Genomic DNA, 57,671 nt, shown 5'->3' with positions numbered 1-57,671 from the left:
GCCGGCAAGGCGGAGATCCTCAGCACCTCGGAACCCGGGTGGAGCATGACGTACGAGTGCCGGTGCACCGCGTGCGGCGCGACCTACTCCGTCGAGCAGGGCGACTACCACTACACGTGGTGGCAGTGGAGCAAGCCGCCGAAGAAGAAGCGCGCCCGCCAGCGGTACCGCCTGAGCAGCTAGTCCGTCCCGCGGGCCCCGAGAGCGCGGGCGACGGCGTCGTACGCCTCGTCGGAGAACGCCACGATCCGCGCCAGGCGCACGCCGCTCGGCGTGCTCGCGAGGGTCTCGACGGCGGCGTCCGCCGCATCCTGCAGCGGCCAGCCGTAGATCCCGGCGCTGACGAGCGGGAACGCGACGGTGCCGGCCCGGAGCTCGTCGGCGACCTCGAGGCTGCGGCGGTAGCAGGAGACCAGGAGCGCACGGTCGCGCTGCCCGGCCGCGTGGTTCGGGCCGACCGTGTGGATCACGCGCGACGCCGGGAGGTCGCCCGCCGTCGTCCAGCCGGCGTCCCCGACGGCGAGGCCGCGCGGGAACCGGGCGAGGCAGTCGGCCAGGACGGCCGGGCCGCCGGCGCGGTGGATCGCGCCGTCGACTCCCCCGCCGCCGCGCATGCCCGAGTTCGCGGCGTTCACGACGGCGTCGACCTCCTGCCGGGTGATGTCGCCCCGGATCAGCTCGACCTCGGGCGGCAGGAGCGCCTCGATGACGACGCCGCCCATGTGGGCCTCGTCGATGCGGACGGGGCGGTCGTCGACCCGTGCGCGGTGGTCGGCGGTGGTGGTGTCGCAGGCGGTGCCGTCGTCGGTGTGGCGGGCGACGAAACCACCGCCGAGGTCGATGTTCTCGCCCCCGATCGGGCGGTCGTGGGCGCAGCGGATCCTGTCGCGGCAGTCGTCGCAGACGGCGCGGGGGTAGCGCGGGCCGCCGACGGCGGGGGTGCCGCACAGCGGGCACGGGTGCGCGCGGTGGTCGGTGCCGCGGACGAAGACCTGGTGGCGAGCGACGACGCGGAGGGCGTCGGCCTCGATCGGGGGCTGGTTGGAGGCGTTGGAGGCGTTGGACGCGGCCGAGGCGTACCGGCGCAGCAGGATGAGCAGGTAGTCGGCGCGGGCGCGCTCGTCGTCGCTCTCCAGCGGGCGCGGTTCCAGGTCACCGACGCTGCGAGCGCCGGAGACGAGGGCGGCGACGGCGGCCCGCGTCGTGGCGGGGAGCGTCGCGGGGTCGACGGTGCGGGTGAGTCGTTCGCTGCGCCGTCGGGCGACGCGCCAGAACGCCTCGACCGCCTCGCGCCGCCCCTCGTCCGTACCCGGGTCGACCGACCACGCGCGCCCGCCGGCGACCCCGCAGATCAGCATCACGTGGTCGTAGTGGAACGCGAACCCGCCGCTGGTGGCGTCGTCGTTGAACGCCTCGTGGGTCACCTCGCGGACGGTCGTCGGGTCGACCGCCTTCTCGACGGCGAGGGCGAACGTGGTGGCGCGGGTGACGTCGGGCATGCCTCCACTCTGCCTCGGCCGGGAACGGGCCGTCCCGTCGAGCGGCGCCTGCCGGTCGTCCGCCACCCCGTCCCGTCGGCCGGTGTCGCTGTCCCTTCGGACGGTCTGAGCGCGGGGCGCGCCGGACGGAGTGGCGTCATGCCGCCGACGCCGACGGCCGCGATCGACGTGAGACCGTCCGAAGGGACGGGCACACCGGCCGAAGGGACAGGCCCTCCGCTACAGAGCGCGGTAGCGCGCCGCCTCCGGGTCCCGCGACTCCCCGCCGAGGCGCCCGACGGCGGCGTCCACCGCCGGGATCTGCCCCGCCACGAGCAGCGTCCGGGCGATCTGGGTGCTGACCCAGCCGACCCTGTCCAGCTCCGGGAACGTCCGCACGACGCCGGAGCGGGGCGGCCACTCGACGTCGAACGTGTTGCAGGTGAACGCGTCCAGGTCCCACGGGGCCGCGGTTCCGCCGTCGGGCGTCGCGGGCTCGACACCCAGGAACACCCGCACGACCTTCCGGGACTGCCGGAACTCCCCCAGATCCACCAGCGGCGCCGCAACCGGCCAGACGTACCCGGTCTCCTCCGCGAGCTCGCGACGGGCGGCCGCCTCGGCCGGCTCGTCCGAGGCGTGCTCGCCCTTGGGGATCGACCAGGCGCCGGCGTCCTTGCGCGCCCAGAACGGACCGCCCATGTGGCCGATCAGGAGCAGCGGTCCGGCGACGGCGTCGGGCCGGGCCACGAGGAGCGCGGCGCTGCGGGCGGTGGGCACGGAACCAGTCCACCACCCCCTGACGAACCCCGACGAACGACGCCGCCCCCGGCGGGTCCGATGACCCGCCGGGGGCGGCGCTGTGGTGCAGGCGGTGCAGGTGCTGGAGGTGGGACCGGTCAGCTGACCGACGCCCCCACGTTCGAGAACCCGGCATCGTCGAACCGGTGCAGGAACGCGGCCATCGCGTCACGGTTGATCGGCGTGGTCGGGCGGTAGATCGCCGTCCCGTCGTTGCCGAGCCAGCCGGTCGCGATCTCCTCCGACACCAGCCACGTGACCTCGGAGTAGAACTGCGTCGCCGGGGTCATGTCCGTGAACGGCGAGGTCGTCGGAGCGGTGAACTCCGGCTCCTCGGCCATCCGGTACAGGAACGCCGCCATCGCGTCACGCCCGATCGGCTCGAGCGGACGGTAGGAGTACGTCCCGTCGCCGTTCGCCCAGCCGGTGGAGATCTCCTGATCCGCCAGCCAGGCGATCTCCTTGTAGAACTGGTTGCTCGTGCTCACGTCCGAGAACGGCGAGACCGTCGGCGCGGTGAACTCGGGCGAGTTCGCCTGGCGGTACAGGAACGCCGCCATCGCGTCACGGGCGATCGGGGTCACGGGGCGGAACTCGCGGCCCTCCTCGGTCTCCCAGCCGGTCGAGATCTCGTTGTCGAACAGCCACTGGATGTCCTCGAAGAACTGCGTGCCGAACGGGACGTCCACGAACGGCGCCGGCTGCGGCTCGGCGTCGCCCTGGCTGATGAGCGCGGTGCCGAACACGGCGGGCGCGCTGATCGTCAGGGTGGTGCCGCCCGCGGTCGTCTCCTCGCCCGTCAGGGCGTCGGCGAACGTCAGGCCTGCGAACTCCGCGGGGATGTCGACCGTGACCTCGCGGTCCTCGGTGCCGTTGTTGTAGGCGGTGACGGCCAGGACGCCGTCGTACTCACGCGCGAGGACGATGAGCTCCTCGTCCAGGTAGATCGGGGCGTCGATGCTGCCCCGGCGGAGCACGTCGTTGTCGTGACGCATCGCGATGAGCTCGGTGTAGTCGGCCAGGAGGGACTCGTCCGGGCTGCCGCCCTCGTCCGCCCAGGGGTAGGTGCGGCGGTTCTGGGGGTCCGCGCCGCCGGTGACGCCGACCTCGTCGCCGTAGTAGACCGCCGGGCTGCCCGGGAAGGTCATCTGGAAGAACACCGCCAGGCGCAGGCGCTGCTTGGCGATCTCGATCTCCTCCGGGGTGGACGAGTCGCTGGTGTAGCCGAACTCGTTCAGGGCGCGCACCTCGTCGTGTGTGGAGAGCAGGTTCATCAGCGCGTAGAAGGACTCCTCGGGGTAGGACTCCCGCATGAGCTCGATGTTCTGGTAGATCTCCTGCGCGTCCCCACCGGCGGCGTAGTCGATGACGGAGTTGCGGAAGATGTAGTTCATCGTGGTGTCGAAGGTGTCACCGAGGAAGAACTTCGAGGAGTCGAACCAGGTCTCCGCGATGGTCAGCGCCTCGGGGTCGTTGGCCTTGACGTTCGTGCGCCACTCGCGCCAGAAGTCGTCGCTCACCCACGGGGCCACGTCCATGCGCCACCCGGAGGCGCCGCGGTCCAGCCACGTGTCGGTGATGGAGTCGTCGTCGCGGAAGGAGAGGTCCTTCCAGGCGTCGGACTCGGCGAGCTCCGGCATGGAGTCGCCGCCCCAGCCCTGGTAGGTGTTGCCCTCGAACTCGTACAGGTCCGCCCACGGGGAGTCGGGCTGCACGGTGCCGCCCTCGAACGCGCCGAGGTCGTCGTAGCGCTCGTAGCGGTCGAAGTAGCGGCTGTCGCTGCCGCTGTGGTTGAAGGAGGCGTCCATGATCACGCGGATGCCGCGCTTCTCTGCCTCCTGCGTGAGGAGCTCGTAGTCCTCGTTGGTGCCGAAGGCGTTGTCGATCTGGTCGTAGTCGGCCGTGTCGTACTTGTGGTTAGAGCCGGCCTCGAGGACGGGCGTCATGTAGAGGATCGTGGCGCCGAGCTCCTCCATGTAGTCGAGCTTCTCGGTGACGCCGGCGAGGTCGCCACCGAAGAAGTCGTTGTTCCAGGTGTTGTCGAAGCCGTCGCCGCTGCCCGGGATGGAGGGGCGGTCGTTCCAGTTCTCGTGGAGCTCGACGGGGCCGCCGAGGTAGGTGTCCTCGGCGCTGGGGTTGTTCGTGCTGTCGCCGTCGCGGAACCGCTCGGGGAAGACGTAGTAGTAGACGCCGTCCTTGGCCCACTCGGGAACGCTGAAGCTCGCGTCGTAGACGGTCTGGCGGTAGCGGCGGATCTGGTCGGGCGTGCTCGGCGCGAAGCCGATCTCGCCCTGGCCGAAGGTGCCGCGCTCGGTCGTCCAGTACACCGCGCTGTCGTTGTTCTGGTAGACGTAGTCGCGCCCGGCGATCTCGAGCTCGAAGTAGTACCCGTACACGCTGATCGGGTCGAACGTGTGGGTGGCGCTCCAGCGGTCGGTGCCGTCACCGGCGTCGGAGCGGACCATCGGGGTGCGCACGGTGTCGACGTAGTCGAGCACGTCGGCGTTGCCCTCGAAGACGCGGTCCTCGACCACGAGCGTCGCGCTCGTGACCCCGGGCAGGGCCTCGAGCGAGAAGTCGACGGCGGAGCCCGCCGTCACGGCGCCGAACGGTGCCTTGTCGGCCTCGTCGCGCGAGTCGAAGGAGACGCTGCGGGCGATCGGGTTCGTCACCACGACCGGGACGCCCGGGTTCACGAAGGAGCGCGCGCCGATCGTGAGGCGCGGCGCGCCGCCGTCGCCCGCGAAGTCGAGCTTCGCGGTGTGCTCACCGGTGAAGTCGAAGGTGAGGTCCGCGGTCTGGGGGTTCTGCGCGGCGGAGGTCAGGGCGACGGGCTCGTCCGGCTGGACGACGACGGCGCCGCTCCCCGAGCCGAAGACGCTCGAGGCGGAGGCGGGGTCGCCGACCTTGAAGGAGTGCGTGCCCTCGACGTCGAGGTTCTGGAAGTAGGCGTTGCACGCCCAGAGGAACGGCGCGCTGGAGGCCTGGCCCCCGAGGTCACCGATGACGTTCACCTCGGCGGCACCGAGCGGGCTCGCGGAGCAGGTGTCGAACCGCAGCGTCGGGGCGGTGGCCGACTCGGAGACGTCGAGCGTGGCCAGGTGCTGGCCCGTGAACTCGAAGTTGAGGTTGCTGCCCGCGGCGGCGAGCGTGAAGGGCGTCCCGGCGACGGGCTGGCCGGCGCCGGCGGGGCGGCCGAAGTCGGTGTCGCCGCTCCAGCTGCCGTCGGCGACCTTGAAGTCCAGGCTGCCGGTGGCCTCGAAGAGGAGCTCGAAGCGGTCGCAGTTGTAGACGAAGCGGTAGGAGGGCGAGGTGCCCCAGCCGTTCATCGCGCCGCGCAGGAAGATGTCCCGGGTCCCGTACGGGTTGGGGATGCACTCGTCCGCGGCGGTCGGGGCGACCTCCTCCGCGGCGCGGGCCAGGGCGTCGGGCTCGACGGCGGCCTGGGTGGCGTCGGCCTGGCTGGTGGTGGCGTCGGGCGTACCCGGCGCTGCCGTCGCGGCGGCGGTCATCACTGACACCCCGGTCGCGGCGAGGGTCAGGGCGAGCAGCGCCCCGACCCCACGTCTGTGTCCTGCACGTCTCATCGGTTCTCCTTCGGGCGACGACGGAAGTCGCGCACCCGGGCACCCCAGGATCGTTCGTGGGGAGGTTCGGGTGGGCGGTAAGCAAGCGGCAATGCTTGCGCAAGCGTTTTCACCTTACGCGTGAAGAGTGCGCAAAAACAAGGCCGGGAGCGGGGCGGCGTCGCAGCGGATCCGAGCCGTAGCCTCGCGCGTCTCCGCAACCGCGGAACGACGGCAAACCGAAACCCGTTGCAACTTCTTGCAACGACCGGGCTCCACCGCCTCGCCCGCCCGGCCCACCTCGATCCCGACGCCGGGCCGCGACCCGCCGGGTCCGAGCCTCCAGCCACGTCCGATGGGCACCGTCGACCGCCGTCGACCTAGGCTCGTGACGTGACGACGACGCGCCCTCCGACGCCGCCTCGCCCGGCGTCGGAGACGCCGCCGTCGACGCCGGGCCGCGACACGTTCTGGGACGCCGTCCGCGGGATCTGCATCCTCGCCGTCGTGTGGACGCACACGCGGGTCGGCATCCCTTACGACGGCGGCCCGTACGCCTGGAACGTCGACTACTGGCTGATCCAGCGCCAGCTGATCAACTTCGCCGTCGCGGTGTTCGTGTTCCTGGCCGGCTACTTCGTCTCCGCGTCCAAGGTCACGGGACGGGCCGGTCCCTGGCTGCGGTCGCGCGCCGTGCGGCTCGGTGTCCCGTTCCTGGTCTGGTCGGTGGGCTACACCCTGCTGATGGCGTGGATCGACGGCGACCGGGCCCTCGGCCACCTCGTGCGAGACGTCGCGCTCGGCGCCTCGGCCAAGCACCTGTACTTCATCGTCGCGCTGCTGCAGCTCGTGGCGCTCACGCCGCTCCTGCTGCGGGTGCTCGAGACGCGGTGGCGGTGGCTGCCGTGGGCCGTGACGCCCGCCTACCTGGTGGTGCTGTACGCCCAGACGCTGCCCGACGGCGTCCCGCCACCCTTCGCCAACACCTGGTTCGCCGCATGGTTCGTCTTCTACTGGGCCGGGCTGTGGGCGCGGCGGTACGGCACGCCGCCCGCTCTCGGCGTGCGGGGGGCGGTCCTCGCGACGGCGGTGGCCGTGGTCGCGAGCGTGGTCGAGGCCTACGTCCTCGTTGCCGCGGGGGTCGACGTCGGATTCGCCGCCGGCCAGCTCACCGTCACCTCGACGCTGACCTCGCTCGCGGTGATCGCACTGCTGCTGGCACTGCACGAGCGGCGGCGGTCGCGCGCGTCTCTCGCCGCGCCGGGCAACGACGACGGCGATCGCTGGCTCGGCCTCGACCGCCTCGGCCGCGACTCCTACGGCATCTTCTACGTCCACCTGCTGTGGTTCGTGCTCGCGTGGCAGGTGCTGGGGCTGCCGCCCGCGGACGGGGAGTTCGCGGTGCTGCCGGTGCTGCAGGTGGGCGAGCTCGTGGTGGCGGTGGCGCTCAGCCTCGCGGTGATCGCCGTCGTGCGGCGCGTGATCGGGCGCCGCGCGGCGTCCCGCCTGCTCGGCTTCTGACACGCCCGGCACCCGACGGGTCCGCCCACGACTGAGGGGAGCCGTCCGCCCAGGTGCCCGACCAACTGTCGAACCGATTCGAATGCCGTACCTCACACGCATCGACGTTCGTAGCGGAACTCCGCCATTCGTGAACGCTCTCATCGACTCTCCGCGGGGGCTTGCATCCCCGACGCCGACGCGTTACTTTCGAACCGGTTCGCAAGGAGGCACACCACATGGCCATCACCATCGGCGACGTCGCCAGGGTTGCCGGGGTATCCCGGAGCACGGCGTCGTACGCACTGTCCGGCAAGCGCACGATCTCGGAGTCCGTCCGCACACGCGTCCTGCGTGCCGTGGACGAGCTGGGCTACACGCCGAACGCGGGTGCCCGCGCGCTGGCCACCTCGCAGACGCGGGTCATCGGCCTGCTGGCGCAGTTCCTGCCGGACGAGTTCGCGCCGGCGATGATGCAGTACATCCTCGGGGTCTCCAACACCGCCAGAGAGCTCGGCTACGACATCCTGCTGGTGACGGAGGCCGACGGGACCAACGCCCTGTCGCGCCTGACCGACTCGGGCATGGTCGACGGCGTCGTGCTCCTGAACGTGGCGGAGGACGACGACCGCCTCCCCATCCTGCGCGACTGCGGCAAGCCGGGATCGCTCGTCGGCCTCCCCGCCGACGTCGACGGCGTCGACGTGTTCGACCTCGACTTCGAGGAGGCCGGCCGCGTGATGGTCGAGCACCTCGTCAACCTCGGGCACCGCGAGCTGATCCTGATCTCGCAGCCCGAGCACGTGGTGGAGCGCGGCGGGGCCTACGTGTGGCGCCTGCAGAACGCCGCGGTGGAGGCGGCCGCCTTCGCCGGGATCGAGATCCACACGTACTTCGGTGCAGCCGGTCAGCCCCAGATCGCGCAGCAGCTCGGCGAGATCCTGGACGCCCACCCGATGGCCACGGGACTCCTCCTCAACAACGAGGCCGTGGCGGCCGCACTTCCCTCCACGCTCCACGCCCGCCACCTCGAGGCGCCCCGCGACTACTCGGTCATCGGGCGCTACTCCAGCGAGTTCGCGCGGACCTTCTCGCTGCCGTTCTCGCACGTCGAGAGCGCACCCGACCTGCTCGGGCGGATGGCGGTGCGTCAGCTGGTCCGCCGGATCGAGGGGCGCACGCGCCCGGGCGAGCCGCACGTCGTGCGATTCGTCGCACCCGATCTCGTCGATCTCGGCAGCACCGGCGCCCCGCCGCCGTCGCTCGTCGCGCCGTCGTCCCCGGAGGGTCTCGACACCCCCTGACCCTCTCCCGGCCGATCGGTCACCCCCTCGGTCGTCGCCCCGCACCCCACAGCACCACGTCAGACCCGCGAACCCTCTCGGGTCTCCCACCCGCACCCGCATCCAGCAGACCCCACCACCCACCGACACCCGTCGGACCTGTTCAAGGAGGAACACATGAGGCACATGAACCCCCACCGCCGCAGCCGCTCGGCCGCCGCGGCAGTCGCGTGCGCAGCACTGGTCGTCGTGGCCGCCTGCTCCGGAGGCGGCGACGACTCCGCCGACCCGACGAGCGGGGGCGGCTCGAGCGACTCCTACACCTGGTGGGACCCGTACCCCCAGCACGAGGCCGGCTCGGACTGGGACCAGCGCGTCCAGGCGTGCGGGACCGAGGCGGGCGTCACCATCAACCGCACGGCCTACGACACGACGGCGCTGACCAACCAGGCCCTGCTCTCCGCCCAGGAGGGGACCTCGCCGGACGTCATCCTCATCGACAACCCGGCCGTCTCCACCCTCGCGGAGACCGGGATGCTGACCACCGTGGACGAGTTCGGTCTCGACACGGGCGACATCGACCCCAACCTCCTGGCCGCGGGCGAGCTCGACGGCGACGCGTACGGCATCCCGATCGGCGCCAACACCCTCGCCCTGTACTACAACGCCGACATCCTCGCGGCGGCCGGCGTCGACCCCGCCTCGATCACCGACTGGGCGTCCCTGACCACCGCGCTCGAGCAGGTCGACGCCGCCGGATCGCGCGGCATCACGTTCGCCGGCATCGGCACCGAGGAGGGCTCCTTCCAGTTCCTGCCCTGGTTCTGGGGTGCGGGGGCCGACCTGAGCCAGCTCGACTCCCCCGAGGCGATCGAGGCGCTGCAGCTCTGGGTCGACTGGATCGACGCCGGGTACGCGCCGCAGTCCGTCATCAACAACTCCCAGAACACCGTCTGGGAGGAGTTCCTCACGGGTGAGTTCGCGTTCGCCGAGAACGGCACGTGGCAGGTCAACAGCGCGGCCGAGGCCGACTTCGAGACCGGTGTCATCGCCCTCCCGGCGCGCGACGGCGGGAACGCCCCCGCCCCGACCGGCGGCGAGTTTATCGTGGCCCCCGTGCAGGACGACGAGGCCCGCTACGACGTCACGCGCCAGATCGTCGAGTGCATGACGACGCCCGAGGGCTTCGTGGAGACGGCGACGACGTTCGCCTACTACGTGCCGCCCACCGAGGAGGGTCAGGACCAGCTCCTGACCGAGCTGCCGGAGCTGGAGACCTGGGTCGACGCCGTCCGCACCGCCCAGGGGCGCACGAGCAACGGGCTGGGCGTGGCCTACCCCGAGATCTCCGAGCAGCTGTGGACCGCCGTCCAGAGCGCGATCTCCGGCGCCTCGACGCCCCAGGAGGCCCTCGAGGCCGCCCAGGCCGCGGCGCCCGCCATCGACTGACCGGCCCGACGGGCCCGACCGGCCCGACCACCCGACCGGCCTGACCAGGCTGGTCGGCACCCGACCACCGATCGACCGTCGGCGCCACCCGCTCCCCCGGGTGGCGCCGGCCCCCGGGTCGTCTGGAGAGACCATGACCACCACCCAGCCCACGGCGAGCGCACTGTCGCCGCTGCGCGGTGCCGCACCCCCGCCCGGCCCCCGCCGGCGCCCGCGGGTCAGCGCCACGCAGTGGACCGCGCTCGGCTTCGCCGCACCGCTCCTGGCGTACCTCGGGTTCTTCTACGCCTACCCCCTGTGGCGCAACATCGACCTGAGCGTCCACGACTACAACGTGCGGGCCTTCGTCCAGGGCGACGCCGACTTCGTCGGGTTCGCCAACTACGCCGACGTCTTCGCCTCGCCCATCTTCGTCACGGCGCTGACGAACACCGTGATCTTCACGCTCGTCTCGATCGCCGTGCAGTACACGGTCGGCCTGGCGCTGGCGGTCTTCTTCCGCGGCAGCTTCCGGCTCTCGAACACGCTGCGGGCGATGTTCCTCGTGCCGTGGCTGCTGCCGCTGATCGTCTCGGCCTCGACCTGGTCGTGGATGATGAACAGCGACAACGGGCTGATCAACTCCGTCCTGCGCGCGTTCGGCGGCGACGGCATTAACTGGCTCACGTCCCCCGACTACTCCCTGACCGCCGTGATCATCGCCAACATCTGGCTCGGGATCCCGTTCAACCTGGTCATCCTGTACGCCGGGCTGCAGAACATCCCCGGCGACATCTACGAGGCGGCCTCGCTCGACGGCGCGGGGCCGGCGCGCACCTTCGCGAGCATCACGCTCCCGCTGCTGCGGCCGGTGTCGGCCATCACGCTGCTCCTCGGGCTGATCTACACGCTCAAGGTCGTCGACGTCATCTGGATCATGACGACCGGCGGACCGGCGAACTCCTCGGTCACGCTCGCCGTCTGGTCCTACCGCGAGGCCTTCGGCACGGGGCGCCCCGACTTCTCCCCCGCGGCCGCCGTCGGCAACCTGCTGATCGTCATCGCGCTCGTCTTCGGCTTCCTCCACCTGCGGTTCCAGCGACGACAGGACGAGTCATGACCGCCAAGCGACCCTGGTGGAAGACCGTCCTCGGACTCGTCTTCACCGCCCTCATGCTGTTCCCCGTCTACTGGATGGTGAACGTCTCGCTGACGCAGACGAGCGACCTGCGCCGCAACCCCCCAAACCTCTTCCCGGTGAACCTCACCCTGGACGGCTACGAGGCGGTGCTCCAGCAGCAGCTGCCCGCCCTCGGGACGTCGCTGATGATCGGCTTCGGCTGCGTCGTGCTGACGGTGCTCATCGCGGCGCCGGCCGGGTACTCCCTCGGCCTGCTGCGGCTGCGCGGGCGCACCACGCTGACGTTCCTGCTGCTCGTGGCGCAGATGATCCCCGCCGTCGTGATGGCCATGGGGTTCTACGCGATCTACGTGCGGCTCGGGCTGCTCAACACCATCCCCGGCCTGATCGTCGCCAACTCCACGATCGCGGTGCCGTTCGCCGTCCTGCTCTACACCGCCTTCATGGCGGGACTCCCCCGCGAGATGCTGCAGGCCGCCAGGGTCGACGGCGCCGGCGCGTGGCGGGCCTTCACGGCCATCGTGCTCCCGCTGAGCCGCAACTCCACGATCACCGTGGCGCTCTTCGCCTTCCTGTGGGCCTGGTCGGACTTCATCTTCGCCTCGACGCTGAACCGCAACGGCGACCTCATCCCGATCACCCTCGGCATCTTCAACTACATCGGCAACAACACGACCCAGTGGAACGCGATCATGGCCACCGCCGTGGTGGCCTCCGTTCCCGCCGCCGTCCTCCTGATCCTCGCGCAGCGCTACGTCGCCGCCGGTGTCACGGCCGGCGCCGTCAAGGATTGAGACGAGCCTTCATGACCTCCGCCTCCACCACCTCCACCGCGCCCCGGACCGGGGCCGCGGCACGGCCGGTCGACCCACCGGGGCCGCGCCGCGGCCTCGGGGTCGGCGAGTACACCCTGGCCGGCGGCTTCTGGGGCCGCCGCCAGCAGGTCAACGCCGCGGCCTCGATCGAGCACTGCCACGCGTGGATGGAGCGCCTGGGCTGGCTCGCGAACTTCGACGCCGTCGCGCACGCCACGACCTCCGACCGCACGCCGCGCGGCTGGCAGTTCGCCGACTCCGAGGTCTACAAGCTGCTCGAGGCGATCGCCTGGCAGCTCGGCCACGCCCCGACCCCCGAGCTCGAGGAGCGCTACGACGACCTCGTCACGCGGGTGATCGCCGCGCAGGACGAGGACGGCTACCTCAACACGCGGTTCGGGCACGTCGGGCAGCTGCCGCGCTACGGCGACCTGGAGCAGGGCCACGAGCTCTACTGCACGGGTCATCTGCTGCAGGCCGCGGTCGCCCGGGTGCGCACGCGCGGTGAGGACGCGCTGGTCGGGGCCGCGCGACGGGCCGCCGACCAGGTCTGCGAGGAGTTCGGACCGCAGGGGCGGGCCGGGCTGTGCGGCCACCCCGAGATCGAGACGGCCCTGGCGGAGCTCGGGCGGGCGCTCGGCGAGCCGCGCTACGTCGACCAGGCCGCGCTGTTCGTGGAGCGGCGGGGGCACGGGACGCTGCGCCCGATCCCGCTGCTGAGCCCCGCCTACTTCCAGGACGACGTCCCGGTGCGCGAGGCCGGGACGTGGTCCGGCCACGCCGTGCGGGCGCTCTACCTCGCCGCCGGCGCGGTCGACGTCGCCGCCGAGCGGGGGGACGGCGACCTGCTGGACGCGGTCGCGCGCCAGTGGGACGCCGTCGTCGGCCGCCGCACCTACCTGACCGGCGGGATGGGTTCGCGCCACCAGGACGAGGGCTTCGGCGAGGACTTCGAGCTGCCCGCCGACCGCGCCTACTGCGAGACCTGCGCCGGCGTCGGCGCCGTCATGGTGTCCTGGCGGCTCTACCTGCAGACCGGCGACGTCCGCTACGCGGAGCTGATCGAGCGGGTGCTGTTCAACGTCGTCGCCGTCTCACCGCGCTCGGACGGGCGGGCGTTCTTCTACTCCAACCCCCTGCACCAGCGCACGGCCGGCTCCGACGTCGAGGCCGACGCCGAGAACCCGCGCGCCGAGGGCGGGGTGCGGGCGCCGTGGTTCGACGTCTCCTGCTGCCCCACCAACGTGGCCCGCACGCTCGCCTCCTGGCAGACCTACGCCGTCGGCCTCGAACCCGACGGCGTGACGCTGCTGCAGTACGCGGCGGGAGAGATCGACGTCGATCTCGAGCAGGGCGTGCTCCGGCTGCGGGTCGAGACCGACTACCCCGACGCGCCCACGATCACCGTCACGGTCCTGGAGGCACCGCCGGCGGCGGGGGCGCTGCGCCTCCGGGTGCCGCAGTGGTGCGGGACCGCCACGCTCGGGCGCGACGGCACGGCGACGCACCGCGTCGAACCCGGGCTGGCCGTGGCGCTGGAGACGATGGCCGCGGGGGCGACGGTCACGCTCACGCTGCCCCTCGACCCGCGCCTGACCTGGCCGGACCCGCGGATCGACGCCGTGCGCGGCACCGTCGCGGTCGAGGTCGGACCCCTCGTGCACTGCCTGGAGTCGGTGGAGCTGCCGCCGCACCTCGACCTGGACCGGGTCCAGGTCGACGCCGTCGCGGGGGTCCGTCGCGGCGCGGACGGCGGCGACGTCGAGGTCCGCCTGACCCAGCCCGACCGCCGCGACGAGAGCGGCGACGGGCCGGCGATGCCGTACCTGTCGTCGTCGCCCCGGTCGGCCTCCGGCCCGGCCGACTGGATCCGCCTCACCCCCTACCACCAGTGGGCCGAACGGGGACCCACCGCGATGCGCGTCTTCCTCCCCGTCCGACCGTCCACCTGACCCCGCCACGACGACGGCGGGACCACCCCCGCGAGGAGAGGAGCACGGCAGTGCCGCCGACGAGGTGGCTGCTCGAACAAGGACGTCCGAGCGCACGCGGACCGCGTGTGTCGACCGAAAGGCCAGAAATCATGACCGGATCACGCCCCAGGCGTGGCGCCCGCACCACCTCGTTCACCCTCGCCTCAGCGCTCGCGCTGACCGGGGTGGCCGGGATGGCCGGGGCAGCCCACGCGGCACCCGTGCCGGAGGCGCCGCCCCAGGCGCACCTGCACTACTCGATGGACGACATCGACGGCTCCACCGTCCCCGACAGCTCCGGCAACGACCTCGACGGCACGATCTCCGGGTCGACGTCGGTGGTCGCGTCCGACGACGGCCAGGCGCTCCGCCTCCCCGGCGGCGCCGACGGCGGCTACGTCACCGTCCCGCGGGGCGCCCTGGAGGGCGCCACCGACCTCACCGTCTCCACCCGCGTGAGCTGGGACGGCGACGGCGGGAGCTGGCAGTGGCTGTACGGGCTCGGCAGCGACACCACGCGCTACCTGTTCACGACCCCCTCCTCCGGCAGCAGCCAGCTGCGCACCTCGGTCACCACCGGCGGTGGCGGCGGGGAGGCCCAGGTCACGGGATCGGCCGCGCTCCCCGGCGAGCGCTGGGTGACGCTGACGACGACGCTGGACACCTCGGCCGACGAGGTCGTCACCTACCTTGACGGCGTCGAGGTCTCCTCCGCGAGCACGGCGATCGGCGCCGGCGAGCTCCTGACCCAGACGGCCACGAGCGCCGGCTACCTGGGCCGGTCGTTCTACAACGACCCGCGCTTCAAGGGCTCGCTCGACGACGTCCAGATCTTCCACGAGGCGCTCGATGCCGAGCAGGTGGCCGCGCTCGTCGGCGGCGAGCTGCCCACGCTGGTCGCCCTGGCCGACACCTCCCCCGAGGTCCGCACCGCCATCGGTACCCCGCCGACCCTCCCCAGCCACCTGCCGGGTGAGTTCACCGACGGGTACAACCGCGACGTCCCCGTCACGTGGGAGGCCGTCGACCCGGCGCTCCTGGAGGAGTCGGGCACCTTCACGGTCGACGGCGACGCGTCCGGCACGCCGGTGACCGCCGAGGTCACCGTGCACCGGGGCGAGCTCAGGGTCGACCTCGGCACCGACACCGGCGAGTTCGTCGGCGGCGCCTCCGGCCTGCTGTACGGCCTGTACGCCGACGGCATGCCGACGGACAACCTCATCGAGGGCATGGGCGTGCGCAGCATCGCGACCAAGGCCCAGGACGGTGCGCAGCACCCCGGTTCGGACGGCCTCGAGGTCCTCGAGCAGCTGTCGCAGAGCACCGGCGGCGACGTCTACATGCGCATCGTGGACTACTACCGCGGGTTCCCGTACGAGTGGCCGGGCACCACCCCCGAGGAGCGCTACGACGACTTCAAGGAGACCCTGGAGGAGCAGCTCGACCTCATCGCCACCGTGCCGGCCGAGCAGCTCGAGAACCTGGTCATCGAGCCCTTCAACGAGCCCGAGGGCAACACCCACGGCACCGGGCCGTGGAGCTACGACGGCACCAGCTGGCTCGACGACCCCACGGACTACTTCCAGCACTGGGACGAGACCTACCGCACGATCAAGGCGCGCTACCCGGACATGCGCATCGCCGGCCCCGGGACCAGCGTCCTGTACAGCCAGGTCGAGGGCTTCCTCGAGCACGCGGTCGCCTCGGACACCGTGCCGGACATCATCACGTGGCACGAGCTGTCCGACCCGCAGCAGATCCGCACCTCCGTCGAGCGCTTCCGCGGCTGGGAGGCCGGCGTCTTCGAGGGCACCGACCGGGAGGGCACCGAGCTGCCCATCAACATCAACGAGTACGCGTTCAACTACCACACCTCCGTCCCCGGCCAGATGATCCAGTGGATCTCCGCGATCGAGGACACCAAGGTCGACGCGATGATCGCGTTCTGGAACCTCAACGGCAACCTGTCCGACTCCGCCGTGCAGAGCAACCGTGGCAACGGGCAGTGGTGGCTCTACAACGCCTACTCCCAGATGAGCGGGCACACCGTCGAGGTCACCCCGCCGTCGCCCGGTGAGAACTACTCGCTGCAGGGCCTGGCGACGCTGGACCCCGAGAACGCCCTCGCGAAGGTCATCCTCGGTGGCGCGGAGGGCACGGCCCCGGTCGACGTCGTCAACATCCCCGAGGACGTGTTCGGCTCGCAGGTCCGCGCGACCGTGCGGGAGATCCCGTGGACCGGCCAGCTCGGCGACTCCGCCCAGCCCCGGCACCTCGGCGAGTTCACCGCCGACGTCACCGACGGCACGGTCACGCTCGACTTCGGGGGCGCCCAGCTCCCGGAGCTGACGGAGTCCTCGGCCTACGAGATCGTCCTGACCCCGGCCGGTGTCGGCGAGACCACCGCCGCCGACCCCCTGGAGTGGGAGGCGAGCTACGAGGCCGAGGACGCGCGCGGCGCCGGCGCGGGCTACCAGGTCAACGGCCCCGAGGGCAGCGAGACGAACGTCTCGGGCTACTTCACGTCCGGTGGCTTAAACGTCGGCGGGCTGCGGACCGACTCCGACGTCACGCTCGACTTCGACGTCGAGGTGCCCGCCGACGGCACCTACGACCTGTCGGTCTTCTCCAGCTCGCTCAACACCTTCGCCCGCGTGGCGGAGCAGGGTCCGACGAACATCTTCGTGAGCGTCGACGGCGCGCAGGAGCGGGAGATCCACCTGCCCCTGAGCTACAAGTGGGTCGTGTGGGACTCCACGTCCACCGCGGTCGACCTGACCGCCGGCACCCACACCATCCGGCTGGCCGCCCGCAGTCTGGACGGCGAGAACGCCACCGTGGGTGACGCGATCGTCGACCGGATCACGCTGGAGCTCGCGTCCGAGAACGCCGAGAACGTCGTGTACGAGGCCGAGCACGCCTCGCTCGACGGGGGTCAGGCGCAGTACGACCTCCCGACCGGCGCGTCTGCCGACGACGTCTCCGGTGCCGGCACCGTGCGCCTGGACGCCGAGGACTCGGCGACGTTCTGGGTCTACGGCGCCGAGAACGCCGAGGCGACGCTGACCGCGCAGCTCCACGGCGAGGGTCAGGGTCAGCTCTGGGTCAACGGCCGCGAGGTCCTCGACCTCGCGCAGGCCCAGGAGGTCGCCGCGCACCTCGACGGCGGCGTGAACAAGATCGTGGTGACGGGCACGGGCAGCGGCCTCACGCTGGACCGGCTCGTGGTCTCCCCCGGTCGCGACGCCATCGGCGTGACGCAGTACCAGGCCGAGGACGCGCGCGTCGGCGGGAGCGCCGCCGTCGTGGACCTGTCGCTCGCCGAGGGTGGCAAGGCCGTCAGCGGCATCGGTGGCGAGCAGGGCAACGGCAACACCCTGACGTTCGACGTCGAGGCGACGCAGGACGGCACCCACGCGGTCGTGTTCCGCTTCTCCAACCCCGAGCAGGTGCCCGCCACGCACTACAACCCCAACCCCATGGGGCGGCACGCGGACATCCGGGTCAACGACGGCGAGATCCAGCGCGAGATGTTCGTGCCGACGTTCCACCGCAACAACTTCTGGGAGCGGACCGTCGTGCTCGACCTGGAGGAGGGCGCGAACACCATCACGATCTCGGCCCAGGAGCTGCCGAACTGGAACGGTGAGACGTTCGCGTCCGACACGTGGCCGCTCGGGTTCAACCTCCGCGCGGTCGAGGCGCCGATCATCGACCGCATCTCGGTGTCGCCGCTGCGGGCGGACACCGGCCCGGTCGAACCGCAGCCTCGGGCGTTCGTCGACGTGCCCGCGGGGACGCAGTTCGAGCGGGAGATCACCTGGCTGGCCGAGAACGAGATCTCGACCGGGTGGGACCGCGGTGACGGGACGTTCGAGTTCCGCCCCGTGACCCCGATCGCGCGCGACGCGATGGCGGCGTTCCTGTTCCGCCTCGCGGGCGACGACGACTACCGGGCCCCGACCGTGTCGCCGTTCTCGGACGTGGACACGAGCAACCAGTTCTACAAGGAGATCGCTTGGTTGGCCGAGGAGGGCATCTCGACCGGGTGGGACAACGGTGACGGGACGGTCTCGTTCCGACCGCTCGAGCCGATCGGCCGTGACGCGATGGCGGCGTTCCTGTACCGGATGGCGGAGTCCCCGTCGTTCACGGTTCCGTCGGTGTCGCCGTTCACGGACGTGGCTCCGAGCAACCAGTTCTACAAGGAGATCACCTGGCTGGTCTCCGAGGAGATCGCCACCGGATGGCTCGGGAACGACGGGACGGCGATCTACCGCCCCGTGAACCCGATCAACCGTGACGCGATGGCGGCGTTCCTGTACCGCTACGTCGAGGCCGGGTTCGCCTCGGTCGACTAGCAGGCACGAGCTCCACCGGAGACGGCGCTGCCCCCGACCCGCATCCCGCGGGTCGGGGGCAGCGCTGCGTCGCCCGTCAGCTCAGGCTGTTCAGCAGGAGCCGGTGCACGAACGGCTCGGAGGTGGTCTCCGGGTGGAACGCGGTCGCGATGAGCGAGCCCTGGCGGACGGCCACGATCCGCTCGACGGCCTCGCCGTGGTCGCCGCCGTCGTCGACCGCGACGGTCGCCAGCACCTCGACCCCGTCACCGACGCTCTCGGCCCACGGCGCGCGGATGAAGACGGCCCGGAGCGGGCGGTCCGCGTCGTCACTGTCCACGTCGGGAAGAAGCCCGGGGGCCGCGAGGCTCATCTCGAAGGAGTCGACCTGCCGCCCGAAGGCGTTGCGGCGCACGACCATGTCGATGCCGCCGACGCCGCGCTGGCCGGGGGCGGCGTCGAGGATCTCGTCGGCCAGCAGGATCATGCCGGCGCACGTGCCCAGGGTCGGGAGCCCGGCGCGGAGCGCGTCCTGCAGCGGTTCGACGAGGTCGAACGCGCGCAGCAGCTTCTCGATGGTGGTCGACTCGCCCCCGGGCAGGACGAGCGCGTCGACCCGGGCCAGCTCCTCGGGGCGCCGGACCCGCACGGTCCTGGCCCCGAGGTGCTCGAGCATCCGGACGTGCTCGGCGACGTCGCCCTGCAGCGAGAGCACGCCGACCGTGGGCGCCGCCGTCGTCACGACCTCACCGCTCGACCTGACGTCACCAGCCGCGCTCGGCCAGGCGGTGCGCGACCGGGATCTCGTCCACGTTCAGGCCCACCATCGCCTCGCCCAGGCCGCGGGAGACCCGCGCGATGACGTCCGGGTCGTCGAAGAACGTCGTCGCCTCGACGATCGCCTTGGCGCGCTGGGCGGGGTTGCCGGACTTGAAGATGCCGGAGCCCACGAACACGCCCTGCGCGCCGAGCTGCATCATCATGGCGGCGTCGGCCGGGGTGGCGATGCCGCCGGCGGTGAACAGGACGACGGGCAGCGCGCCGGTGCGGGCGACCTCGGCCACGAGCTCGTACGGCGCCTGCAGCTCCTTCGCGGCGAGGAACAGCTCGTCCTCGGGCAGGGAGGAGAGGCGGCGGATCTCGCCCCGGATCGTGCGCATGTGGGTGGTGGCGTTGGAGACGTCGCCGGTGCCGGCCTCACCCTTGGAGCGGATCATGGCCGCGCCCTCGGTGATGCGACGCAGGGCCTCGCCCAGGTTGGTCGCGCCGCAGACGAACGGGGCGGTGAAGGCCCACTTGTCGATGTGGTGGGCGTAGTCGGCCGGGGTCAGCACCTCGGACTCGTCGATGTAGTCGACGCCGAGGCTCTGCAGCACCTGCGCCTCGACGAAGTGGCCGATGCGCGCCTTGGCCATCACGGGGATCGAGACGGTCGCGATGATCTCGTCGATCATGTCCGGGTCGCTCATGCGCGAGACGCCGCCCTCGGCGCGTATGTCGGCGGGCACGCGCTCCAGAGCCATGACGGCGACGGCGCCGGCGTCCTCGGCGATCCGGGCCTGCTCGGCCGTCACGACGTCCATGATCACGCCGCCCTTGAGCATGTCCGCCATGCCGCGCTTCACCCGCGCGGTGCCGGTCGCACGGGTGTTCTCTTCTGCCTGCGTGGCACTGGTGTCAGACACGATGACGTCCTCTTCTCCGAGCGGGGACGAAAGCTCGTCCCACCTGGTCGATCCTAGCTTCGGGGCGCGTCACGGCCCCGATCGGTCGTGGACGGCGGAGCGGACGCCGGCGTCGCTCGCCCAGCTCGCGAGGATCTGCAGGCGCTCGGCCGACGGCGATCCCGGCTCGGCCGTGTAGACGAGCAGGGCCAGCCCGTCCTCGGCCGCGACCGACAGCTCCTCGTAGCTCAGGACCAGCTCGCCGACCACCGGGTGGTGGAAGCGCTTGGTCCCGGCGCCGTGGGTGCGCACGTCGTGCGCCGACCAGAGCCGGCTGAACGTCTCGCTGCGCGTGGTGAGCTCGCCCACGAGGTCCTGCAGCGCGCGGTCGTGGGGGTCGCGGCCGGCCTCGGCGCGCATGATGCCCACGCACATCGCGGCGAACAGCTCCCAGTCGGGGTAGAAGTCGCGCGAGGCGGGGTCCAGGAACTGGAACCGGGCGAGGTTGGGCACGCGCCCGCCGTCGCCGATCACGGGCGAGTAGAACGCGGTGCCGAGCGCGTTGGTGGCGATGAGGTTCTGCCGACGGTCGCGCACGAACGCGGGTCCGCCGGTGATCGCGTCGAGCGTGCGCTGCAGCCCCTGGCGCGCGGGCTGCTGCGCCGTCGCCCGGCGTCGGGCGCGACCGGAGGCGGGGATGCCGTCGGCGGCGCGCGCCAGGTGGTGCAGGTGACGGCGCTCGGTCTCGTCGAGCTGGAGGGCCCGCGAGAGCGACTCCAGCACGGAGGCGGAGGCGCCCGCGACGTCGCCGCGCTCGAGCTTGGCGTAGTACTCCACGCTGACGTCGGCGAGCGTGGCGACCTCGGCCCGGCGCAGGCCGGGCACGCGCCGGTTCCCGCCGGCGGGCAGGCCGACGTCGGCGGGCGTCAGGCGGGCCCGACGCGTCATGAGGAACTCGCGCACCTCGGCTCGGTTGTCCATGACCTCACGGTAGGGGTGCCCCGGGCGGTGAGGGATGCCCTGTCGGTACACGTTCCCGCAGGGACTCCCCGCGCGCGTGGGACAGGTCTTCACTGGGACGTGCTCCCGCCGTCCGGCGCGAGCAGGAGGGAGCCGGCGTGACCATCCGTGTCGACGGCCGCCGCGCGAGCGTGCGGTGCTCGGCGTTCACGCTGCTGACCGGACTGCTCGCCCTGGGGGCGTGCACCGCGGGCGACGGCGAAGCGCCGGCCGCGCCTTCGTCGTCCCCGACCGTGCTGTCGTCCCCCGGCCCGACCGCGTTGCCGAGCCCGCCGCCGAGCGCCCCGGCCCAGACCACCCCGCCCACCCCGGAGTCAGGAGAGACCGTGCCCGAGCCGACCGGAACCGCCGTCACGCTGACGATCGGTGAGCAGCGCATCACCGCCACGCTGAACGACTCCCCCGCCGCCCGGGCGCTGGCGCAGCAGCTGCCCCTGACCTTGGCCTTCGACGACTTCAACGCCGTGGAGAAGATCGCCCGGCTCGAGACGCCGCTGCCGATGGCGGGCATGCCGCCCGGCGACGACCCCGAGATCGCCGACATCGGGTTCTACGCGCCGAGCGGCGATCTCGTCCTGTACTACGGCGACGTCGGGTACTACACGGGCATCGCCCGCCTCGGCACGTTCGACGACGTCGCCGCGATCGAGGCGATGACCGGCCCGTTCACGGTCGTCGTCGCGCCCGCCTGAACCATCCACCCCCACCCGAGAGGCAGCACCATGAGGATCCTCCCCACCAGCCCGACCGTGAAGAACCCGCCCGAGTGGTTCACCGGCGACGTCTGGCTCGACCCGGTCGTCTCCCCGCAGGACGAGGGGCAGCGCCTCAGCGCCGGCCTCGTCCGCTTCTCCCCCGGGGCGCGCACCGCGTGGCACTCCCACCCGCTGGGCCAGACGCTCCGCATCGTGGAGGGCACGGCCCTGGTCCAGGCGCGCGGCGGCGAGATCGTCGAGGTCTCGGCCGGCCAGACCGTCTACAGCCCTCCCGGTGAGGAGCACTGGCACGGCGCTGCGCCCGACAGCTTCATGACCCACCTCGCGCTGTGGGAGACGCCGGACGGCGAGGAGAGCGCCCGGTGGGGCGACCACGTCACCGACGCCGAGTACTCGGCGTCGTCCGGGGGCTGACCGCGTCGACGACGGCGCTCAGCACCCCTCGCTGTCGTAGACGCACAGGCGCTCCCACGCCGTGGCGAGGAGCAGTCGGGTGCTCTGGCCCGCCGACTGGACCTGGCTCTCGCCGCCCTGATAGCCCACGAGGGTGACGGCCGTGCCGCGGCGCGTCTGCGCGACGTAGTCGCCGATCGCGGCGGCGAGGTCGCCGGTGGCGGACGCGCCGTAGTAGTCGGTCACCAGGCCGTGGCCCTGGGCTCCGATGTCGACCCCCTCGACGACGTAGCGCGTCGCCGCGCCCTCGGTCGCCGTGCAGCTCTCCATCGACGCGAGGAGGGCGTCGGCTGCGGCCGTAGCCGCACCGGCGTCCGCGAATACAGCGACCTGTTGGATCCCGACGGGCTCCTCGAACTCGCCCGAGCCCTGGGTGACGGTCCACATGTCGAGGGCGTCCGGGGTCGGCGGCCGGCAGTCCTCGGGGAGGCGCCAGGCCGTGATGCCGGTGGCCTCCTTGCGCGGCTGGTCGGCCGTGCCGAGGAGCTCGGCGTCGAGGGTCGTTTCGGGCAGCACCTGGGCGGGGATGTCGACGGCGGGCTCCGACGGCGGCGGCTCGGTCTCGGTGGCGGTGGTGGCCGTCGGGCTGGCGCTGGTCGCCTCCTCGGAGGGGGACTCGGTCTCGCTGGTCGACGGCGTCGCGGACTCGCCCGGAGCGGCGTCGTCGCCGTCGGACGAGGGCGTGCAGGCGACGAGCGAACCCGCGAGGAGCACGGCACCGAGGGTCAGAGCGGAGCGTCTCATCGGTTCACCCTTCCGAGGCCGGGCGCCGGATGGCAAGAGGCGGGGCGCACCCGACGCACCACTCCCCCGGTGCGACGGAGTCCCCTCCCTTGTCCTTCAGCACGACCACGGTCGCCGGCTTTGTGGGGGTGAAGGCGGGCTCGTCTAGTTCCAGCACGTCGCCGACCGTCTTGACGGTGGCGAGAATGTCGCTCGGGGCGATGTCCTCGCCGTCGTCGAAGTAGTCGAACAACGGCAGGTTGAGGTGGACGTACGTCTCGCGGTCGTTGTGCGACGGCGGGGGCGCCTCCCCTGTGATCGCCGTCCACTGCTCGGCGGAGCAGAGGTGAACGAACACGCGGGCGGAACGCCCCGGGTCGTAGTCGTCGAGGGGACGGGAGTCGCGGTAGATCTTCTGGCGCATCGTGCGGCCGGCGCCGACCCCCGAGCCGAATGAGACATCGGCCATCACGTGAACGCCTGCCGCCCCACGGATCTGCGGGGACGCCGCCTTCTGCGCCTTCCAGGCCTCGGCGGCGAGGCCCACAGCGCGCAACTGGAAGCCGCCGACCGTCTCCTTGCCGGTGACCTGGCCCTCGACCGTGGCGCCGAGCCCGAGCCGGGTCGCGACAAACTGGCGCACGGACCCCTCGCCCGAGTTGACGCCGTCGAGCCAGGGCTGCCGCGGGAGGGACACGTAGCTCTGCGGGTCGGCGGTGAGCGTCTCGGACCAGATCGCGCCGCTGACGGCGCACACCTTGCCGATCGCGGTCTGCAGCGCCGCTGGTTCCTCGCCGCCGAGATCGAGCCACATCGCCCCGCGCTGACGGATCGGAAGCATCACGCCGCTGTGGGCGAACCCGTCAGCGGCCGCAGTGTCGGGTTAGTCCTGCACCCGGCGGAGCGGGAACGATCGAGGCTAGGCGGCAGGTGATGGAGGCCCTTCTCGGGGATCCGCACGGTCCGCCGGAAGTGGACGCGCACGGGCCCGAGGTGGAGGGTGTCGTTGCGGACGACGACGGCGAGCGGTTCGGTCACGTTCTCTCCTCGGTTTGGGGGTCGGTGCTCCCGGACGACGGAACTGCGGGGTGGATCGCGCGCGGCAACAGTGCTGCTGCGTTCATGGCAGGCCTGAGGTACCACAATCGCGCCGGAGGATGGAACCGGGCGACCGCGGGGTCGCTCGTCTCCTCACCCAGGTGTGCGACGGCGGCCTCGATCGCTGGAACCTGACCCTTCACCAGGAGGGTGCGCGCGACCTGGGTCGAGACCAACCGACGCGTTCCAGCTCGGGAAATTCGCGCACGTCGCCCGACCGCGGCGGCTACTCCACCTCGAAGGTGTTGCTGCGGAAGTCGGCGAAGCCCCAGGTGGTTGGGAGGTCGGGCTCCTCGACGCCGAGGAAGACCCGAACGGTCTTGCGGGACTGGGTGAACTCGCCGAGGTCGCCCAGCTCGACGTCGGGCGGGTAGGCGTAACCGGTCTGCTCGGCGAGCTCCCGACGCGCGGCGGCCTCGGCCGGCTCGTCCTCGGCGTCCTCGCCATTGGGGATGGACCACGATCCCGCGTCCTTGCGCGCCCAGAACCGGCCGCCCCAGTAACCGAGAAGCAGGAGCGGACCCGTATCCGGGTCGCGGCGGACAACGAGGAGGGCGACGCTGCGGGTGACGGCATGGGAGCAGTCCAGCCCTGGCGCCGGGTAAGCGCCAGGGCTGGACGGCGCGCCACGCTCTCCAGCCACGACACTGGGTGAACCCGTCCAAGACCAAGTAGGACAAATCGAGGGAAATCGAAGAAATACTATATCCCCAAAACTCAACGATCCTCAATCTCAGTGAAGCCAATCCTCCTCGCACGTTCCACCAGCGCGAAAAGCACCTTAGCCTGCGCCACTGACGGAAGACCGCCCCGCAAAACGATAGCGAGAATGCTACGATCTTTCTCAGTTGAAACACTGTATTTCACACCGAAGTCGCGCAGGCTAGCCCAGGACTCCGCGGGCACCTTTAGCGCGCGAGCCTGAATGTCAATCGTGTTGTCTATCTTCCTCGCCGATTTGGCCGCCGACCTCTGATCGCGCAGCGACTCCGTGGCGACCAAGGATCCGAGAAACTCCGTACTGAGATCAACGGGAACAGCTTCGAACGACTGCCAACAGGCAGGACGCTTCGCCCATTCGGTCACATTTGTCACAATACGCGTAGCCGACGTCAAGTGGGACAGCGCGCACTCAGCCAAACGCTCGGCCTCGTCTAGGACCACACTCGAGACTGCCTGCGACCGCCATATCTGGCCTAGATCGACGACATTTCCAGGACTGTGCCGATTCACCTCGCGTACGAGCTTCGCCATTGCATAGGTCGTGATATTCGCCAAGTAACCACTTTCGTACCAACTCGACCGGGCAACCCTAGCTCTAATCTGATTATAGAGGATAGACCGCGCCACCACGTCGCGAAAATAGGCCTCGTTGAAGGCATCGGAATCACGGACCCACTCGCTGTCGACCACTCTCGCAAACTCAGCAAAATTAATCTGAGCACCCTTACTCACAAGATGGGGATGCATCCGCCACGACATCTCGTAGCGCGCAACATCAGTTTTGGTAAGTATTTGCCGACGAGGGAACTTCGAATCGAAAGCCCTTTGCTCGACACCCATCTTCATCCCACGCTCGCTCTTGTATTGACCCCGCGCCCTCTCATAGAACCAACGAGTCTGCACGGTTGAGCCCGCCGATGCCGGGGCGGAGACGCGACGCGACATCTCCTCAAGACGAACGTGGTAAGGGTGATTCGCGAAGAAATCGGCCTCGCTCACCCTATTCTGCGTGTTCGCGAAACGCGAGATCTTCGGAACCATCTCAAGCGCCACCTGAGGCGGCACAACAATCAACTTCATCTGCACGAAGACGTCGCCGAGGTCAACGGGGACCTTCGAGTCACGCCTCGTGTAGAACAAAGTGGCTGTGGTCTGACCACCGTTGACGATCTGCAGATCGATGAGGCGGACAAGATTACCCGTGGCCTCGTCGAGGGTAACGGAGGCCGCCGTCGCCGAGATGCCATTGTTATACGGGAGGAAAAACTGAGGTGAGACTGTAGCTGTCTCTCGGATACCCTTGTTCGTCTTACCGACACCACTTAGGTACGACCGGACATTACCCTCCAGTAAGCGACTACCATATTGACCGTACAGATCCGCCAGAAGAGCGCCCGGAACCGCGGCCAGGAAGGTACTTATTTCCTGTCCGGGGTCTCCGACCGCCAGTACGCGAAGACCACCTTGGATGTGTTGCGCAAGATCAATCTCCAACGCCTCATGATCGAGTTTCGACTCCGCCAGATCATTTAGCCGGCTTGCGTCCCAAACATGATAGTCCAGCGGGATTCCGTTCAGTTCGGACGAATCGAAACTCCGAACGCGCGAGCCGAGTGTCGCGTCCGTAAAAAGATACAACCGGTATCTCGTAGTTCGCCCTGCACGCTCTCGCACCTCCCGACTAAACTGAAACGCCATCTCGCTCGGCTCGCGATCCTTCTCGAACACGCCACTGACTGAATCCCTGAGGAATGCTTCGAGGCTTCGAAAGGCGTAACGAGCAGCAGCCGTCGCCATGGTGCCCGACCCCAGTTCCTCAGTCGTCACCAGGATCGCTAGCGCTACCGAGTCGTCGTCGTCCCCAAGATCGAAGGCGTCAACCGCCACCTCGCGACCGCCGGCGTCGCTCGCGACAAAGTTAACCACCCGCGGGTCCACAAATTCTCCGGCCTCAGAGAGTTGCCCCGCGAGGATTTGCATGAGCGCGGCCTTGAAGTACTCGCCCTCAGCTTCTGCTAAGGCAGCGGCATCATCGAGCAACTCACGGCGATACTCGTCCACACTCATGCTTTCGAACCCTCCGAACTCGCCACAATATAAGACGCAATTGAAGATAAGTTCAACTGGTACGAGACCCTCTCAACCCCAGCCGGAACATCGGCCACCGTGATTCGGGGGAAATCTTCGTCCACTCGGTAAACCGTCTCGCTCAAGAACCTCACAGGACTGGTGTAGTACTTATCTGAAATATCGACGCCAAGGCGGTCCAGGCGAGAGAGAAGGTTTTCCGCACCGCCCCCCTCGGACATCAACACCGAACGAACAGACTCAACTAAAGTTGCGGCGGAAATACCTTCGGCAGAATACTCGAGCGGGCCTTCGACACGATGAACTACAAGCAACAACTCGGACCACTCCGTCGAAAGTTGCGCCGCTGAACTGATTGTGATTGCGGCTCCCAGCGGCCGCACGGACTTGACCTCAACATTTCCATCGTTGAACTCGAAGTCTTGAGGTGCCCCGAGCGGACCTACCCAACTGTCGACAGCTGTCCGCATCAACCCAGTCCTGGAGTACGCGCCAAAGTAGAGAAAGTGCAACTCCGCGCAAAGGCCACGGTATGCCTGCTCACCAAGCCGAACCTTCTGCGGAACAGATAGCAAGCGGCGCCAATCTGCCACGGCCTCCACCAGGCGAGAGAATCCCATTGAATCGTCCGGAGCATCCTCTGTTCGGGCAAATAGATCCACAGCCAGTCGCGAAAATACTGAGATCGACCCCTCATTCAGTAGAACCAACTCAAGTAGCCACGTTTCGTCCTTTTGACGGAACCCGGAACGCACTTCGACTAGATCCGAGAGCTCGAGTTCCGGAGGACGTCGCCGACTCAAAAAGGCAATAGATATACGGCCGTCCGACGTCATCCCAAAGAACCGCCGAAATGGGTGATGCGGGTCGAGCTCTCGGTACCCCACCTCACTGCGCCCGCGCATTTCCGCCCAGCGGAGTACAAAATCAGACCTCATCGTCCACTCCGATGCTGTCGTCATCGTCAGTCAGTATCAACTCTTGCAGAAAGACCTGGGCCTTGATAGCCACGGTGTTTAAAACGTAGCGGACCGAGTTTGCACTATGGTTCCCCTTCGTAGAATCTCCGGGGAATACGAGTTTGTACGATACAAGCGGGGCGAGTACAGATGGTCCGGGGGTAGAGGGAAACGTTGGTTCGATGGGATAAATCATGATCGCAGGCCGACGAAGTAGGCCGAAATACCGACTCTCAGGCACCCTAGACGGGTCGACATCCGGATTCGCCAACGCAAACTGATGGCGCTGGTCGGGCGTTAACAAAGTTCGCGCAACATCCAAGTTGCTGGCGATGCGGCCCTTGTCAGATACCCGAAGGAGGCCCGTGTCGTCTGTGACAACTTTGCGCCTTGTCATCTTCAAACTGGCTTGACCGATTTCGATCTCCGCGCCCTTGCCTGACATGACGACTACGTCCCACTGGCGCATCGCAGGATCCGATTGAGCGCGGACGTGAGCAGCAAGTGAAGAACTCAGACTTATCTCAGAGCCATGGGTCTGGAACTTTTCGACGAACTCGCCCACCACCCCGGCTCCGACGACGCCAAGGTGTCGATTCGCGTTCTCATCGAGGATTCCCACACCGGTTTCCGCGACCAGCGTGTCGAGAAGATCGATGTTTGCCTGCTGACTCGACAGGTCGGAACTCAACTTGACGGACTCCAGCGACCGCCCAACCAACGATACGGTCTTGGTCTCGGTACTCGTTGCCTTCATCTTGTTTCGAGCTGTGATCAGTAGCGCGTCAGGATGGTCCCTGACCGCGATTCCGAAATCTCGGGGCGTCAAGTTGAGTGCGTGCATAACCCGAAGTTCAGCCCTCAATTCACGAATCGAACTGTCTACATGCATAAAGTCCGCCGCTACTACCGGATCGATCCAGAGCCTACAGAGATCGTGATACCCGTCGCGGTATCCGAACCACCGCGCCATCTGCATGAGCGTGTCGGCAGCCGCAGCCTTTCGGTAGAAATAGCTAACCGTCAGACCGGAAAGCGTGAGCCCCCGACTCAAGACATCTCCGCCCACAGCGATCACGCTGCGAGGCATTTCCCAAGGATCTCCCTCACTGATAGCGCGATCTACTTTCGAATTATGCAGAGTCACTGAAACGTCTCTTGCGGCACCAGACAGTGCCGAGAGCACGTCTTCCCAGGGTTCTCCAACCCAGGCGTAATGCTGTTCGAAGGTCGATCTGACAAGACTCAACAGTTCGTTGAATGAGCCGTGAGCAAACGATTCTGAGTGGAATTCGATCGCGTTTAAGAGATCCGCAAAGTAGGACTGCAAAAGCCGATGCACCTGTTGCTGGACGTTTACGAATCGGCTAACGTTTACAAGCATCGAGCGCGGCCCTCGATCGCCGCGAATGTCGCGGATAGCGCAGGCGATAAGGAACGAACGTGTGGCGTCGTGGAGCGATTCCGGAAGGTTATCGACTTGAAGTTGAGACTTGTGGCCGAAGGGGAACGTGGCTGCAGCCCCTACTGGGTCAAGCGGTTCACTGAGGGAACCCCCGCCGAAGGTACTCTCGGGCCCAACGTAGTTGGAGGGGGCCTCCAGCGCGTAGATGTAATCGCGCGGAAAGAGGTCGTCCTCGACGGACTCATCGATGAAGATATTAGCGAATGGCGTCGCGGTAAAAGCTAGATACGAAGCTCGGCTGGATCGTTCGAGGATTGACCTGATTGCCTTGTTAATGGCAGTCGGGTCATCCTCGCCGCTCGTGTTGACCGACGCGTAATCTGATTCATCGTCCAGAAGCAGCAGCGGCAGATCGAGGGACTTGCCCGTTGCGGCTTGAGAGCGGAGCCAATCCTGAACAGCGTTAAGAACCGCCTTGTTCTTCTTGACGACAAGAATGTGAGGATTTACCGTGCTCGCACCGACTTGCAGGTTCAAGACCTGCTGATTCTTCTTGCCAAAATCACGTAGTTGCGTCGTCAACCCCGTAGCAGTTGCGATCGACTTATCGATGGTACCGATTCCGACGTACGACGTCTTTGCGGCAGATGTCAGGCGAGCCCCAGTGACGCGCGAATCTCGCCCGATGAACCCCTCGTCAACCCGAAGCTGCGTCTGTCGACGCAAGGACTCAGTGTTACCGGCTAGAACAATGATCAACTTGTAACCAAGGTCGGCGGCCTTGTTTAGGATTCCGAGATAGGTCGCAGTTTTTCCAGACTGCACGTCACCGATGATCAGTCCACGGCGCTGCCAGTTACCAATTGCTCGAGGGTCCCCGAGTAGTTCAACGATCCTGTCCGTCTGTTTGTCCATAGTTCGCAGGACGTTCGTCGGCAGGCCCTCCTGAGAAAGCATCTGCTTGTACGCCAGCCACCGCTCGAGCGTGGTCCCAGCCATGGCTTCTTGTAGCCAAGGCCTGAAAGCAGGCGCTACTACGGCCACGCCGGCGTCCATCTTGACGGATAGCCTGTCCATGAGTAGTTGTTTAGCCTGCTGAATCTCCTCAGGCGAACATGTGTACAACTGTCCGAACAGTGCTAGCGTCTGGTCGAGACTGTCCTCCTCGATCTCCCTGCCAGCAAAGTGAGCCGTCGATACTGTGACGAGTCGCGTCACGCGCTCCTGAGAGTCAGAATTCATTGGAGACGCTCCTTCATAAGGTCACTCAGATTTGGGATCCGACTGTACGGCTCGACGACCTGCATGACGGCGATCAAATCTTCGATCGTTGATCCTCTCGCGCTGTAGGCCGCCCAAACGGCCGACAGGTTGTCGACCGCGACAACGTCCGACGCCTCGTCCCGGCTTGTGGGAATCTCGTCATTGGTTAAACGAAGATGAACATCGTGGATAGGAAAGTTGTCCTCTACGAGCCGCAGGATCTGCTCAACTCCTTCGAGCGTTGTGTCGTGCTCAATCGCCTCGACCTGCGGGTGAGACCGGTTAACTTCATATCTGAAGCCGTCCCTGTCGGAAAGAACCGTCCATACGGGAACTTCGTTTGAGCGCTCGCTCCTGCCACGATAGGCCTGGGTCCGGCGACTCGGCTGAACAATCCGGTCTTGAAGTTTACGGAGACGATCTCTAATCACTGGGGGCGGGGTCGACCTAGACTTCTTGATATCAAGCGTCCATAGATGATCGAGGGTGTTTGGAACATCAACCTGAACGCGAGCGAGTTTACCCATCTCAGTTCTCGCCGCCAGTCTAAACCAAGTTCCCCAAACGATAAGGCGGCGAGCGCGGTAAACGTAGAATCCCTGACTATCCTTCAGATCCCGGTAGACGTGAGCAGTTGCTCGGTCTTTCGCCGAGACTTTCGATACGTGCGGGAGCGTGTAGGCCTGGACAGTGACGACTTCACCTTCGATCCTGATGGTCTCCTTGGGTGAACTCTGAGTCGCCCGGCTGTGTTTCATGAAAGGATCTGTAGCTCGGATTGGACGGCCATTGATCGAGATTCTGACCGCTGGCCCGCCCTCACCGTCTATAAATCGGTGGAAGACAAGGGAGAGATGCTGTTCTACCCGCCTGATTGCCGCGTCTAGCGAAGCCTGTGTGGGACCCTCTGTCGAATCAAGCAGATCCGTGTTCTGCCAGAGGACGACAGTTCCGTCGGATTGAAGGGGAGCGACCTCTGTAGTTCTGGCCACTTCCTGTTCGTCCAACGATAGAAGTTCCCAGCTTCGTGTGCTCGCAAGATGGTCGAGGTCCCAGCGCATGGCTGACACTTTCGCATCGCGGCGAGAGATCACCGTCAAGCGTCGGCACTGGGAGAGCGAGGCCGTCTTCAGCCCGAGGCCAAACCGACCTAGGTCCGATCCCGACCGATCCGTGGTCGGGCTCTTCGTAGCCAGCCGCATCGATTCGCGAAGTTCCGCGTACGCCATGCCCACTCCATCATCGGTGATGGAGATCCAGCGGTTCCCGGCAGAGCTGAAAGCGATATTGACCGCTGTCGCACGAGCTGCGATTGAGTTGTCGACGATGTCTGCGACCGCGGTCTCGAGGTCATAGCCGACGGCACGCATCGACTCCATAAGTTCGGGGCCCGGAGGCGCCTCTTCGTATTTCAACGACCCTCGCATGTGGTAGTGGTGCCGTGACTCCTCGCTGAGCCCTACCTGCACAGACTACTCACTGAAGTGCATCGTCGCGCGGCCGGCGTGCACCTCAGTCGGTGTGTCATCTCGTCGGCTCCCTCAGCGCCGATGGTGCAGCCACCTACATCGTCGCCTCTACGGGCGGCGCTGCTCTACTCCCGTTCTGCAAGCGCGGCGTGCGCGCTGATCTCGGTCGACCTTGCTGGTGGCGCGGCAACTCCCTCCCACCTAGATCGGATCTCTTTGCACCGTTCAATCAGGCGTCCGAGACCGCCCAGTCTATCCGCCTGGGTGTCTTCAAAGTGATGACAGACAAAATGGACGAAGGCGAATCGCACGGTTCCAACATGCACCGCGTTACCGAACTGCTTGTACGACTGTCCGGTTGGCTGGCCGGTCTTCAGCATTGCCTCGTAAACGCGATCAGGGAAGCCTTGCAGACGCCCCGCTTCGTACGGCGTAATCCGACGGCGTTCGCTTCCAAGGATGGGGGCTTGATTGATGGCGACTAATGCCGGCGCATAGTTCGCCTTCTTGACGCGCACGCCGGACGGGCGAAGCTGTATGAGACAAGCGTCTAACGAGCGCGCGTCCTTCGCCTGCCACTCGAGTTTACGCCAAGCATTGTTGGGTAGGTTCAGGATTGTTCTGAGCGTGTCACCGCTCTCCGGTCCTACAAGTTGGGCGGCATAGTTTTCGACGAAAGCCAACGATCGGTCGAGGAACTGATCCTTCCACTCTCGAACGTGCTCGCCACCATGTCGGTGCTTTGCAGCGTCCGCTCTTTCTCGAGCGAGCCACTTCTTGTCCGCCACGTCGAACCAAATTGGGTGCCCTGGGAACCATGCCCCTCGGATAGACCTCTTGCGAGTCGATACGACGTTCGCGATTAGAAGCTGATACGCATCGAACCACGTGTCGCTCCCGGATAAGCGATACTCAGTTTGCGAGCCCAGATAGCGTGCTACAAGATTTTCGGCCGACTCTGCGAGAGTCTCGTCGTTTGGTCGAATGGAGTCGATCCATTCGCGAGTCACAACGGCTGGGATTCCGTCTAGATCAACAAGGGGCGTGGTAGCGATCGCCCAGGTTTCGGGTGACCACGTGGAGTTCTTGGGTCGATCGAACGGGGATGTCGTGGGCGTCAGGTCCCGTCGAACTGCAAGGATGTAGACGCGCTCGCGATTTTGCGGTCCCCCACCCTGCTCCGGCGGGATTTGGTGTGGCGAGAAAATTGTGGGCTCCGGATTGACGGCGTACCCGAGATCGGACAAGGATCTTACGATTGTTGCGAAGGTCGTCTCGCGATGCAGAGGGCCGACCAGATTCTTGACATTCTCGAGGAAGACGATTTTGGGCCGCCTCATCGCGACGATCACGAGAATATTGTGGAAGAGCGTTCCTCTGACCGCGTCCAGAATTCCTTCTTGCTTGCCCGACTTGCTGAAGGCCTGGCAAGGGAAGCCCGCAGTCAGGACGTCAAAGTCTTCTGGGATATTCGCAAGTGCGATCTTTCCAGCGTTAGCCCGCTCGAGCAGATCTTGGATCGAGTGGCCCGCGTCAAGTGGAACGTCGTCGTTGATGTCCTCGGTAACATGTACACCTAGGTCGCCCTCAGGTATCCACGCCTTTGTGTAGACGTCTCTCGCGTGACGGTCCTTTTCAGCGACATACACACATCGTCCACCCAGCCCGGATAACGCAGCGTGAAACCCGCCCACGCCTGCGAAGAGATCGACGAAAGTGAAACTGCTATCCACCGGTCTCCTGGCTCGAGTGCTTTTGCAAGGTGGCGGTTTGTCAGATTGATCTACTAGGTCTGATCGTGCCGAACCACTATTGCGGAGACGGTGGGATTTGAACCCACGGAAGAGTTGCCCCTTCACGGCCTTAGCAGGGCCGCGCACTAGACCTGGCTATGCGACGTCTCCAAGACCGAACGGCTCCGGCGCGTCTGGCGGGACGCAGCCGGGGCCGATCAGCTCGAACGAGGCTACCCTGCCGGACCCCGTCCCACCAAAGCGAGCACGCCGCCTATCGCACCGGTCCGCACACGCAACCTCCAGCCCCCCACAGCGGGCCCAGCCACCCGCCGTCGTCCCACCCCCATCTCGCAGCCACCCCTGTGCCGCCGCACAGCAACCACACAGCGCGCCCCACCTGAATGGGACTCCTCACCGAAGGAGCCCCCATGACGATCAGCACCACCCTCACCCTGCTGGCAGCCGACCTCGCCGCCATCGCCGTTCTCGTGTTCGGCCTGTACCACCCGCGCCACCACCGTCGCGATCTCGTGGTCGCCTACCTCGGCATCAACATCGGGGTCTTCACGGTGTCGGCCACGCTGGCAAGCTCCGCCGTCGGCGCGGGCCTCGGGCTCGGGCTCCTTGGTGTCCTCTCGATCATCCGCCTGCGCTCGGACGAGCTGAGCCAGCGCGAGGTCGCCTACTACTTCGCGTCGCTCGCGATCGGCCTCCTCGGCGGCCTCGCCCCCAGCCCGGTCTGGCTCGCCGCCGCGGGGATGGCGCTCGTCGTCGGCGTCATCTACGTCGCCGACCACCCGCGCCTCCTGCCCTCCTCGCGCAGCCAGACCATCGTGCTCGACCGCGCCATCAGCGACGAGAACGAGCTCCGGGACCACCTCGAGGCGATGCTGGGCGCCGACGTCCGCGCCGTCCACGTCCAGCGCCTCGACCTCGTCAACGACTCCACCTGGGTCGACGTGCGCTACCGCCTCCGCCCCGGCTCCGGCCGCTTCCCCCGCGCGAGCATCCTGGCCGCGAGCGCCCACGGGACGCCGACGCCGACGCCGGCCACGGCGCCCCGCGCCACCGCCCTCGATGCGCTGGACTCCCCCACCCGGGCTCCGGCGTCGTCCCTCGACCCCGCGACCTCGGCGGCGACGCGATGAGCGCGACCACCGCCGTCGCCCCGCACGCGAGGGCGATCACTCTGGAGGAGCTCGTGGCCACCGCGCCGCTCCTGACGCGGACCGACCGCAAGTACCTGATCCCGACGTCGCGGCTCGACCTCGTCGACCACGCCGACCCCGACCTGCGCCTCCTGACCATCGGCGGCCTCACCACCCACGCCTACAGCTCCACCTACCTCGACACGGCCGACCTCACCGCCTACCGCCTCGCGGCCCACGCGCGGGCCAGCCGGTTCAAGGTCCGCAACCGCAGCTACCTCGACTCCGGTCTGACCTTCCTCGAGGTCAAGACGCGCTCGGCCCGCGGCGAGACGGTCAAGGACCGGCTCGACCTCAGCCTCGCCTCGCGCGGGGAGCACCAGCGCTTCGCCCCCACCACCGTGCGGCTGCGCACCGGGCACGAGATCGGCCCGCTCACCCCGGTCCTCGAGGTCACCTACGACCGCACCACCTACTACCTGCCCGCCAGCGGCAGCCGGGTCACGGTCGACACCGCCCTCACGTGGCGCTCCACCCTGACCGGCCGGACCCTCACCCTCCCGGGCCACGCGATCGTCGAGACCAAGACGACCGGCCGTCCGTGCGAGCTCGACCGCCTCCTGTGGCGCGACGGCGTCCGCCCCACCCGCCTGTCCAAGTACACCTGCGGGCTCGCGCTCACCAGCGACGAGCCGCTGCACCACAACCGCTGGCACCGCGTCGTGCGCGACCTCCAGGGCCTCGCCGCGACCACCACCCCCTCGACCACCACCCTCTGAAGGAGTTCTCCTATGCGTCCCTCCACCACGCCCCGCCGCTTCCGTCCCACCGCCCTGCGCAGGACCACCGCCGGGCTGCTCGCCGCCGGGCTCGGCCTCGGCGCCCTCGTCGCGTGCAGCACCGACAGCGCGACGGCGACCGGGACGGACGAGGCTTCGGCGTCGTCGTCCTCGTCGTCATCCGCGGACTCCGGGGAGGCGACGACGGACACGGCCACCGCGGCCGCCACCGCCACGACCGGCAGCACGAGCGTGGACGACGCCCTGGCCGCCAACCTGGCCTACGAGGAGGGTGACGCGTCCTACGACGCGGCCTCCGCCGTCGCCATCACGCTCGAGGGCGACACGGCCTCCGTGGACGGCGAGGGCGTCACGGTCGACGGCGGCACCGTCACCATCACCGCCTCCGGGACCTATGTGGTCTCGGGCGAGCTGACCGACGGCGCGATCGTGGTCGATTCGGCCGACGACGGCGTGGTCCGGATCGTGCTCGACGGCGCGACCCTCACCTCCTCCACCACCTCGCCGCTGCAGGTGACGGACGCGGGGAGCGTCGTCGTCGTGCTGGCCGACGGTTCGACGAACGCGCTGACCGACGCCGAGACCTACGTCTACGCCGACGGCACGGACGAGCCCAACGCCGCCCTCTTCTCCACCGCCGACCTGACGATCGCCGGCACCGGCGCGCTCACCGTCACGAGCAGCTCCTACGACGGCATCACGTCCAAGGACGGCCTCGTCATCGCGGGCGGCAACATCACCGTGACCGCGGTCGACGACAGCGTGCGCGGCAAGGACTACCTCGTGGTCCTCGGCGGAACGCTGACGATGACCTCCGGTGGCGACGGGCTCAAGTCCGACGACACCGAGGACGGCACGGCCGGCTACATCGCTGTCCTCGACGGCACGGTCGACGTGACGGCGGGCGACGACGGCGTCGTGGCCCAGACCGACACGCTCGTGGGCGGCGGTGAGGTGACGGTCTCCGCCGTCGACGACGGCGTGAAGGGCGAGGCCGAGGTCGTGCTCGGCGGCGGCACGGTGACGGTCACGGAGTCGACCGAGGGGATCGAGGGCGCGACCGTGACGCTGGCCGGGGCTGCGGTTGACGTGACCTCGTCCGACGACGGGATCAACGCGGCGTCCGACGTCGTGGCCGAGCCGTGGATCTTGGTGTCCGCCGGATCGGTGCTCGTGAACTCCGACGGCGACGGGATCGACGCGAACGGCGCCTTCACCGTGACGGGCGGCGACGTGGTCGTGAACGGGCCGACGAACGACGGCAACGGGGCGCTCGACGTCGACGGCGCGTTCGACGTCTCGGGCGGCACCGTCGTGGCGCTGGGGTCGGCGGGGATGGCGATGTCGCCGTCCTCCTCAGCTCAGGGGTGGATCTCGGCGTCGGTGAGCGCGGCGGCGGGCTCGAGCGTGGTGGTGACGTCCGCCTCGGGTGAGGAGGTGGCGACGTTCACCGCGACGAAGCAGACGGCGTCGGTCGTGTACTCGTCCTCGGCGGTGACGTCCGGTGAGAGCTACACCGTGACGGTCGACGGCGGCACGTCCGTCACCGTGACGGCCGGTGAAGCTGCGGCCGGTGGGATGGGCGGCGGGGGCGGCGGCGGCATGGGAGGCGGCCCCGGCGGTGGCGGCCAGCCGCCGGCGGGCGGGGGCGCCCGCCCCTGACTACCTCCGCCGAGCAAGCCTCAGGGGTCACTATCACCGCGATAACGACCCCTGGGGCTTTCTCGGTGCCGCGGCCGGCGATTCGCGGGCACCCGTGCCACGATCGGGCGATGAGGCGCAGCGAGCGGGTGGGGTCCCTGATCGGGGCGGTGGGCGGTCTGCTGTTCGTGCTGGTCAACGCCGGCGGGCTGCCGGGAGGCGTGGCGTGGGCCGCGCGGGTGCTCGGGGTGGCGGCGTTCGTCGCCGTCGTGATCCTCGTGGTGCTGAGGCGGGGCGGGACGGTGGCCGAGGATCCGCCGTCGCGGCGTCAGATCCGGACGTACGGGATCAGCGTGACCGTGATGGTGCTGGCGATCATCGCCGGGGCGCGCGTGCTGGATGCGAGCGGGCGCGCGGAGCTCGTCGTGGTGTGGGTGGTCCTGTGCGTCGGGGCGCACTTCCTGCCGTTCGCGCGGGCGTTCGCGGTGCCGGTGTTCGCCCGGCTGGGGCTGGTGCTGATCGGGTTGGCCGTGGTGGGCGTTGTGGTGGCGCTGACGACGGCGTCGGCCGTCGCGCCCGCGGCGACCGCGGTGCTGGCGGGGCTCGCCCTGCTGGCCGCGGCGCTCAGCCCGGGACTGCGGCGTCGCTGACCACCCCGAGAACACCAGAGGTCGCGGTATCCAAATGGATACCGCGACCTGTGACGTTGTCGTCGTGGGGCTAGTGCGGGGTCAGCCGATGACGGGGCCGCCGCCCGAAGCAGCGCCCGAGGTGGCGACGGCGAAGGGGTAGGTCCAGGCGCGGGTCTCGTCGCCGTCGACCATCACGCGCCAGGCGTAGGCGGCCTCGGCGGGGATCGGGAGGCCCTGCGCGAAGTCGACGACCATGCGGGTGCGGCCGCGGAGGGCCTCGCGCGGATAGGCGAGGCCGGCGGTGCGCTGCGGGCGCTCGACGCTCGCGAGCTGCGCGATGCGGAGCGGCTGGCCGCCGCCGGGGGCCACGAGGCCGCCCGCGTTGTCGACGAGGGCGATCTCGATCGGGAAGTCCTGCGGGAGGAGGTCGTAGGGGACCTCGATCTCGACGACGACGCTGAAGCGCGTCGTGGACTCCTTGCCCGACGTGTGGGTCAGCACGGAGATGCCCGATCCGACGATCGTCGCCTTCCCGCCGGGATCCGCCATCGCGAAGTCGGCGACCTGGATGGAGACGATGGCGTGCTCGGCGACGACACTCACGTGAGGGGCCTCTTTCGGGGCTGGGAAGCGTTTCGACAACCGTAAGGCACCCATGTGTCCATCCGGCAAACAACCCCCGACCGTGGCGAGGTCGGGGCCGTTCTCCACAGATCTGCTGTCGCGCCTAGCCGTGCGGATCGGGGTGCCCTAGTGTCGGCTCGCATCGGGGTCGACAGAGGGGTCGGGGGCGATGGTGGGTCGGGCGCAGGATCAGCGGACGACGGCGGCGCGTGCCTGCGCCGCGGTCGCGGTGGTCGCGCTGGGGCTCGGGTTGGCGGCGTGCTCCCCGGATCCGGAACCGGCGCCCGAGGAGACGACGACGCGGATCGTCGAGGACCCGTCGACAGGGACGACCACCGAGACGCCGAGCCCTAGCCCGACCGAGACGCCGACGCTGACTCCCGAGGAGGAGAACATCGCGGCGGCGAAGCAGACGGTGGTCGACTACTACGCGGCTGTGGACGAGGTGGCGCGGGGCGGTTACAGCACCTGGACCGACAAGTTGATCGGGTATTGGGCCTCGCCAGATGTCGCGAACTTGAACAGCGTCGCTTTCCAAGCCGCAGCCGACCAGGGCAGACGTAGTGATGGTGCCACGAAGATTTCTGGCTTCGCCGTGCTCGAGTACACCGCCAATCCTGACCAGCCCGGATACGAGAGAGTCCACCTCGAATACTGCGGCGACTACACGGAGACCACGACCTACGACCGCGATGGGGCAGTGATACCACCGTCGAACCTTGATCGATTCACCTGGGCAGCCATACTGCAGCGTCAAGAGGACGGACGTTGGGCCTTCGCGGAACTCGAGTCGATGACGGATCGCGCCTGCACATGAGGTGGTCTATCCGCGGCGGCGCGGCAGCTCTGCTACTGGCACTCACATCAGTCCTAACCGCTCCCGCGCCGGCGGTCGGTGCGCCTCCGGGGACCTGCACTATCAGCGACGGGATGGGAGGCACCATTGAAGTGAGCTGTTCCCTAATTGGGGGCGGTAGCGGGGGTGGCGGGGGTGGCGGCGTTTCTCCGCAGCCGATTGAAGAACCTGCCGAGGGCCCGCAGGTCTGCCGCTTCGGAAGCCAGGAGGTCCCGTGCGCCAGTACCGCCGGGTCCTGGCAGGGCTCGTGCTACGTCCAGCCTGCTGCTCCACAACCTGATTTTGCTAACCCGATCTGGGTGGGCCAGACCGCGGGAGTCATCGTCATTTGCACTCCCTACCCGTGTGTCACGAACTTCGGCGACACGATCCCCGACTGCCCCACGCAGACGCAGTACTGGGCTCCCGCCGCCCCGGTCGTCGTCATCGACGAGGGAGCCGCAGCCCGCCGCGCTCTAGCCCAGCTCGACCTCGACCCCGTCACCATCGCCATGGCGCCGCAGCCGAATCTCAACGAGCCCAACGTCCTCATCGGAGCCCCGGCCTACTTCTGGGCCACCGGCGGAGCCCCGGCGATCGGTCCGCTCACCAGCACCGTCACGCAGGACGGTCTCACCATCACCCTGAATGCCACCCTGGACTCGGTCACCTACGACACTGGCGACGGCACCACACTGACCTGCACCCGCGACCAGGTCGCCAGCGCACCGTCGTCGATGTCGCTCCAGGACGATCCCGACTGCGGCCACTGCTGGACGGCATCCGGGACGTACACGCTCACGGCCACCAGCGCCTGGACGATCACCTGGCAGGGCCCCACCCAGAATGGCGCATTCGATTACGCGCTCGGCAGCACCATCGACGTCGCCGTCACGGATCGACCGGTGAACCTGACCACCGAGAAGACCCCGTAGCGACCGAATTCACGGCGAATCCCGAGGTGCTGCACCGCTGCCGAGCTGTGTGACTTCGTGCGACATCTCGGCGGCGTTGCCCCCATCCTGAGGATCACCCCGCCTCGCCAGACGTAAGTCGTGTCCGAAATGTTGCCTGGAAGCGCATTCATCGCCGCCGCGCGACCACTATTGTCTCGCTCATGGCTCACTCACAGCGTCGCGTCCTGCCCGTCGTCCTCGCGACGTCCACCCTCCTCCTCGGCCTCACCGCCTGCGGTGCCGAGGAAACTCCGGCGTCGTCCGAGTCCTCCAGCGATGTGGCGCAGGAGTCGCCGTCGGACTCGAGCACCGGAGCCGACACGTCCGACGCAAGCAATGTCACCGACGAGCCCATGACCGGCGCCGATACGAGCGCTGACGCCGCCCAGTTCATCGAGGAGTTCACTCGCGGGATCGACGCCGTCGAGACCGCGGTGATGTCAATGGTGCTGAACGACCCGAACGGCAGCGTCACCGAGATGTCCGGGACCATGGACTACCTGCGCGACCCCATCGCGATGACGATGACGATGCCCAGCCCGGAGGACCCGGCGATCACGATGGAGACCGTCATGGTCGACGGCGTGATGTACCTGAACATGGGCGAGATGTCGCAGAACATGTGGGTCGAGGCGACCGGCTTCACCGAGGCGTCTGACCCGATCGGCGAGATGCGTGACTTCTCGCAGGCCATCACCGAGGTGGTGCACAACGGACCGGTCGACCTCGACGGTGTTCCGGCCGAGCACTACACCGTCACGGTGGAACCGTCGCTCATGCCGGCCGGAACTCTCGAGCCCGGGACGATGCTGCCCGAGACGGTCACGTACGAGATCTACCTCGACGGCGAGGGCCGGCCCGCCGGCATGGACATCGAGATCATGGGCGGGTCGGTCATCACGCGCCTGACGAACTTCAACGAGCCGGTGACGATCGAGGCTCCCCCGGCGGACCAGATCATCTCGTTCGAGGAGTTCCAAGGTGGTCGCTGATCTCGGGCCACGTCGCAACACCGTGGAGCGCGACCAGATCGTCGTACGACCGTGAGACGCAAGGCGGCGAGCAGAGAGAGGTTCGGCGTCATGGCCACCTCACGGCACCGGCGACGTCCCGTTGCCCCTTCTCTCCTCGCGGGCGTCTGCGCCGCCGCACTCGTGTTCTCGGGTTGCGGGACCAGGGGCGAGGACGTCGCGGCACCGGAGGCCTCCGAGGTCAGCCCACCGGCGTCGACCGAGGCTGAACCCGACACGCAGGACAGCACGTCCCCCGCAGAGGAGTCCGAGGACATCGCAGGGCAGGACGACCCGGCCCCGGTGTTCGAGGACGACAGCGAGGCCTTCTTCGCCCAGTTCGAGCAGGGGCTCGCCACCGTGCAGACGGCGGAGTACGAGATGCTGCTCTGGGACTCCGGGTACCCCTCGATCTTCACCGGCGTCATCGACTACACCCGGAGCCCGATCGCTGCGGCCCTCACCATGCCTGCTCCCGACGGGTCGGAGGTCACAATCCAGGCCATCGCGCTCGACGGCGTCTTCTACATGAACATGGGCGAGCGGAGCCAGCACAAATGGGTCGAGGCGACGGGCCTCACCGAGCCGTACGACCCCATCGGCGACATGCGCAACTTCTCGCAGGCGATCACGAGCGTGGTGCTGGAGGGGACGGTGCACGAAGAAGGCGTCCCGGCTGAGAGGTACACGGTCATGGTCGATCCCACCAAGCTCCCTGCAGGCGAGGTCGAACCGGGAACGATCTTGCCGGAGGAGATCAAGTACAAGATCTACCTCGACGCCGAGGGACGACCTATCCGCTCGGCGGTCACCATCGGCACGACGTCCGCGGACATCCGCATGCGCAACTTCAACGCGCCCGTGACGATCGACGCCCCTTTTCCCGATCAGATCCTCTCCTTCGAGGAGTACCAGGGCAGCCTCGACTGAAGCCCGCGGGCCGCTGCCGACCGTACGGCGGAGAGGAGGGGATTCGAACCCCTGGTTGCTTGCACAACAACGGTTTTCAAGACCGTCACATTCGGCCGCTCTGTCACCTCTCCCGGCACCGGCCCGCCGCAGCGGCTCCGGAGCCCGGACCATTGTGCCAGCCGGGATCAGCCCTGATGCGACGCTCCGCCGTCGTGACCGTCCGCGTACACGTCGGTCGGCTCGGTGGGCTCGAGCACGAAGACCGGGATCTCCCGCTCGGTCTTCTCCTGGTAGTCGGCGTAGTCCGGGTATGCGGCCACTGACCGCTCCCACCACGCCGCCTTCTCCTCACCGGTGACCTCGCGCGCGAGGTAGTCGCGGCGGTCGGTCCCGTCCTGCAGCTCGACCACCGGCTGCGCGAGGATGTTGAAGTACCACTGCGGGTGCTGCGGCGCCCCGCCGAGCGACGCGACCACGGCGTACGCGCCGTCGTGCTCCACGCGCATCAGGACCGTCTTGCGCAGCTTGCCGGACTTGGCCCCGAGCGTCGTCAGGAGGATCACCTTCATCCCACGCATCTCGGTGCCCTCCGTGCCGCCCGAGCTCTCGATCAGCTCGGCCTGCTCGCGGGCCCAGTCGGACGTGCTCGGCGCGTACTCAGCGTGAAGAGGCATGCCCCGAGGCTACGCCTGCCTCGGAAACCTGCCCTGTCGGGCCCCGCTGATACGTTCGCGAGCATGGAGATCCTCGAGATCCGCGACGGCGCCCTGCGCCCCGCCACCGTCCCCACGCCGTCGCCCGGACCGGGCGAGGTCCTGGTCGCCGTCGGCGCCGCGGGGGTCAACCGAGCCGACCTCATGCAGGTCGCCGGCCACTACCCGCCGCCGCCCGGCGCGCCCGCCCACCCCGGGCTCGAGGTCGCCGGCACGGTCGCGGCCGTCGGTGAGGGCGTCACCGGGTGGCACGACGGCGATCGCGTCGCCGCGCTCCTGGCCGGCGGCGGGTACGCCACGCACGTCCTCGTCCCCGCGGGCCAGCTGCTGCCGATCCCGCCCGGCCCCGACGGCGACCTCACCGACGCGCAGGCCGCCGCCCTCCCCGAGGCCCTCGCCACGGTCTGGTCCAACCTCGTCGGCGTCGGCGACCACCCGGTCGGCGGCCTGACCGCGGGCGAGACGGTCCTCATCCTCGGCGGCGCGGGCGGCGTCGGGTCCGTCGCGGTGCAGGTCGCGGCAGCGCTCGGCGCCCGCGTCATCGCGACGGCGAGCACCTCCAAGCTCGACGTCGTGCGCGAGCTGGGCGCCGCCGTCGTCATCGACCACCGCGAGCGCGACGCCGCCGGCGTGACCCAGGACGTGCTGGACGCGACCGACGGGCGCGGCGTCGACGTCGTGCTCGACGTCCTCGGCGGCGGAGCGCTGACCGAGAACGTCCGGCGGCTCGCGACCGGCGGCCGTCTCGTCGTCATCGGCACGCAGCAGGGCGCGCGCGGTGAGCTGGACGTCCTGGCCCTGATGCAGCGCCGCGCCAGCATCCACGGCACCACGCTGCGCGCGCGTCCGGCGGCCGAGAAGGCGGCGGTGGTGGCCGACGTCGCCCGTCACCTCCTCCCCCACGTCACCGCCGGGCGCATCCGCCCGCTCGTGCACGCGACCCTCCCGCTCGCCGACGCCGAGCAGGCGCACGCGATGCTGCGCGACGGGCACGCCGTCGGCAGCGTGGTGCTGATCCCGTGAGTGCCGCCATCAGGCGCGACCTCGTCCTGTCCCCGTTCGGGGGCGACGCCCGCGCGCTGCTCGACGCCGCCGTCCGCGCCGAGGACGAGGGCTTCGACGGCGTGTGGGTGTTCGACCACGTCAGTTCGCTCGCATCCCTGGGCGCGCCGGGCGTCGGCGCCTCCCGCGACCCGTTCGCGGTGCTCGGCGCCATCGCTGCCCGCACGACGCGCCTGCGGATCGGCACGCTCGTGGCCAACATCCACAACCGCCACCCCGCGCAGCTCGCGCTCGCGCTGGACACGCTGACCTCGCTCGCTCCGGGCCGCGTGGTCGCCGGGATCGGCGCGGGTGCCGGGCCCGGCTCGCCGTTCGCGCGCGAGGACGTGGCCCTCGGCCGGACGCCGGAGCCGGCCGCCCGCCGTCGAGCGCTGCTGGAGGAGCACGTCGCGGCGCTGCACGCGTTCTGGCGCGGGGACGACGCCGTCGGCTCGGTCGCGACGCACGGCCTGACCGGCATCGTGACCGGGCCTCGGCCGCCGATCGTGGTCGGCGCCCAGACGGCCGTGACCCTCGAGCTCGCCGCGCGCATCGCCGACGGCGCCAACATCACGGGCGCGACCGGGGCCGTGCTTGCCGAGCGGGTGGAGCGCGTGCGCGAGGTCGCGTCGCAGCGGCCCGACGGCGGGGCCGGCTTCGAGCTGAGCGTCTTCGTCGCGCGCTCCCCCTCCGAGGTCGAGGCGGCGGGCGGGATCGAGGCGCTGGAGATTCCCGACGGCGTCGACCGCCTCACCTTTCTCGTGCGCCCGTGACGCACCCTGAACAGTTCCTCGACGGCGAGAGAACCTGGGACTTCAGCCCCCTGTGTTCGGGGTCCCTTTCGCGGGACTCTTGAGGTACCGGATCACACACCGTGATCCAGACCTTGAAGGGATCGAAGATCATGACCGCCACCGCGCAACGCTCGGCCGCCACCGCCACTCGCGTTGAGAAGCAGGAGGACGTCGTCACCAAGCCCCTGGCTCGCCGGGTGCTGGCCTTCTCCCGGATCGTGATCGGCTTCTTCTTCCTCTGGCCGTTCCTCGACAAGACCTTCGGCCTGGGATTCTCCACACCGTCGGAGCGCGCCTGGATCAACGGCGGCACCCCCGCCCAGGGATTCCTGGGTGGCGTGACCGGTGAAGAAGGAACCTCCCCCTTCAAGGGGATCTTCGAGATCTTCATGAACCCGTTCGGCGACATCCTGTTCATGCTCGGCCTGCTGGGCATCGGCGTCGCGATGATCGCCGGGGCAGGCCTCCGGATCGCGGCCGTCGCCGGCACCATCCTGATGATCTTCATGTACCTCGCCGAGTGGCCCGTTCTGATGGACGGCACCACCAACCCGATCATGGACTCGCACTGGGTCGAGGCGTGCCTCCTCCTCATCGCGGCAGTCACCCTCGCGGGCGACACCTGGGGCCTGGGCAAGTGGTGGGGCAACCAGCCGGTCGTTCAGAAGCACCGCTGGCTCCGGTGAGCTAGCCCGTCCCCGGCCTTCCCCCTTCGCCGAGAACGTCCGAAGTCGCGCCAACCCACCGGTTGGCGCGACTTCCGGCGTTCTCGACGGCGCCGGACTGTCCCCAGCCCAGCCACCGGCGGTCGACACCATTGTTCGGTCCGACGGGTGTCGCGGGTCACGACTCCGCACGGCAGCCTCCCGCCATGCGCCCTCTCACCCCACCGCCCGCCCAGCTCGTCCGTCTCGCGCGTCGCCGAAGCGGATACGTCACGACGGCGGAGTGCACCGCCGCCGGTGTGCTCGTCGATGCGAGGCGCCGTCGGCTCGACGCCGGCGTCTGGGCCCGACCGCTTCCCGGTGTCATCGATCTCGAGCCGCTGCTGCCTCGGACGATCGCGGAGGCGCGCCTGCGGGCCGTGCACCTCGCCCTCGTGCGGTGCGGCGACGGCGCTGTCGCCGTGGGTGCAGCCGCCCTCGTCCTGCACCGCAACCACGGCCTCCCCTCACGGATCGACGCACGGGCGGTCCGGGCCGACGGGCAGCACCGCCGCCACGGCTCGCACGCCCAGCACGATCGCTTTCCGGTGGTCGAGGTCGAGGGCGGTCTCCTCGCAGCGTCCGTGCCCTCGGCCATCGTGCAGGCCGCGCCGCAGCTCGGGCGGTTGCACCTCGTCGCCGTCGTCGATGCAGCCCTGACCACCGGCCAGCTGTCGTCGAGCGACGACGTCGCGACGCTCGCGACGGGACGACGAGGTGCGGCCCGTCTGCGGACCTGTCTCGCACTGTCGGACGGCCGCGCGGAATCGTTCCTGGAGACGTGGGCTCGGCTCCAGTGCGTCGACGCGGGGATCCCGCCCACGACCCTCCAGCTCGAGATCCGCGCGGGCGGCTCGCTTCTGCGCGGGGATCTCGCCTGGCGGCTGCCGGACGGGCGGTGGCTGGTCGTCGAGATCGACGGCGCCGACGTCCACGCCAGTCCGACCGCCCTGTACCGAGACCGCCTCCGCCAGAACCTGATCGTCGCCGACGGCCGCATCGTCCTGCTGCGCTTCACCGCCGAGGACCTGCGCCGACCGGGCTACGTCCCGAACCAGATCCGTCGGGTGCTGACGTCGGTCTGACCGCCGACGGTCCGCCGCTCGGTGCCGTCTGCCCAGAACGTCCTGGCCCGCGGAACGGGGACCCAGAACGCGACCCAGGACGTTCTCGGCAACCCGCGGTGGTTGGGGCAGCCGCTCAGAACGTCCCAGGTCGCGGCATCCGGTCGGATAGCGCGAGCTGGGACGTTCTCGGCGGGCCGGGCGGGACCGCCGGGCGGGGCGGGGGCAGCGGCCCGGGGGCAGCAGCAGGGGGCCGCTAGCTGTCCAGCAGGCCTGCCTTCAGGGCGCTCGCCAGCGCCGGGTAGAGCGGCAGGCGCGGGATGAGGCTGGCCTGGATCGCGTGGTAGATGTCCGGCTTGCCGGGCCAGACGGAGTCCGCCGGGTGGTTGTCGGCGTCGAGCTGGTGCACCCAGGACCCCGAGCCGTCGAGCATCGTCAGCTGCGCGTAGTCCCACCACTCCTGGTACCAGGTCGAGTAGGACGCCTCGCCCGTCGCGCGCCACAGCGCCGCCGCGGCGGCCAGCGCCTCGGTCACGACCCAGTGCATCCGGTCACGCACGACTGGCTTGCCCGAGAAGTCCACGGTGTAGACGAATCCGTCGGCGCCGTCGACCGCCCAGCCCTCGCGCACCCCCGCCTCGAACAGGGCGACGGCGGAGTCCAGCAGGTAGGCCGTCTCGCCCTCGTTCCCGCCGTGCGCGAGCACCGCGGCGCGCGCGTGCAGCGCGAGCCGCGCCCACTCGAACCAGTGCCCGACCGTCGCGCCGAACGGGCGGAACGGGTGCGCGCGCTCGTCGGTGTTGTAGTCCGGCAGCGGCTCCCACGACGTCGTGAAGTGCTCCGGGATGCGCCAGGAGAAGTCCTTCGCGTACCCCGTCACGCGCTGCAGGATGCGGAGCGCGCGGTCGCGCCAGGCGGCGTCGCCGGTCGCGTCGGCCACCGCGAGGTAGGCCTCGACCGTGTGCATGTTCGCGTTGACCCCGCGGTAGTCCTCGCACTCGGTGAAGTCGTCGTTCCAGGACTCGACGGCCATCCCCTCGTCCTCGTTCCAGAAGCGCGAGAGGTGGACCTCCTGGGCCTGCGCCAGCAGCTCCGGTGCGCCGGGGCGGCCGGCCAGCGTCGCCGAGGACGTCGCCAGGAGCACGAACGCGTGCGCGTAGGCCTCCTTGATGCTCGCCGTCGGGCCGTCCGGGGTGACCTTGGAGTACCAGCCGCCGTTCGTGGTGTCGGCGAACGTCTCGGCGAGCGAGGCGAGCCCGTGGTCCACGAGGACCGCGCAGCCCGGGCGGCCGAGCAGGACCCCGAGGCTGTAGGAGTGGATCATCCGGCAGGTGATCCACAGCTCTGCTTCACCCTGCTCGGCGTCGTCACCCCCGCGGACCTGGCCGTCGTCGTCGAGGTAGCCGAAGCCCGCCTCGATGTTGCTGCCGGACGCGAACGCGATCAGGTCGTCCGTGTGCTGCTCGAGCCAGCGCGCGTGCGCGGGCGTCCCGAGCCAGACGAGGGGGGCGGAGATGGCGGTGAGGACGTCGTCGTGAGTCACGGCCCCACTCTTCCACCCGGCGCCCGCCCTGTGCACCCCTTCCGGGGCGTGCCCTCAGCCCAGCACGGAGCGGAGCACCGCCACGACGCCGTCGTGCTCGATGCGCCCGGTGACGGCGTCGGCGCACGCGATCGTGCCGTCGTCGGCGTTGCCCATCGCGACGCCGAGCGCCGCCCAGCCGAGCATCTCGCGGTCGTTCTGGCCGTCGCCGGCCGCCAGCGTGCGTGACGACTCGACGCCGACGCGCTCCCGGATCCGCTCGAGCGCGGAGGCCTTGGAGACACCGTCGGGCGTGATGTCGAGCCACGCGGTCCAGCCGACGGCGTACGTCACGCCGCGCATGCCCGCGCGCCCGACGAGGTCGACGAACTCCTGCGACGACCGTCCCGGCGCGCGCAGCGTGACGCGCGCGACGGGCGCCGCGAGCAGCTCCTCGAGCGTCACGACCTCGACCGGGTCGCCGAGCTCGCCGACCGGGAACGGCCGGTTGACCTTGAAGCCGCGTCCGAGGTCCTCGACGGCGACGAGCACGTCCGGCGCCTCGGCCAGCAGCAGGCTGACGGCCGGGGCGGGGTCGAACGTGACGACGTCGACGAACTCGTACCCGTCCTCGAGGTCCGCATCGAGACGGATCGTGACGGCACCGTTGGAGCACACGGCCCAGCCGTGGGTCAGGCCGAGCTCGCGCGCGACCGGCAGCACCGCGGGGGTGCCTCGGCCCGTCGCGAGCACGACGTGGGTGCCGCTCGCGCGCAGGGCGGCGACGGCGTCGCGCACCGCGACGCTGAGCGTGCCGTCGTGGCCGAGGAGCGTGCCGTCGATGTCGAGCGTGACGAGGGTGTCGGGTCCGGCGGTGATGCCGGCGGCCGCGGTGAGGTCGGGGTGGAACGACGGCGGAGGCTCGACCCCGGCGGGCGCGTCCAGTCCCAGGTTCTCGGTGGGGTCGAACTCCCCCGCGCTGTCCGCCTCGTACTCCGCGGCGCTCACGCGCGCAGCTCCGCGAGCCCGCCGAGGTAGCCGCGCAGGCCCTCGGGCACCTCGACCGAACCGTCCTCGCGCTGGTGGTTCTCGAGGATCGCGACGATCCAGCGCGTGGTGGCGAGCGTGCCGTTGAGCGTGGCGACGGGGCGGGTCGAACCGTCCTGCGTGCGCTGACGGACGCCGAGGCGCCGGGCCTGGAACGTGGTGCAGTTCGACGTCGACGTCATCTCGCGGTAGGTGCCCTGGCTCGGGACCCACGCCTCGCAGTCGAACTTGCGCGCGGCCGACGAGCCGAGGTCGCCCGCGGCCGTGTCGATGACGCGGTAGGGCAGCCCGGCGATCTGGAGCATCTCCTCCTCCCACGCCAGGAGCCGCTCGTGCTCGGCGGCGGCCTCCTCCTGCGTGGTGTAGACGAACATCTCGATCTTGTCGAACTGGTGCACGCGCACGATGCCGCGGTTGTCCTTGCCGCCGGCGCCCGCCTCGCGGCGGAAGCACGAGGACCAGCCGGCGTAGCGCAGGGGGCCCGCCTCGAGGTCGACGATCTCGCCCGAGTGATAGCCCGCCAGTGCCACCTCGGACGTGCCGACGAGGTAGAGGTCGTCGACGGGCAGGTGGTAGATCTCGTCGGCGTGCGCGCCGAGGAAGCCGGTGCCGGCCATGATCTCGGGCTTGACCAGCGTGGGCGTGATGACGGGCAGGAAGCCGTGCGCGATGGCGCGGTCCATCGCGGCGTTCAGCAGCGCCAGCTGCAGGCGCGCACCGAGGCCGACGAGGTAGTGGAATCGCGAGCCCGACACCTTGGCGCCACGCGCCATGTCGATGCCGCCGAGACCCTCGCCGATCTCGAGGTGGTCGCGCGGGGCGAAGCCCTCGGCGTCGAAGTCGCGGATCGTGCCCTCGTGGCGCAGCACGACGTAGTCGTCCTCGCCGCCCTCGGGGACGCCGTCGACGACGATGTTCGGCATCTGCCACAGGAGCGCGTCCAGCTCGGTGCGAGCAGCGTCGGCCGCGGCCTCCGCCTCCTTGACGCCGTCCGCGAGCGCCTTCGCCTGCGCCAGGACGGCGGGGCGGTCCTCCGGCGAGGCCTTGCCGACCGACTTGGAGATCGCCTTCTGCTCGGCGCGCAACGTCTCGAACGCGGTGAGCAGGGAGCGCTGCTCGGCGTCGGCGGCGAGGATCCTGTCGACCAGGGTCTCGTCGGCGCCGCGGGCGCGCTGGCTGTGTCGTCCGACGTCGGGATCGTCGCGCAGGGCCTTGATGTCGATCACCCCGCAAGGTTACGGGCTGGGGTGGTGAGGGTGCGGCGGGGGTCCGCGCGGGTGGGTGGGCGGGCGGGCCCGGCCGACCCGGCTTCCTTCTTTCGAGGTCGTTCGTGTCCTTCGGAAGGACACGAACGACTTTCGAAGAAGGACCGGTGGTCGATTCGGGCCAGCCGGTGAGCAAGCGGGCGGGCGGGGGGCGGGGGGCAGACTGACGCGCCAGCGCCGTCCCCGTCCCCGTCCCGTCCCCGGACGAGCCCGGGACCCGACCTGACCTGCGGCGCGACTACCGTGGAGAGGTGACAGCCACTGCAGCACTGGTGATCGGGATCATCGCCCTCTCGATCGCCGTGATCGCCCTCGGCGTCGCCGTCGTCGGCTACCGGGAGCTTCGCGCGTCCCGAGCGACCCCCGCGATGCGCGCGCCTCGCACCACCGTCGCGCCGAGCCCTGCCCACGACGCCGCACCACCCGCCCCCGAGGGCCCCGCCGCGTTCGTGATCAACCCGGTCAAGGTCGCCGACGTCGACGCGCTGGAGAGCTACGCCCGCCTCACGGCGCACGAGCTCGGCCTGCCCGAACCCCTCATCTACCGCACCACGGTCGAGGACCCCGGCGTCGGCCAGGCGCAGGCGGCCATGGCTGCGGGGGCGAGCGTCGTCGTCGTCGCCGGCGGTGACGGGACCGTGCGTGCGGTGGCGGAGGCCCTCGCGGGCTCGATCGTGCCGATGGCGCTGATCCCGTCGGGCACCGGCAACCTGCTGGCCCGCAACCTCGACATCCCCGTGGACAACCTGCAGCAGCAGGTCCGCACCGCGCTCTCGGGCCGCGACATGGCGATGGACCTCGGCTGGCTGCGCACCGTCCCCCCTCCCCGCGAGCCGGACGACGCCGACGAGGCCCCCGACGTCGACCTCACGGGCACGCCGGCACCGCCCCGCGAGCACGTCTTCCTCGTGATGGCCGGGCTCGGGTTCGACGCCGCGATGGTCGCCGGGGCCGACGACGAGCTGAAGCGCCGCGTCGGGTGGGTCGCCTACTTCATCGTCGGCGTCCGCCACCTGCACGCACGCCGCACGCGGCTGGCCCTGCGCCTGGGCACCGGCGACTGGCACCAGCAGCGCGTCCGCACGCTGCTGTTCGCGAACTGCGGCCGGCTGCCCGCGGGCATCGTGCTGCTGCCCGACGCGGAGATCGACGACGGCTACCTCGACGTCGCCGCGATCGACACGCGCGGCGGCCTCATCGGCTGGGCCTCGCTGCTCGGCCGCGTCATGCTCCAGGGCCTCGGCTGGCGCTCGCGCAACGCCTACAACCCCAGCCGCATCGAGTTCTGGCGAGCCCGCGAGATCGCGGTCCGCCTCGACGAGCCCCACGCCGTCCAGGTCGACGGCGACCTCGTCGGCGACGCCATCGCGCTCAAGGTGCGCGTCCAGCCCGACGGCCTGCGGGTCCGCGTCCGCCGCTAGGACAGCCCGCGCCGCAGCCCCTCGACCCACGTCTGCGCCGCGACGAACGACTCGTCCGACGTCCCGACGGCGACCGCCGTCGTCGCGCGATCGGCCCGCGGGTAGGACCCGAGGAACAGCACGAACGGGCACACGCGGTGGAGCCCCTGCAGCGTCGCGGTCACGCGCTCGTCGGCGAGGTGGCCCTCGGCGTCGATCGAGAACGCGTAGCGCCCCAGGGCGTCGCCGATCGGCCGGGACTCGATGCGCGAGAGGTTCACGCCGCGCGCCGCGAACTGCTCGAGCATCGTCAGCAGCGAGCCGGCGTCGTTGTGCGGGAGGTGGACGAGCAGCGTCGTCTTGTCGGCGCCGGTGCGCGGCGGCACGACGCCGGGGCGAGCCACCACCACGAACCGCGTCACCGCGCCGCGGTTGTCCTCGACGCCCTCGGCCAGCACCTCCAGCCCGTAGGACGCGGCGGAGTGCGCCGCCACCAGCGCGGCCTCGAAGCCGAGCTCCCCCGATCCGGTGCTGTCGTCGTCCCCACCGTCGGCGACGTGCTCCGCCAGCAGCGCGGCACCGGCCGCCGTCGACGTCGCCGGGACGTGCTGCACACCGGGGATCAGGCGCGCCAGCGTGCCGCGGCACTGCGCCCAGGCGTGCGGGTGCGTCGCGACGTGACGGACGTCCGCCAGGCGCGTGCCGGGGGCCGCGACGAGCACGAACGAGATCTCGACCAGCGCCTCGCCGACCACCACGAGCGGATCGCCCGAGGTCAGCGCGTCGAGCGTCGCGGACACACCGCCCTCGACCGAGTTCTCGATCGGGACGACGGCGCGGTCCGCGTCCCCGCGGCGCACGGCGTCGAGCGCGGTGATGACGTCGGGCATCGGCAGGTGCGACGCGTCGGGCGCGACCTGGAGCAGCGCGGCCTCGGTGAACGTGCCGGCCGGACCGAGGAACGAGTAGCGCTCGACACCCACGGTGGCACCCACGGCGTTCTCCACAGCATCTCCTCGCCCTCGCAACGCAACCGCCCGGGAACCCCGGCCGTGCGACAGTAGCGCTCGCCTACCCTGGCACGGTGCCTCTGCTCAACCCCCAGACAGCCGCGCCCCCGGCGCGTTCGACGCCGACCCGAGCGGCGGTTCCCCTCGTCGTCGCGCTGACGATCGCGCTCGCACTCCTGCTGTCGCTGCTGGTTCCGGGCGCTGCTTCTGCGGCTCCTGCCTCCCCCGACGCCACCTCCACGCCGTCAACCGACGCGGATGACGAGGGCACCCACCCCGGCCCGCTCGTCGTCATCGGCGTCACGGGCCTGACCTGGGACGACGTCGACGCCGAGGCCACCCCCGCGCTCTGGGAGCTCAGCCGGGGCGCCGCCGTCGGCAACCTCGTGGTCCGCTCCGTCCGCTCGAGCACGTGCCCCGTCGACGGCTGGCTCGCCCTGAGCTCCGGCGCCCGCGCCGCTGACCTCGCGCTCGAGGACCGCACGACCGACACCTCCGGCCTGACCTGCCGCCCGCTGCTCGAGGCCGGCACGTCCGAGGCGAGCGCCACCGCCGTGCCCGGCTGGGCCGACTACGTCGAGGCGGCGTCGGCGTCGTCCTTCGGCACGAAGCTCGGCCTGTGGGGCGACGAGCTGCGCCAGGCCGAGGTCCCCGCGACGGCGATCGGCCCCGGCGCCGCGATCGCGCTCGCCCTCCCGGACGGGTCGATCGGCGCCACCGTGCACCCGCGGCCCGCGGAACCCAGCGCTCTGACCACCCTCGTGAGCGACGAGGTCAGCCGGAACTTTGGTGGCGTCGTCGTCGTCGACGCCGGTGAGATCCGCGACTACACCGCGCGCGTGCCCGACCCCGCCGAGACCGAGGCCGCGACCCAGGCCTCGCAGGCCGCGCAGGCGGCCGAGGGAGCCGGTACCGGCGCCGGGGCCGAGGTCCTCGCCGAGCCCAGCGCACCCCCCGCCCCGGTCCAGGCCCCCGACCCCGCGCTGCACCGCGCGCAGCAGGTCGCCCAGGTCGAGGCGATGGTCGGCGCGGCGCTCGACGGCGTCGCCTCCGCCACCCCCGTCTCCGGCCACTCCGAGCCGACCGTCGTCGTCGCCTCGCTGGCCGACGCCGGCCGCGGCCCCACGATGCACGTCCTCGCCGCGACCGGCCCCGCCTTCACCCCCGGCGGCGAGCCGTTCGCGAACGGCACCCTGACCACCTCCTCCACGCGCCAGCCCGGCTACGTGCAGAGCACGGACCTGCTGCCGGCGTTCCTGGACCGGAGCGGCATCGAGACGCTCGCGACGCCGGGCGGCCAGGCCGCCGTCGTCGGCTCACCGCCGCGGGTCATCCCCGGTGAGGCGTCCACGGACGCCGCCGACGCCCGCCTCGCCGCCCTCGTCGACGCCGAGCTGCACGCGCAGGCGATGCGCCCGATCGTCGCGCCGTTCTACCTGCTCGTCGTGATCCTCAACGTCGCCCTCTACGCCGGCGTCGCGCTCGGCCTGACGCGCCCCGCCGCGACCCGCACGGGCGCCGCCGTCGCCCGCTGGCTCAAGCTCGAGGGGCGCGGCGTCCCCCTGTCCCAGGTCCGGCCGCACGTGCTGCGCGCGCTGCGCGTGGTCGCCATCGCGATGGCCTCGATCCCGGTCTCGACCTACCTGGCCAACCTCGTGCCGTGGTGGCGCGCCGGGTCCCCGGCGCTCGGGCTCGCCGGTGTCACGCTCGGCATCGTGGCGCTCGTGACGATCGTCGCGCTCGCCAAGCCGTGGCGGCACCAGATCCTCACCCCGCTGGGCATCGTGGCGGGGCTGACCGCCGTCGTGCTGCTCGCGGACATCGCGACCGGCGCGACGCTCCAGCTCTCCGCCGTGATGGGCGTGCCCGTGCTCGTCGCCGGTCGCTTCTACGGCTTCAACAACACGGCGTTCGCGCTGTTCGCGACGGCGTGCGTACTCCTGGCGGTCGCCCTCACCAACCCGCTCGTCAGGCGCGGGCGGCGGTGGCTGGCGGCCGGGATCATCGGCGCGATCGGGATCGTGGCCGCGTACGTCGACGGCGCCCCCTCCATCGGCGCCGACTTCGGCGGCCCGCCCGCGATCGTGCCCGCGTTCGCGCTGCTCGCGCTGATGGCCGCGGGCATCCGCATCACGTGGCTGCGCGTGGTGGGCGTGCTCGGCGGGGCCGTGGTGGCCACGCTCGCGTTCGCCGCCGTCGACTACCTGCGCCCGCCGAGCGAGCGCTCGCACCTGGGCCGGTTCGTCGAGACGCTGCTCGACGGCGGAGCCTGGGAGGTCGTCCTGCGCAAGCTCGAGGCGAACCTGCGCATCCTCGCGAACAACCGCCCGCTGACGATCCTGGCGATCACGGGCGTCGCGCTCGTGGTGTTCGTGCTGGCCAGACCGCTCAAGACGGCGATCACGTCACCCGGCGGCGGACGCTTCTCGTGGCTCAGCTCGGGCGCCCCGATCTCGCAGATGGGGACCGTGGCGCCGATGCTGCGGCCGGGGCTCGTGGCGCTGGCGGTCGTGCTGGGGATCGGGTTCGCCGTGAACGACTCGGGGATCGCGATCCCCGCCTACGGCGTCGCCGTCGCGGTGCCGCTGCTGCTGGCGGCCTGCGCGAGCTGGATGCTGTCGCTCCCGCCGGGCGAGGCGGACGACGACGAGGAGCTGCTGGTCGAGGGGGCCGAGACGGCAGCGGCCGGCGGCGCCGCAGCTCCCACCGACGGTCAGGGTCAGGGGCGCTCGGCCGGGTAGCGCCGCACGCGGCGCACCGCGATCGCGTATGCGATGTCGCGGTACTGCGCGGCGCGGTGCAGGTAGCCGCGCAGGTCGGACCCGCTCGCGCGGTGCCGCAGGTCGCACGGCACCTCCACGACGCCGAAGCCCTGCTCCAGCAGGTCCAGCGTCATGCCGGTCTCCACGCCCCAGCCGCGCGCGAGCGGCGTCGCGGCCTCGAAGGCCTCGCGCGTGATGCAGCGCTGACCCGACAGCGGCGCCTTCGGCGTCCAGCCGGACACGCCCTGGATCGCCTTGCGCGCCAGCCCGAGCACGATGCCGTGACCGCCGGCCCCGGCCTGCGGCGGCAGGACGGCGACGGCGAGGTCGGCCTTCCCGGCCAGCACCGGCGGCACCAGGGGGGCGGTGTTGACGGCCGTGTCGGCGAGGTCGGCGTCGATGAACAGCAGCAGGCGCGGCGGCTGGTCGGCGGCGTCGCGCATCGCGGCGACGGCGGCGCCCGTCTCCATCGCCGAGGCCTTGCCCCGGTTGTGGGAGTGGCGCACGACGACGGCTCCCGCGGCGCGCGCGACGTGCTGGGTGTCGTCCTCGCTGCCGTCGTCGACCACGAGGACGAGGTCGACGTTGGGGATCGAACGGGCGGAGCGGATCGTCGCGGCGATGCGCTCGGACTCGTCCTTCGCGGGGATGATCGCGGCGACGCGCTGGCTCCGGGCGGGGGCCGCCCCGCCGTCGCCCGTCACCCGGGCACTGACACCCCGGGCCCGGACGACGCGCAGCGGATCGCGGTTCGAACCGGTGTCTACGTCCACGATGCTTACCCTACCCAGCGCTTCTCTTTATCGGAGGTTGACCTGTCGCGACACGAGGCCGGCGCGCGCACGGCGCTGGTCGGAGGTCAGCGGGTCGGTGGTGTCGATCGCGTCCTGCAGCCGTGAGCCGAGCGCCGCGACGGACGGGGCCAGCTCGTCGGCCTCGGTCCCGCGGGCCAGCTCCCACACCGGGACGAGGACGCCGCAGGTGCGGAACGCGCCGATGAGGCGGGCGTCGTCGTCGAGCGATGACGTGCGCGCGGCCTGGAGGCGGGCGAGCGCGTCGAGCGTCTCCTCCTCCGAGCCGGGCACCGACCAGCGCAGGAACTCCTTGCCGTTCATGCGGCACCAGTACGCGGAGCCGAGGCCCGCGGGCACGTCGACGGCGACGGTCGGGACGATCATCTCGTTCGCGCTCTCGAGCGCGTCGGTGACGTCCTTCTCGGACTTCTCCGACTCGGTCACCCAGTAGTCGAACGTGTCGTGGACCGTGACCTCGAACGGGACGGTCAGGTCGAGCACGTCCTGCAGCCGCGGGCCGGGCTCGGGCAGGTCGACCGAGCCGAGTCCGGCGCCGGGCTCGAGCTCGAGCGCCTGGAGGAGGGCGTCGGCGACGTCGCGGCTCGCGTCACCGCTGGAGCCGACGGTCTGCAGCGCCACCAGGACGACGCCGTCCTCGCGGTGCAGCGCGGGCAGCAGGTCGGGCAGGAGGCTGACGATGGTGACCTCGCGCGCGCCGTGCTCGGCGGTGGTGCGGACCTGGGCGGACGCGGCAGGGACGACCTCGCGCATCGCGACCCAGTCGGCCTCGTTCGGCAGGCCCTCGAACGGGCGGGCCACGAACGGCGCGACCTGACGCTTCACCTTCGGCGGGGCGGGCGGGTTGCTCGCGGGCTTCGCGCCGGGGCGCGTGGAGTCGGCGGGGCGGGCACCCGGGCGGTCGGTGCGACGGTTCTTCTTGGCCATGGGTCACGAGCCTAGTTGCTGCGGGCCGTTCCGCCCGGTTCGCTGTCCAACCGAGCACCCCACCTGGCAGGATCGAGCCATGCATCCCCGCGCCGGCCAGCTCGCAACCTCCGAGGACCTCATCGACGTCGACGCGCTGATCGGCGCGTACCACGACCTCGTCCCGAACCCCGAGGACCCGGTCCAGCAGGTGGTGTTCGGCACCTCCGGCCACCGCGGCACGAGCCTGAACGGCTCGTTCACGGAGACCCACGTCGCGGCCATCGCCGCCGCCGTCGTGGAGTTCCGCCGCGCGCAGGGCATCGACGGACCGCTCTACGTCGGCCGCGACACCCACGCGCTGTCCGAGCCGGCGCAGCGCACGGTCATCGAGGTCCTCGTCGCGGCGGGCGTCCAGGTGCGTGTCGACG

Annotated in this window: 47 protein-coding genes and 2 tRNA genes (2 of these 49 cut by a window edge); 25 read left to right on the top strand and 24 right to left on the bottom strand. The window is 69.9% G+C overall.

Annotated elements, in window-relative coordinates; genetic code table 11:
* Positions 1-183: the 3' end of a hypothetical protein gene (locus SERN_RS07020; RefSeq protein ID WP_135849395.1), read on the top strand. It extends 300 nt beyond the left edge of the window; the window shows 183 of its 483 coding nt (coding positions 301-483); the start codon falls outside the window, past its left edge; its stop codon occupies positions 181-183.
* Here the strand turns inward: SERN_RS07020 and SERN_RS16040 are convergent.
* The 3 genes from SERN_RS16040 to SERN_RS15765 all read right to left on the bottom strand — a co-directional run bounded on the left by SERN_RS16040 (position 180) and on the right by SERN_RS15765 (position 5,866).
* Positions 180-1,499: a macro domain-containing protein gene (locus SERN_RS16040; RefSeq protein WP_332888464.1), complete on the bottom strand. Its 1,320-nt coding sequence runs from the start codon at positions 1,497-1,499 to the stop codon at positions 180-182. The two genes, SERN_RS07020 and SERN_RS16040, sit on opposite strands and share 4 nt — an antisense overlap.
* A gap of 219 nt (positions 1,500-1,718) precedes the next feature.
* Entirely contained in the window at positions 1,719-2,258 is a 540-nt protein-coding gene (locus SERN_RS07010; protein ID WP_135849394.1) for an NUDIX domain-containing protein, read from the bottom strand.
* 119 nt (positions 2,259-2,377) lie between these two features.
* Positions 2,378-5,866: a glycoside hydrolase family 13 protein gene (locus tag SERN_RS15765; RefSeq protein ID WP_158292595.1), complete on the bottom strand. Its 3,489-nt coding sequence runs from the start codon at positions 5,864-5,866 to the stop codon at positions 2,378-2,380.
* A gap of 372 nt (positions 5,867-6,238) precedes the next feature.
* Here SERN_RS15765 and SERN_RS06995 point away from each other — a divergent pair, with 372 nt between their 5' ends.
* The 7 genes from SERN_RS06995 (at position 6,239) to SERN_RS06965 (ending at position 18,346) form a co-directional block, all read left to right on the top strand.
* On the top strand, positions 6,239-7,366 hold the full coding sequence (locus SERN_RS06995; RefSeq protein WP_135849391.1) for an acyltransferase: 1,128 nt from the start codon (positions 6,239-6,241) through the stop codon (positions 7,364-7,366).
* A gap of 218 nt (positions 7,367-7,584) precedes the next feature.
* Positions 7,585-8,649 (top strand): LacI family DNA-binding transcriptional regulator, encoded by a 1,065-nt coding sequence (locus SERN_RS06990; RefSeq protein WP_135849390.1) that lies wholly within the window; start codon positions 7,585-7,587, stop codon positions 8,647-8,649.
* 156 nt (positions 8,650-8,805) lie between these two features.
* Positions 8,806-10,077, top strand: a complete 1,272-nt coding sequence (locus tag SERN_RS06985; RefSeq protein WP_233251519.1) for a sugar ABC transporter substrate-binding protein — start codon at positions 8,806-8,808, stop codon at positions 10,075-10,077.
* 133 nt (positions 10,078-10,210) lie between these two features.
* Entirely contained in the window at positions 10,211-11,176 is a 966-nt protein-coding gene (locus SERN_RS06980; protein WP_135849389.1) for a carbohydrate ABC transporter permease, read from the top strand.
* A complete protein-coding gene (locus tag SERN_RS06975; protein ID WP_135849388.1) occupies positions 11,173-11,991 on the top strand; it encodes a carbohydrate ABC transporter permease in 819 nt (272 codons plus the stop codon). Before SERN_RS06980 ends, SERN_RS06975 begins: the two co-directional genes overlap by 4 nt.
* Before the next feature lie 11 nt (positions 11,992-12,002).
* Positions 12,003-13,964 (top strand): glycoside hydrolase family 127 protein, encoded by a 1,962-nt coding sequence (locus SERN_RS06970; protein WP_135849387.1) that lies wholly within the window; start codon positions 12,003-12,005, stop codon positions 13,962-13,964.
* A gap of 131 nt (positions 13,965-14,095) precedes the next feature.
* Complete coding sequence (locus tag SERN_RS06965; protein WP_135849386.1) at positions 14,096-18,346, top strand: LamG-like jellyroll fold domain-containing protein; 4,251 nt, start codon at positions 14,096-14,098, stop codon at positions 18,344-18,346.
* A gap of 76 nt (positions 18,347-18,422) precedes the next feature.
* Here SERN_RS06965 and pdxT read toward each other — a convergent pair whose 3' ends face one another.
* The 3 genes from pdxT to SERN_RS06950 all read right to left on the bottom strand — a co-directional run bounded on the left by pdxT (position 18,423) and on the right by SERN_RS06950 (position 20,970).
* Positions 18,423-19,067 (bottom strand): pyridoxal 5'-phosphate synthase glutaminase subunit PdxT, encoded by a 645-nt coding sequence (pdxT, locus tag SERN_RS06960; protein WP_135849385.1) that lies wholly within the window; start codon positions 19,065-19,067, stop codon positions 18,423-18,425.
* 22 nt (positions 19,068-19,089) lie between these two features.
* Positions 19,090-20,010, bottom strand: a complete 921-nt coding sequence (pdxS, locus tag SERN_RS06955) for a pyridoxal 5'-phosphate synthase lyase subunit PdxS (RefSeq protein WP_135849384.1) — start codon at positions 20,008-20,010, stop codon at positions 19,090-19,092.
* Positions 20,011-20,079: 69 nt separating this feature from the next.
* Positions 20,080-20,970: a helix-turn-helix transcriptional regulator gene (locus SERN_RS06950; RefSeq protein ID WP_135849383.1), complete on the bottom strand. Its 891-nt coding sequence runs from the start codon at positions 20,968-20,970 to the stop codon at positions 20,080-20,082.
* A gap of 137 nt (positions 20,971-21,107) precedes the next feature.
* On the opposite strand from SERN_RS06950, the gene SERN_RS15540 reads away from it, so the two are divergent.
* Both SERN_RS15540 and SERN_RS06940 read left to right on the top strand, forming a co-directional pair.
* The gene (locus SERN_RS15540) at positions 21,108-21,701 is read left to right on the top strand and encodes a cyclophilin-like fold protein (protein ID WP_199241537.1); all 594 of its coding nucleotides are present in this window, start codon (positions 21,108-21,110) and stop codon (positions 21,699-21,701) included.
* Between the two features lie 30 nt (positions 21,702-21,731).
* Positions 21,732-22,139, top strand: a complete 408-nt coding sequence (locus SERN_RS06940; protein ID WP_135849382.1) for a (R)-mandelonitrile lyase — start codon at positions 21,732-21,734, stop codon at positions 22,137-22,139.
* Between the two features lie 18 nt (positions 22,140-22,157).
* Here SERN_RS06940 and SERN_RS06935 read toward each other — a convergent pair whose 3' ends face one another.
* From SERN_RS06935 to SERN_RS06895, 9 genes are all read right to left on the bottom strand, one after another.
* Positions 22,158-22,922: a hypothetical protein gene (locus SERN_RS06935; protein WP_135849381.1), complete on the bottom strand. Its 765-nt coding sequence runs from the start codon at positions 22,920-22,922 to the stop codon at positions 22,158-22,160.
* 4 nt (positions 22,923-22,926) lie between these two features.
* Positions 22,927-23,742, bottom strand: coding sequence for a hypothetical protein (locus SERN_RS06930; protein WP_199241536.1), 816 nt, complete (start codon positions 23,740-23,742; stop codon positions 22,927-22,929).
* Between the two features lie 483 nt (positions 23,743-24,225).
* On the bottom strand, positions 24,226-24,642 hold the full coding sequence (locus tag SERN_RS15535; protein WP_199241535.1) for an NUDIX domain-containing protein: 417 nt from the start codon (positions 24,640-24,642) through the stop codon (positions 24,226-24,228).
* A gap of 74 nt (positions 24,643-24,716) precedes the next feature.
* On the bottom strand, positions 24,717-26,789 hold the full coding sequence (locus tag SERN_RS06920; RefSeq protein WP_135849380.1) for an AIPR family protein: 2,073 nt from the start codon (positions 26,787-26,789) through the stop codon (positions 24,717-24,719).
* Positions 26,786-27,772, bottom strand: coding sequence for a PD-(D/E)XK motif protein (locus tag SERN_RS06915; RefSeq protein ID WP_135849379.1), 987 nt, complete (start codon positions 27,770-27,772; stop codon positions 26,786-26,788). The genes SERN_RS06920 and SERN_RS06915 overlap by 4 nt, the downstream gene beginning before the upstream one ends.
* Complete coding sequence (locus SERN_RS06910; RefSeq protein WP_135849378.1) at positions 27,738-30,416, bottom strand: Z1 domain-containing protein; 2,679 nt, start codon at positions 30,414-30,416, stop codon at positions 27,738-27,740. Before SERN_RS06910 ends, SERN_RS06915 begins: the two co-directional genes overlap by 35 nt.
* Positions 30,413-31,906: an ATP-binding protein gene (locus tag SERN_RS06905; RefSeq protein ID WP_135849377.1), complete on the bottom strand. Its 1,494-nt coding sequence runs from the start codon at positions 31,904-31,906 to the stop codon at positions 30,413-30,415. Before SERN_RS06905 ends, SERN_RS06910 begins: the two co-directional genes overlap by 4 nt.
* Before the next feature lie 125 nt (positions 31,907-32,031).
* The gene (gene dcm / locus SERN_RS06900) at positions 32,032-33,639 is read right to left on the bottom strand and encodes a DNA (cytosine-5-)-methyltransferase (protein ID WP_158292594.1); all 1,608 of its coding nucleotides are present in this window, start codon (positions 33,637-33,639) and stop codon (positions 32,032-32,034) included.
* An 82-nt stretch (positions 33,640-33,721) separates the two neighbouring features.
* A tRNA-Ser gene (locus SERN_RS06895) sits at positions 33,722-33,810 on the bottom strand.
* Between the two features lie 260 nt (positions 33,811-34,070).
* Here SERN_RS06895 and SERN_RS06890 point away from each other — a divergent pair.
* The 4 genes from SERN_RS06890 to SERN_RS06875 all read left to right on the top strand — a co-directional run bounded on the left by SERN_RS06890 (position 34,071) and on the right by SERN_RS06875 (position 37,881).
* On the top strand, positions 34,071-34,790 hold the full coding sequence (locus SERN_RS06890; protein ID WP_135849375.1) for a DUF4956 domain-containing protein: 720 nt from the start codon (positions 34,071-34,073) through the stop codon (positions 34,788-34,790).
* A complete protein-coding gene (locus SERN_RS06885; RefSeq protein ID WP_135849374.1) occupies positions 34,787-35,569 on the top strand; it encodes a polyphosphate polymerase domain-containing protein in 783 nt (260 codons plus the stop codon). Before SERN_RS06890 ends, SERN_RS06885 begins: the two co-directional genes overlap by 4 nt.
* Positions 35,570-35,581: 12 nt before the next feature.
* Entirely contained in the window at positions 35,582-37,252 is a 1,671-nt protein-coding gene (locus tag SERN_RS15965) for a carbohydrate-binding domain-containing protein (RefSeq protein ID WP_135849373.1), read from the top strand.
* A 110-nt stretch (positions 37,253-37,362) separates the two neighbouring features.
* Positions 37,363-37,881, top strand: a complete 519-nt coding sequence (locus SERN_RS06875; protein WP_135849372.1) for a hypothetical protein — start codon at positions 37,363-37,365, stop codon at positions 37,879-37,881.
* Positions 37,882-37,962: 81 nt separating this feature from the next.
* Here SERN_RS06875 and SERN_RS06870 read toward each other — a convergent pair whose 3' ends face one another.
* Positions 37,963-38,466, bottom strand: a complete 504-nt coding sequence (locus SERN_RS06870) for a hypothetical protein (protein WP_135849371.1) — start codon at positions 38,464-38,466, stop codon at positions 37,963-37,965.
* A gap of 193 nt (positions 38,467-38,659) precedes the next feature.
* Here SERN_RS06870 and SERN_RS06865 point away from each other — a divergent pair, with 193 nt between their 5' ends.
* The 4 genes from SERN_RS06865 (at position 38,660) to SERN_RS06850 (ending at position 42,218) form a co-directional block, all read left to right on the top strand.
* Entirely contained in the window at positions 38,660-39,304 is a 645-nt protein-coding gene (locus tag SERN_RS06865; protein WP_135849370.1) for a hypothetical protein, read from the top strand.
* 113 nt (positions 39,305-39,417) lie between these two features.
* Positions 39,418-40,257: a hypothetical protein gene (locus SERN_RS06860; protein WP_135849369.1), complete on the top strand. Its 840-nt coding sequence runs from the start codon at positions 39,418-39,420 to the stop codon at positions 40,255-40,257.
* A gap of 182 nt (positions 40,258-40,439) precedes the next feature.
* Entirely contained in the window at positions 40,440-41,270 is an 831-nt protein-coding gene (locus SERN_RS06855) for a hypothetical protein (protein WP_135849368.1), read from the top strand.
* 90 nt (positions 41,271-41,360) lie between these two features.
* The gene (locus SERN_RS06850; RefSeq protein ID WP_135849367.1) at positions 41,361-42,218 is read left to right on the top strand and encodes a hypothetical protein; all 858 of its coding nucleotides are present in this window, start codon (positions 41,361-41,363) and stop codon (positions 42,216-42,218) included.
* A 28-nt stretch (positions 42,219-42,246) separates the two neighbouring features.
* On the opposite strand, the gene SERN_RS06845 is transcribed toward SERN_RS06850, so the two are convergent.
* Positions 42,247-42,331 (bottom strand) — tRNA-Ser (locus SERN_RS06845).
* A 54-nt stretch (positions 42,332-42,385) separates the two neighbouring features.
* Positions 42,386-42,874: a nitroreductase family deazaflavin-dependent oxidoreductase gene (locus SERN_RS06840; protein WP_135849366.1), complete on the bottom strand. Its 489-nt coding sequence runs from the start codon at positions 42,872-42,874 to the stop codon at positions 42,386-42,388.
* Between the two features lie 63 nt (positions 42,875-42,937).
* Here SERN_RS06840 and SERN_RS06835 point away from each other — a divergent pair, with 63 nt between their 5' ends.
* The 4 genes from SERN_RS06835 to SERN_RS06820 all read left to right on the top strand — a co-directional run bounded on the left by SERN_RS06835 (position 42,938) and on the right by SERN_RS06820 (position 46,537).
* Positions 42,938-43,936, top strand: coding sequence for an NAD(P)H-quinone oxidoreductase (locus tag SERN_RS06835; protein WP_135849365.1), 999 nt, complete (start codon positions 42,938-42,940; stop codon positions 43,934-43,936).
* Positions 43,933-44,727 (top strand): LLM class flavin-dependent oxidoreductase, encoded by a 795-nt coding sequence (locus tag SERN_RS06830; protein ID WP_135849364.1) that lies wholly within the window; start codon positions 43,933-43,935, stop codon positions 44,725-44,727. Before SERN_RS06835 ends, SERN_RS06830 begins: the two co-directional genes overlap by 4 nt.
* A 131-nt stretch (positions 44,728-44,858) precedes the next feature.
* Positions 44,859-45,434: a DoxX family protein gene (locus tag SERN_RS06825; protein WP_135849363.1), complete on the top strand. Its 576-nt coding sequence runs from the start codon at positions 44,859-44,861 to the stop codon at positions 45,432-45,434.
* A gap of 185 nt (positions 45,435-45,619) precedes the next feature.
* Complete coding sequence (locus SERN_RS06820; RefSeq protein WP_135849362.1) at positions 45,620-46,537, top strand: PDDEXK family nuclease; 918 nt, start codon at positions 45,620-45,622, stop codon at positions 46,535-46,537.
* A 235-nt stretch (positions 46,538-46,772) separates the two neighbouring features.
* On the opposite strand, the gene SERN_RS06815 is transcribed toward SERN_RS06820, so the two are convergent.
* Genes SERN_RS06815 through serS form a run of 3 tightly spaced genes read right to left on the bottom strand, consistent with a single transcriptional unit; the run spans position 46,773 to position 50,311 of the window.
* A complete protein-coding gene (locus SERN_RS06815) occupies positions 46,773-48,059 on the bottom strand; it encodes an AGE family epimerase/isomerase (protein WP_135849361.1) in 1,287 nt (428 codons plus the stop codon).
* 54 nt (positions 48,060-48,113) lie between these two features.
* Complete coding sequence (locus SERN_RS06810) at positions 48,114-49,046, bottom strand: HAD family hydrolase (protein ID WP_332888463.1); 933 nt, start codon at positions 49,044-49,046, stop codon at positions 48,114-48,116.
* Positions 49,043-50,311 carry a serine--tRNA ligase gene (serS, locus tag SERN_RS06805; protein WP_135849360.1) on the bottom strand — a complete coding sequence of 423 codons (1,269 nt, stop codon included), beginning with the start codon at positions 50,309-50,311 and terminating at the stop codon, positions 49,043-49,045. The genes SERN_RS06810 and serS overlap by 4 nt, the downstream gene beginning before the upstream one ends.
* 290 nt (positions 50,312-50,601) lie before the next feature.
* Between serS and SERN_RS06800 the strand changes: the two genes are divergently transcribed.
* Positions 50,602-51,771: a diacylglycerol/lipid kinase family protein gene (locus SERN_RS06800; protein WP_199241534.1), complete on the top strand. Its 1,170-nt coding sequence runs from the start codon at positions 50,602-50,604 to the stop codon at positions 51,769-51,771.
* Here SERN_RS06800 and pheA read toward each other — a convergent pair.
* A complete protein-coding gene (gene pheA, locus SERN_RS06795; RefSeq protein ID WP_135849359.1) occupies positions 51,768-52,757 on the bottom strand; it encodes a prephenate dehydratase in 990 nt (329 codons plus the stop codon). The genes SERN_RS06800 and pheA overlap by 4 nt on opposite strands.
* A 77-nt stretch (positions 52,758-52,834) precedes the next feature.
* On the opposite strand from pheA, the gene SERN_RS06790 reads away from it, so the two are divergent.
* Positions 52,835-55,501 carry a hypothetical protein gene (locus SERN_RS06790; protein ID WP_135849358.1) on the top strand — a complete coding sequence of 889 codons (2,667 nt, stop codon included), beginning with the start codon at positions 52,835-52,837 and terminating at the stop codon, positions 55,499-55,501.
* Here SERN_RS06790 and SERN_RS06785 read toward each other — a convergent pair.
* Both SERN_RS06785 and SERN_RS06780 read right to left on the bottom strand, forming a co-directional pair.
* Positions 55,480-56,226, bottom strand: a complete 747-nt coding sequence (locus tag SERN_RS06785; RefSeq protein ID WP_233251582.1) for a glycosyltransferase family 2 protein — start codon at positions 56,224-56,226, stop codon at positions 55,480-55,482. The genes SERN_RS06790 and SERN_RS06785 overlap by 22 nt on opposite strands.
* Positions 56,227-56,322: 96 nt before the next feature.
* Complete coding sequence (locus tag SERN_RS06780) at positions 56,323-57,261, bottom strand: DUF5926 family protein (protein ID WP_233251518.1); 939 nt, start codon at positions 57,259-57,261, stop codon at positions 56,323-56,325.
* Between the two features lie 79 nt (positions 57,262-57,340).
* On the opposite strand from SERN_RS06780, the gene pgm reads away from it, so the two are divergent.
* On the top strand, positions 57,341-57,671 hold the beginning of the coding sequence (gene pgm / locus SERN_RS06775; protein WP_135849356.1) for a phosphoglucomutase (alpha-D-glucose-1,6-bisphosphate-dependent). The gene runs 1,349 nt beyond the window's last position; the window shows 331 of its 1,680 coding nt (coding positions 1-331); it begins with the start codon at positions 57,341-57,343; its stop codon lies off the right edge, out of view.

Source organism: Serinibacter arcticus, assembly GCF_004786095.1.
Classification (GTDB): domain Bacteria; phylum Actinomycetota; class Actinomycetes; order Actinomycetales; family Beutenbergiaceae; genus Litorihabitans; species Litorihabitans arcticus.
The sequence above is the reverse complement of the archived record's forward strand: the minus strand, read 5'-3'. Positions and strand labels throughout refer to the sequence as shown.

Bases quoted from the DNA above. Each gene is read 5' to 3' on its own strand.
- SERN_RS06860 (WP_135849369.1), top strand. From the start codon at position 39,418: ATGGGAGGCACCATTGAAGTGAGCTGTTCCCTAATTGGGGGCGGTAGC.
- SERN_RS06990 (WP_135849390.1), top strand. From the start codon at position 7,585: ATGGCCATCACCATCGGCGACGTCGCCAGGGTTGCCGGGGTATCCCGG.
- SERN_RS06965 (WP_135849386.1), top strand. From the start codon at position 14,096: ATGACCGGATCACGCCCCAGGCGTGGCGCCCGCACCACCTCGTTCACC.
- SERN_RS06940 (WP_135849382.1), top strand. From the start codon at position 21,732: ATGAGGATCCTCCCCACCAGCCCGACCGTGAAGAACCCGCCCGAGTGG.
- SERN_RS06825 (WP_135849363.1), top strand. From the start codon at position 44,859: ATGACCGCCACCGCGCAACGCTCGGCCGCCACCGCCACTCGCGTTGAG.
- SERN_RS16040 (WP_332888464.1), bottom strand. From the start codon at position 1,499: ATGCCCGACGTCACCCGCGCCACCACGTTCGCCCTCGCCGTCGAGAAG.
- SERN_RS06885 (WP_135849374.1), top strand. From the start codon at position 34,787: ATGAGCGCGACCACCGCCGTCGCCCCGCACGCGAGGGCGATCACTCTG.
- SERN_RS15965 (WP_135849373.1), top strand. From the start codon at position 35,582: ATGCGTCCCTCCACCACGCCCCGCCGCTTCCGTCCCACCGCCCTGCGC.
- SERN_RS06850 (WP_135849367.1), top strand. From the start codon at position 41,361: ATGGCCACCTCACGGCACCGGCGACGTCCCGTTGCCCCTTCTCTCCTC.
- SERN_RS06835 (WP_135849365.1), top strand. From the start codon at position 42,938: ATGGAGATCCTCGAGATCCGCGACGGCGCCCTGCGCCCCGCCACCGTC.
- SERN_RS06915 (WP_135849379.1), bottom strand. From the start codon at position 27,772: ATGACGACAGCATCGGAGTGGACGATGAGGTCTGATTTTGTACTCCGC.
- SERN_RS15765 (WP_158292595.1), bottom strand. From the start codon at position 5,866: ATGAGACGTGCAGGACACAGACGTGGGGTCGGGGCGCTGCTCGCCCTG.
- SERN_RS06930 (WP_199241536.1), bottom strand. From the start codon at position 23,742: ATGCTTCCGATCCGTCAGCGCGGGGCGATGTGGCTCGATCTCGGCGGC.
- SERN_RS06950 (WP_135849383.1), bottom strand. From the start codon at position 20,970: ATGGACAACCGAGCCGAGGTGCGCGAGTTCCTCATGACGCGTCGGGCC.
- SERN_RS06975 (WP_135849388.1), top strand. From the start codon at position 11,173: ATGACCGCCAAGCGACCCTGGTGGAAGACCGTCCTCGGACTCGTCTTC.
- SERN_RS06855 (WP_135849368.1), top strand. From the start codon at position 40,440: ATGGCTCACTCACAGCGTCGCGTCCTGCCCGTCGTCCTCGCGACGTCC.
- SERN_RS06920 (WP_135849380.1), bottom strand. From the start codon at position 26,789: ATGAGTGTGGACGAGTATCGCCGTGAGTTGCTCGATGATGCCGCTGCC.
- SERN_RS06840 (WP_135849366.1), bottom strand. From the start codon at position 42,874: ATGCCTCTTCACGCTGAGTACGCGCCGAGCACGTCCGACTGGGCCCGC.
- SERN_RS06820 (WP_135849362.1), top strand. From the start codon at position 45,620: ATGCGCCCTCTCACCCCACCGCCCGCCCAGCTCGTCCGTCTCGCGCGT.
- SERN_RS06980 (WP_135849389.1), top strand. From the start codon at position 10,211: ATGACCACCACCCAGCCCACGGCGAGCGCACTGTCGCCGCTGCGCGGT.
- SERN_RS06970 (WP_135849387.1), top strand. From the start codon at position 12,003: ATGACCTCCGCCTCCACCACCTCCACCGCGCCCCGGACCGGGGCCGCG.
- SERN_RS06875 (WP_135849372.1), top strand. From the start codon at position 37,363: ATGAGGCGCAGCGAGCGGGTGGGGTCCCTGATCGGGGCGGTGGGCGGT.
- SERN_RS06910 (WP_135849378.1), bottom strand. From the start codon at position 30,416: ATGAATTCTGACTCTCAGGAGCGCGTGACGCGACTCGTCACAGTATCG.
- SERN_RS06985 (WP_233251519.1), top strand. From the start codon at position 8,806: ATGAGGCACATGAACCCCCACCGCCGCAGCCGCTCGGCCGCCGCGGCA.
- SERN_RS06890 (WP_135849375.1), top strand. From the start codon at position 34,071: ATGACGATCAGCACCACCCTCACCCTGCTGGCAGCCGACCTCGCCGCC.
- SERN_RS06935 (WP_135849381.1), bottom strand. From the start codon at position 22,922: ATGAGACGCTCCGCTCTGACCCTCGGTGCCGTGCTCCTCGCGGGTTCG.
- SERN_RS06780 (WP_233251518.1), bottom strand. From the start codon at position 57,261: ATGGCCAAGAAGAACCGTCGCACCGACCGCCCGGGTGCCCGCCCCGCC.